This is a genomic window from Sphingopyxis italica (genome assembly GCF_011926545.1).
Taxonomy (GTDB): Bacteria; Pseudomonadota; Alphaproteobacteria; order Sphingomonadales; family Sphingomonadaceae; genus Sphingopyxis; species Sphingopyxis italica.
In genome coordinates, this window is record NZ_JAATIT010000002.1 from 226,317 (window position 1) to 281,701 (window position 55,385).

The following is a 55,385-nucleotide window of genomic DNA, read 5'->3' on the forward strand; positions in this document are numbered from 1 at the left end:
AGGTCAAGCCCGGGATGACGAGGAATATGAGGGCCGCTTCCGGCCGAAACGCGGAGGTTTCGCGGCGCGATCAGTTCCGCAGGCGGTCGATCGCCTGTGCAAGCGCGACATACAGCTTGCCGATGTCCGACGACAGCAGGGTCACGCTGATCGCCGATCCATCGCGTGCGGCGATCAGCAGGCGCAGCATCGCTTCGAAATCGTGGATGAACTGGTTCACCGAGGCGTGGAACGCGTCGTCATTCTGGTAGAGGCGCAGGATTTCCTTGGCCTCGCTATTCTCGACCAGCTTGACCGCGCGCCGCGCGAAGACGCCGCGGTCGCCCTTGAGATAGGCGTCCCATGCGGTGTCGCTGACTTCGCTCGACAGGATCTTGGTGACGTCGATCGCGGTCGATTTCAGCGCCTCGGTCAAGAGACCGACCTGTTTCGCGAGCGAATCGCGGTCGGAGGCGGCGATCGCCTGTTCGGCTTCGCTCACGCGCTGCTCGACGCTCGCGCTCGTGTCCATGATCGTGATCAGCTGGCGCATCAGCCGGTCGGCGGCGCCGTTGGCCGCGGCGACCGCGCGCGCCGATGCGTCTTCGATCGCGTTCAATTGCGTCATCACTTCATTTTTGAACGCCGCGTCGATCGCGCCGGTCGCGGTCGCCTGCATCGCGTCGCGCGCGCCCGATACCAGCTTTTCGAGCGTCAGCCGCGCCTCGTCGGCGGCCGAATCGGCGGTCGTGCGAACCTCGGCCAGCGTCGCGATCATCCGCGCGCCGCCCTGTTCGGCGAAGTCGTCGGCGCCCTCGCGCAGTTTTGCGAGCGCGGTTTCCGCGTCCGCGAGCGCCCCGTTGATCCGGTCGGCGAGCTCCTGCTGGCTGGCGGCATGCCCCGCCATCTGTTCCTCGTTCGCCCTCAATGTCGTCTGCACGGCGTTGACGTGCGACACCGTCGACTGCGCCACCAGTTCGGACGCATCGAGCAGCGGGCGCAGTTGCGCCAAGGCCGTCTGCGTCGTCTGGCCGTGCGCGGTGATGCGGCCCAGCGCGTGCGGCAGCGTCTCGTCGAGCTCGCGCGTCACCGCGTCGAGCGCGAGCAGCAGCGATTCGGCGTGGCCGATGAGCTGATGCGCCGAGGCGTTGCCGCTCTGGACTTCCTGCATGAACGCGGCGAGCTGCCCCTTGGTATCGTCAATCGCGCGCCCGATCACGCCGGTGCTCGCGGTGACGCTCACGTCGAGAATTTCGAGCTGTCCGCCGACATCGGCGACATGCGCGGTGATGCGCGCGGCGAGCGCGTCGCTGGCGTCGGCATGCGCGGAGAGCTGCGCGCCCATCGCATCGCCCGCGTCGCGCGCCGCCGCAAGCCGGGCGTCCATCCGCGTGGCGGCGGCATCGACGCCGTTGCGAAACTGCTGCCAGCTCTTTTCGATCTCGCCGGTCATCGCGGCGACGGTCGAGGTCATCTCGCCGCGCGCCGAAACGGAAATGTTCGTCATATGCGCCAGCGCCGCGTCATGCGCCTCGGTGACCTGCGTCGAGGCGGCGAGCAGGTCGGACTCGGTTTCCCTGGCCTGTCCCTGCAACGCGACGATCGCCTCGAGAATGCTCGCGGTCGAAGCTTCGCTGATTTGCGCGGTCTTGGCGGCTTCCTCGCCGAGCGCGGCGAGCCGGGCTTCGAGATTGGCGCCCTGCTGGTGCGCGACGAGCCCGGCCTCGCGGAAATTGACCGCGAGCCGCTGCGCGACATCGTCAATCCGCGGCAGGCCGGCGAGCAGCCCGTCCATCCGTTGCAGCGCGACATCGCCCGACCGGGCGAGCTGGTCGTGCGCGTTGGCGATCACCGAGGCGTTGCTCGCGAGCTTGTCGCTGCTTTCGGTGAGGCGCGAGACGGTGTCGAGGCCGAGCTGCTGGACAAGCTTCGCCTGTTCGCCGAGCTGCTTTCGCGCGTCGGCGAGGTGCAGGCCGAGCGCGTGCATCGACTGGTTGAGCGACATATTTTCTTCGCGCAGTGCCGTGGCCGCGCGGGCAAAGCGCGCCTGTTCGGATCGGCCTGAGCGCAGCAGAACCATCCAGAACACCGCGAGCAAGGTCAGCGGCATCGCGATCGTCGCGATCAGGAGCGGCCAGTCGGCGAGCGCCGGCGCGCGCGCGAAACCCTCGGTCGCCACCGCGAACGCGAAACCCGTCCAGCCGATCGCGAGAAGGACGAGAAGGGCGGGGACGGCGCGGTCGCGCCACGCCGGCGGCGCCGCGTCGTCGGCGTCTTCGGTCGCGTTCAGCGAAGACATATCGAGCCAATCGCGTTCGGCGGGTGCCGCCGCTTCGGGCGCAGCCAAGGTGTCCGGCCCGGTGGCTTCCGCCGGCGCCGCGCTGTCCGCTTCCTGGTTCGCCGCGGAATCCCGCCACAATCCGACGATTTTCTTGTGCCCTGTCATGGCGCCATCCTAGCATCAAATGACCGCCATGAAACGGAAACTTAACCACAAGATGGCAAAGCTGTGGAATGTCGTTCGACAGTGGCCCCCTCGATCGCTACCTGAGCGCCGCGTTCGGCGACGACCCGGCGATGGCGATGGACCTGCGCGGCGCCTTCACCGGGAGCGCGCGTGACCTGGCCGATTTGATGCGCCGCGCGCGGTGTGACGCGAACTGGGAAGTGGCGGCGCTCCGCCTGAAAGGGCTCGCCGCGACCTTCGGCATCATCCCGCTGATCGAGCTTGCCGAAGCGGCGATGGCGGGTGCGCCGGGCGATCCCGCGGTATTGCGGCAGATCAACCGGACGATCGACGAGATCGCCTGATCGGCCCCGCCGGGCCGACCGACGAAGCGGGTTCAATTCCCGTTCAGCCGCTTTCGACCAGTGAAATATCGATGTCCGCTGTCTTGCCATGGCAACGCGACGCGGTTAGCCGCGTTATCGACGCGCGGCCGAGCCTGTGCGCGCCACGATTTGGCGCGGAGGCGACGGCGGCCGAGTTCAAAGGAGAGATTTCGATGTTCACCCGTTTCCGCTCTATGCCCGCAACGGCGATGGCTGCCGTGCTGGGCTGCGCGCTGATGACGACCGCCCTTCCGGCCACCGCCAAGGAAAAGCCGAAGAAGGGCGAGGAAGAAAAAGGCCAGGGCCTGTCGGCGAGCAAAGCGTTCGGTCCGGCGCTCAAGAAGATGACCGAAGCCACGACGGCAAAGGACGCCGCGGCGCTCCAGGCCGCGCTGGCCGAAGGGCAGGGCACCGCGACCACGCCCGACGATAAATATCTCACCGCTTTCTATCAGCTCCAGCTCGGCATCCTGAACAAGGACCAGGCCATTCAGGCACAGGCGCTCGACGCGATGCTCGATTCGGGCCGCACCCCGGCCGAAAATATGGCGGTCTACAGCTTTTTCTCGGGCAATTTCGCCTATGGCGCCAAGGATTATCCCAAGGCGATCAAGCGCCTCGAAGCCGCGCGCGCCGCGGGTTCGACCGAGCCCAATGTGCCCATCCTCTTGATGGACAGCTATCTGAACGCCGGGCAGGTCGATCAGGGCGTCGCCACCGCCAAGGCCGCGATCGAAGCGAGCCGCGCCGCCGGGCAGCGGCCGTCGGATCAGCTGTATGTCCGTCCGGTCAAGGCGTTACAGGCCGCAAAGCGGAACAATGACGTGCTCGACCTGATGACGCTGCGGCTGCGCGATTATAACCAGCCGGCGGTCTGGCGTCAGACGCTCTTCATCGCGTTGCAGGCGAACCAGGACAAGGAAGTCGGGCTCGACATCTTTCGCCTGATGCGCGCGGCGGGCGCGATGCAGGAGCGTCCCGAATATGCGGAATATGCCGCGCTCGCGACCGAAGCCGCGCTGCCGGGCGAGGTCGTCTCGCTGATCAAGGCCGGCAAGCAGGGCGGTGTGATCCCGGCCAGCGACGCGAAGTTCAACGAGCTTTTGACCAGCCAGACCGAGCGTATGGGCGACGAGGAATCGACGCTCACGGCCTATGCGCAAAAGCCGTCGACGCTGTCGAACCCCAAGGTCGCCGGCGCGACGGGTGACGCGATGGTCGGTTACGGCCGCTATGCCGACGCCATTCCGCTCTATAAGGCGGCGCTGGCCGCCGGCGGCGACAAGGATTTGTGGACCTATCGCCTTGGTGTCGCGCAGGCGCACTCGGGCGATGCCGCGGGTGCGAAGGCGAGCTTCGCGCAGGTGACCGGGCCCCGCAAGCGGCTCGCCGATCTGTGGACGGTCAAGATCGACACGCCAGCGGCAGCCCCGGCGACCCCGGAGCCCGCGCCGGCGGCCCCGACCACGGGCGGCTGAAGCCGAGGCCACTAATAAAAAGGGCGCCGCTCCGGTCTGGATCGGCGCCCTTTTTCGATCCGGTTGATCAGGATTCGACGGGGATGCCGGCGAGCTGCTTGGCGGTGCGAATCGTCAGCGATGTCTTCACGCTCGTGACGTTCGGCGCCGACGTCAGATGCGCGGTCAGGAACGACTGAAAGCTTTGCAGGTCGCGCGCGACGACCTTGAGCAGAAAGTCGATCTCGCCGTTCAGCATATAGCATTCGCGCACTTCGGCGAGGCCGCCGACATAATCCTCGAACGTCTTCAGGTCGGATTCGGCCTGGCTGCGCAGGCTGACCATCGCAAAGACGGTGATGCCGTAGCCGAGCTTCGCGGCGTCGAGGTCGGCGTGGTAGGAACGGATCACGCCCGACTCCTCGAGCGCGCGCACGCGGCGGAGGCACGGCGGCGCCGTCAGCCCCACCATCTGTGCCAGTTCGACATTCGTCATCCGCCCGTTTTTCTGCAGCTCGCCCAATATCTGCAAATCAATCTGATCGAATTTCTGACTCGCCATCGTTGAAACTTCCGCTTTCCAAAATCGCGATGACCATAATATTATTTCAGGCGATTGCAATTGTCCCACAATGCGACGCGGAAGGTTAAGGCACTTTCATGGCTGGGGGATTCACGCTAGCCGGTAAGCATATGCTAACCAACGACCGACGCTGTGGGGCTGAATTTGCGTGACCGCTGACTCGATGATTGCGACCATCTTGCGCCAGGCGCCCGCAGACCGCCGCGCGAGCATCACCGCGTGGCGACAACTTTCCGATATTCTGGCTCAGCGCGGCAATCAACTGGGCGATGACGATATTCGCCGCAGCCTGCACGCGCTCGCCGTATTGCGGCCACGGGTCCCCGAGGCGGTGCGTCGCGACTGCGCGCGCGCGATCGCGCGCCACGGCCGTTTCGCGCCGCTCGTCGCGCTCTATGCCAATGACGTTCCGGCGGTATCGGCGATCATGCTGCGCGAGGTGCGGCTGGCCGAGGCCGACTGGCTGGCGCTGTTGCCCGCGACGAGCGCGATGGCGCGATCGGTGCTCGCGGGGCGCCGCGACCTGCCGCAAGGCGTCGCCCGCGCGCTCGCCAGCCTCGGCAGCGCCTCGGTGGCCTTGCCGCAGCCGGCGAGCGCGGCGGTCGAGGAGCCGGCCGCGACCGGGCAAGCGACACTCGAACCGGTGGCCGATAACGGCCCCAGCCAGATCAGCGAGCTCGTCCGCCGGATCGACAAATATCAATCGACTCGCGGCCAGCCCGCTGCGCCGCGCCCGCCGCGCGCCGCCTTCCTGTTCGAAACCGGGCCCGACGGCGTGATTCACTGGGTCGACGGCGTGACGCGCGGAGCGGTCATCGGGCTGTCGATCGCCGAGGCGGCCTTCGGCGGCGAACCCGGCGCCGACGGTGTCGCCGCCGGCGCGTTCCGCCAGCGGGCGGAGATCATCAACGCGCGCATGCTGCTGGAGGGAACAGCCGCCGAAGCCGGTGAATGGCGCTTTTCGGCGCTGCCCTGGTTCGATCCTGCGACCGGCCAGTTTCGCGGCTATCGCGCGAGCGCGCGGCGTCCGCAGCGCAATGAAACGCCCTATGGCCGGACCGCGACCGAAGATTCGGGCGATTCGATTCGCCAGCTGATCCACGAGCTGCGCAGCCCGCTCAACGCGATTTCGGGTTTCGCGCAAATCATCTCGGGGCAGATGTTCGGGCCGGTGAGCCACGGCTATCGCGCGATGGCCGACGCGATCGTTGCCGACGCCGCTTCGGTGCAGGCGATCATCGACGACCTTGAAACCGCGGCGCGCAGCGATGCGGCGCCCCCGGCGGACTCCGCCGAAGAGATCGTCGATATCGGGGCGATCGTGACGCAGATCGAGCGCGATCTCGCCGGGCTGCTGGCCGACCAGCGCGTCGAACTCAGCATCTCGCGCGTCGGCGGACCCTTTCTCGGGCTCGCCAGCGACGCCAATGTGCGGCGCATGGTCGGTCGCTTGCTCACCGCGCTCGTCGATGTGTCCGAACCGGAGGCGACTTTGGTCGGGCAACTCGTCACCGAGTCGCGGCACGACGACATGCTCCAGTTGCGGGTCGTCCGCCCGGCGGCGATCCGCTTCGCGACCGCGGCGGACCTGCTCGATCCGGGCTTCAGCCCCGAGGGCGAAGCGCCCGGCGCCGCCGTGCTCAGCCTCGGCTTCTCGCTCCGCTTGGTCGACAGCCTCGCCCGCGCGGTCGGCGGACGGCTCGATATCGGGCATAACGCCTTGACCTTGCATCTGCCCTCCGCCACCTCGAAGGCCGAGGCCGGGCTGGAGGCGCAGCAAGGCGAATAGGCCTTCGAGGCTGGGCGAAGGGGGGCGTGGTGCAGCCTGCGGGCAGTTTCTTTGCATATCCGGCCGCGTCGGAGATGGTCACGCTGGATTCGGGCGAAAAGCCGCGTTTCTGGGTGACGATCGATACCGAAGAGGATTTCGATTGGGATGCGCCGTTCGCGCGCACCGGCTATCGCCTCGCGTCGGTCCCCGCGCTCGCCGAATGCCAGGGCTATTTCGAACGCGCGGGGGTGAAACCGATCTATCTGGTCGACTGGCCGATCGTCGCCGACGACCGCGCAGTCGAAATCCTCGGCGCCGCGCGGAACGCGGGCCGCTGCGAGATCGGGGCACAGCTTCATCCGTGGGTGACCCCGCCGTACGAAGAAGATGTGAACGAGCGCAACAGCTATACCGGAAATCTGCCTGCCGAACTGCAGCGCGCCAAAATGACCGCGCTGCGCGATGCGATCCGCGACCGGTTCGGTGTCCAGCCGACCGCCTATCGCGCCGGGCGCTATGGCCTTGGCCCCGACACCGCGGCGATGCTCGCCGAACTCGGCTTTCGCTGCGACACATCGGTCCGCAGCGGTTTCGATTATCACGCGGGCCATGGCCCCGACTATCGCGAAGCGCCGCTTCATCCCTGGTGGGTCAAGGTCGGGCAGGGGGCCGTGCTCGAAATGCCCGTCACCACGGTTTTCGGAGGGCTGCTCGGGCGCGCAGGGCGCTGGCTTTATCATCGCACCTCGTCGAACAGCCATGCGGCGCTTGCCCGGCTGGGCCTCGCCGAACGGATCGCGCTGACGCCCGAGGGCATTCCGGCCGAGCGTGCGTGCATAGCGATCGACATCGCGATCGACCTCTGCCTGCCGGTGCTGAACTTCTCCTTCCACTCGCCGTCGCTGCAGCCGGGCAACACCCCCTATGTCCGCAGCCAGGCCGACCTCGACCTCTTCTATCGCTGGTGGGACGTCGTGCTCGGCCATCTCGCGCGGCGCGGGGTCGAGGCGACGACCGCCGCCGGGATATTGGCGATGGCCGAGCGGAAGGCGGCGCGCTGAGGTTGGCGCTTGCCAACGCGCCGCACCGTCCGCTATCGCCCGCATATCCCCAACCGGGTTTCGAGAGGGGGCCTGTAGCTCAATGGTTAGAGCTGGCCGCTCATAACGGCTAGGTTGCGGGTTCGAGTCCTGCCGGGCCCACCATTCCCTCCTTCATTTCCCTTGCAAATCGAAACTGATGACGGTCCAGTGCGCCGGCAGAAGGAGAGGGACATATGGGGAAGCGGCGGACGATCCTGATCGGGGGTCTGGCGATCATCGCGATCGTGGCGGGAACGGTGGCGGTGCGCACCGCGACCTTTGCGCCAACGGATATTGCGGACGGCAGCGGCGTCCGGCTTGCCGCGGTACCCGCCTATAACCTCGGCACCGCGGTCGAACATCTGAGCGCCGCGGCGCAGATCCGGACGATCTCGCATCAGGATGCCGCCGACAACGACGTCGCCGAGTGGGACAAGCTTCACGCGTGGCTCGCGGCGACCTATCCCGCGACGCATGAGGCGATGACGCGCACGATCCTGCCGAACCGCACGCTCATCTATCACTGGCCGGGCAGCGACGCGTCGCTCGCGCCGATCATCGTCATGGCGCATCAGGATGTGGTGCCGGTGACCGAAGGGACCGAAGGCGACTGGAAATATCCGCCCTTCGCGGGGACGATCGCCGAAAAGGCGGTCTGGGGACGCGGAACCGTCGACGACAAGGGATCGCTGATCGGCCTGTTCGAGGCGATCGAGGCGCTGGCCACGCGAGGGTTCCAGCCGAAACGCGGCATCTATCTGGTGTCGGGCCACGACGAGGAAGCCGGCGGGTCGGGCGCCGCCGCGGCGGCCGCCAAGCTGAAGGCCGAGGGCGTGCGCGCGCTCTATACGCTCGACGAGGGCAGTGTCGTGCTGCTCGATACCCCGGTGATCGACGGCCCCGCCATCCTGATCGGCGTCGCCGAAAAGGGCTATGCGACGCTGAAAGTCACCGCCAACGCGCCCGGTGGGCACAGCTCGATGCCGCCCGCCGAAACCGGGGTGACGACGCTCGCGCGCGCGGTGCTCGACATCACCGAAAAGCCCTTCCCGATCGAGATGCGCGGCCCCGGCGCGGCGATGGTCGAGGCGCTCGCGGCGCACAAGGGCGGGACGACGAAGATGGCGGTCGCGAACCGCTGGCTGCTCGGCTATCTGCTCGAAAACCAGCTTTCGGCCTCGCCCTCGTCGGCGGCCGCCTTTCACACCACGATCGCGCCGACGATGCTGGAAGGCAGCCCCAAGGAGAATGTCCTGCCGCAATCGGCCACCGCGCTGATCAACTATCGCATCGCGCCATGGAACAGCTCGGCCGACGTCATGGCGCGCGCCAAGGCCGCGGTGGGCGATGCGCCGGTCGAACTCAGCTGGGTCAAGCCGCCGAACGAGCCGTCGCGCGTGTCGTCGACGAGTTCGCAGGGCTGGAAATATGTCGTCGCGGCCGCGCGCGCCGATGCGCCAGGCGCCGTTGTCGCGCCCTATCTGGTCGTTGCCGCGACCGACAGCCGCAGCATGGAGCCGATTTCGGAGGATGTGTACCGCTTCATGCCGATGCACTTCACGCTGAAGGAAACCGCGATGATCCACGGCACCAACGAACATATGACGATCGACAGCTTCAAACGCATGATCGATTTCTATGCGCGACTGATTGCGACGTCTGCGGGATAGACTCGGGCGAGAAGCCTGTCTAAGGCGCCCTCAGCGTCGGGGAGTGGCGCAGCCCGGTAGCGCGCTTGCTTTGGGAGCAAGATGTCGCAGGTTCGAATCCTGTCTCCCCGACCATATGCTGCCGCCAAGGTTGCAAGCGACGGCCTTTACGCGCTATTTCGCCCGGATATCGAATTGGGCGGAAGGGAAATTGCAGGACTGCACCTCTTCCAACAGCCGCTTAAACTCTAAACGATATCCGTCTATGGCGTCGGCATTCAAAGCGTAATCGTATATGTGCCGCAAAACCTCGGCTTCATTGCGGGCGGCGACCAGCGCTCCCTGATCGACCCGGTCGATTTGCGTTGTCTTTCGCGTCGTCGAGATGCTGGGTGTAAGATAATATACCTTTTCCTGGCCTTTGATCTCTATCCACTGCAGATGGCCGTGCGCAATCGCATTGCGCACTTCGGTGAACGGCATGACCTCCTTCACCGTCTTTTCGAACGTCGGATATTGGGCGCGAAACTCTTCGGGTGACGACCGAAAGGCTTCCAGGATCACATTCAGACGCGCGGCGGGGCTTTCGATACGTCCAATAGCACGCAAAGCGACAATATGGTTCGTGCCGACCAGATGGCCGAAAGATAACGCGAGCGTGGTTTCAAGATATTCCCACGCAGAAAGAGCCTTGCCCACCGCCAGAAAAATCTCGTCTGACGTCCGGCTCCCCGTTTCGGAAATTACCAACTCATAGGGCTTCTTTTTTGCCATCGCGAATATCCTGGTTGCGCATGATCAAAGGGGCACAAAAAAGACGGCCTTCCCGAAGGAAGACCGTCCTTTTTCGTTTCGGTCAATGCCCCGGAGGGCTGTGACTTACTTCGTCGCTTCAGCCGGAGCGGCAGCGGCGTCAGCCGGAGCAGCGGCAGCGTCGGCCGGAGCGGCAGCGGCGTCAGCCGGAGCAGCGGCTTCGGCGCCAGCGGCAGCAGCGTCGGCACCAGCGGCAGCGGCTTCGGCGCCGGCAGCGGCGGCGTCGGCGCCTTCTTCAGCAACAGCTTCGGCAGCCGGAGCTTCGGTGGTGGCTTCTTCAGCAGCCTTTTCACCGCAAGCGGCGAGGGCGAACATGCTGGCAGCAACGGCGATAGCAGCAAACTTCTTCATGATGTGTGGGCTCCCTAAAATGCCTTTCCGCGTCCGGGAAAACTTCCCGTACCGCGAGCGGCGGGATTTAGCCTTTCCGCGTGAATCGTCAACAAAAATAATTGAGATGGTCGGCGTGCGCGGGAATCTGTCATTTATCCGTAACGGTCAGGGAAGCTCGCTATCCTCGCTGTTCGCGAGAATCGCCAGAACCGCGCTCCAGACCACGACATTTTGCCGCAACTGGACGGGATCGATCTTGTCGAGCGTGTCGTCCGGCGTGTGGTGCAGGTCGAAATAACGCGTGCCATCTTGGGCCAGATCGACCGCGGGAACCCCCGCCTGAACGAGCGCGCCGATGTCGGCGCCGCCGTTCGCCGGCTGCCGACCGCGAACGACGCCGAACGGCATCACCGCGGCGGCGAGCCGGTCCGAAAGCGCCTTGGCGCTGTCGGGCAGCTTGAAGTCGATCCGCCACACACGATCGGCGCCGAAGTCGGATTCGAGCGCGACGGCGTGTTTCTCGGTCCCGTGCGCGTCGAAATAGGCCTGGCCGCCGAAGACGCCGACCTCTTCGGCGCCCGCCCACAAGACGCGGATCGTGCGGCGCGGCTGGCCGGCGGTCATCACATGCTTGGCGGCGGCGGCGACGATCCCGCAGCCCGCCGCGTCGTCGATCGCGCCGGTGCCGAGATCCCAGCTGTCGAGGTGGCAGGCGACGATGACCGGACTCGCGGCGGGGTCGCGCCCCGGAACTTCGGCGATGACGTTGCCCGACTTCTTCGTGCCGAGGTTCCGCGGGGTCAGGACCAGCTTCATCCGCAGCGGTCCGGATGCCGTGCCCGCCGTCACGCGCTTCCACTGGCGGACGAGCTGGTCGGCATCGGGGTTGGAGATGGCGCCCGCCGGAATCGGCTTCACGCCGGGCTCGAAATTGGTGCCGCCGGCGTGCGGGTTGCGATGATCGTCGGTGCCGATCGCGCGGATGACGGTCGCGATCGCGCCCTTCTTGGCCGCGACATTGGCGCCGGTGAAGCGGCCGCGGCCGTAAGTGCCATAGCCGCTGCCGTCCTGGGCGGGTGCCATCTGGTGGTCGATGAAGACGATCTTGCCCTTCACTTGGGTGTCGGGCGCCGCGACGAGCGCGTCGAAGCTCTCGAAATAGGCGATGTCGCCCTCAAGACCCTTGGCGCCGGTCGAGGCGCTGGTGCCGAGCGCGGTGATCGCTAGTTTTTGCGGCAGGAAGGGGCTGGTCAGCCAGGCCTCTTCCTCGCCGCGCACCCACACGGACATGTCGAACGGTTCGTCGCGGACATTGGCGAAACCCATCGATTGCAGCCGCGCCACCGCCCATTTGCGCGCGGCCGCCTCGGCTTCGGTGCCCGCCATCCGCTGTCCGATTTCGGTCGTGAGGTCCTCGGTGATCGACCAGGCGAGGTCGTCGCCACGCTGCGCGAGATCGACCGCGCTCGGCGGCGGCGGAGTCTGCGCCGACAGCGGCGATACGAGAAGGGCGAGGCTCGCGCCACCAAGCGCGAGAAGGCGGGCAGGGACAGGGTTCGTCATGCCCTTGTCCTAGCGGGGCAATTCGGCCTGCCGCAAGCGCCGATTGCCAATCGCGCCCCCATTCGCTAACCGGCGCGCAACTCTCCCGGCCGCATGCGCGGCCCAGCCAGACTTCGGAGCATATCCCATGGCCGCCCAATATAGTTTCGTGATGAAGGGTCTGAACAAGACCTATCCCGGCGCGCAAAAGCCGACGCTCAAGGATTTGAGCCTGCAATTCTATCCCGATGCCAAGATCGGCATCGTCGGCCCGAACGGCACCGGCAAGTCGACGCTGATGAAGATCATGGCGGGCATCGACAAGGAATTCACCGGCGAAGCGTGGCCGGGCGAGGGGATCACCGTCGGCTATCTGGCGCAGGAGCCCGAGCTGGACCCGACCAAGACGGTCAAGGAAAACGTCATGGACGGCGTCCGCGGCGTCGCCGACATGATGGAGCGTTTCAACGAGATCAGCACGCTGATGGCCGATCCGCCCGCCGACGCCGATTTCGATGCGCTGATGGAGGAAATGGGCACGCTGCAGGAAAAGATCGACGCGGTCGACGGCTGGACGCTCGACAACCAGCTCGAAATCGCGATGGAAGCCCTGCGTTGCCCGCCCGGCGACGCGAGCGTCGAAAATCTTTCGGGCGGCGAAAAGCGCCGCATCGCGCTCACCCGCCTGCTGCTCGAAAAGCCGTCGATCCTGCTGCTCGACGAACCGACCAACCATTTGGACGCCGAAAGCGTCGCCTGGCTCGAAAAGCATCTCGTCGACTATCCGGGCAATGTGATCCTCGTCACCCACGATCGCTACTTCCTCGACAACGTCGTGAACTGGATCCTCGAACTCGATCGCGGCCGCTATTTCGTCTACGAAGGCAATTATTCGACCTACCTCGAAAAGAAGGGCAAGCGTCTCGAGCAGGAATCGCGCGAGGACGCCGGTCGCCAGAAAGCCATCAAGGACGAGCTCGAGTGGATCCGGCAGTCGCCGAAAGCCCGTCAGGCCAAATCGAAAGCGCGTATCAAAAGCTTCGATCAGCTGGTCGAGGCACAGGAAAAGCGCATCCCCGGCAAGGCGCAGATCGTCATTCAGGTGCCCCAGCGCCTCGGCGGCAAGGTGATCGAGGTCGAGAATATCTCGAAGGCCTTTGGCGACAAGCTGCTCTTCGAAGACCTGTCCTTTTCGCTTCCACCCGGCGGCATCGTCGGCGTGATCGGCCCCAATGGCGCGGGTAAATCGACCCTGTTCAAGCTGATCACGGGGCAGGAAACCCCCGACAATGGCAAGGTCGTCATCGGCGACACCGTCCATCTCGGCTTCGTCGACCAGAGCCGCGACGACCTGAAACCCGACAATAATGTCTGGCAGGAAATCTCGGGCGGCGCCGAAATGATGAACATCGGCAAGCACGAGATGCAGACGCGCGCCTATGTGGGCGCCTTCAACTTCAAGGGCGTCGACCAGCAGAAGAAGGTCGGCCAATTGTCGGGCGGTGAGCGCAATCGCGTCCATATGGCCAAGATGCTGAAGCAGGGCGGCAACGTGCTGCTGCTCGACGAACCGACCAACGACCTCGACACCGAAACGCTCGCGGCACTCGAAGAGGCGCTCGAGAATTTCGCGGGCTGCGCCGTGGTCATCAGCCACGACCGCTTCTTCCTCGATCGCCTCGCGACGCACATCCTCGCGTTCGAGGGCGACAGCCATGTCGAATGGTTCGAAGGCAACTTCGAATCCTATGAAGAGGACAAGATCCGCCGCCTCGGCGACGATGCGACGCGCCCGCACGCGACGTCGTACAAGAAGCTGACGCGCTAAGCGGAATGGCGGGGGAGGGCACGCCAATTTCTTCGAGCGCGATCCGTATGGATGCGGACGCGCTCAACGCCTTCATGGCGGAGGCCTTCCCTCAGTCGGAGCCCGGCTCGCGCGGCCATGTCATGTCGGCTGTGCCGGGACATATCCAGGCGCGGCTCGATCCCACCGACAAGGCGTTACGCCCCGGCGGGCTGATCTCCGGCCCGACGCAGATGGGCTTTGCCGACATGGCGGCCTATGCGCTCGTCCTCGCGCATATCGGCCCGGTCGCGATGGCGGTGACGAGCGCGCTCAACTACCAGTTCCTGCGCCCGTGCCGTCCGGGGCCGCTGTTCGCCGACGCGTTCATGCTGCGCCTCGGCAAGCGGCTTGCGGTGATGGACGTGCGGATATGGACCGACGATGCCGAACGGCCGGTCGGGCAGGCGAATGTGACCTACGCGATTCCTTGAGGCGGGAGGCCGGGTTCGGCCTTAAGGTGCCGCTCCATTTTCTCACTTCGTCATTCCCGCGAAAGCGGGAACCCAGTGGCGACGGTTGCTCGCTGGGTTCCCGCTTTCGCGGGAATGACGAATGTTGGGTGCGTCCGCTATCACGCCCCAGACCGACATCGGGAAAACGCTGCCCCTACCGCTTCATGCACTGACGCACATCGTCGCGCTTATATTCGCTGCAATTCCACAGCGCCTTTTCGAACCCTGCCTTGTCGTCGCGGAGGTAGGAAAAGCTCATCGCGGCGCGCTGCGTGTCGTTCATCGTATCGCTGTCGGGCTTCAGCACCGGGTTGGTCCAACCCATGAACTTGCAATAGGGCTTGTCGCCGCACAGCCGCAGCGCCGTGGTTACGAAGCTTTCGGGCGCGGCCTTGCGATCGAGCTGAATATAGATCGTGTCGCGGCCCGCGCTCTCGCCCGCGCCCGTGACGACCCGCGCTTCGCCCACCGCTGCATTCGCGTCGACCGGAGCGGTGTCAGCGGAAAGTCCCAGCGCGATGGCGTGGAGCGGCGAAATCGTCGCGAGCTTCGCGACCGGTCCGTCGCTGCCCGACACGGCGCCGCGAAAGGCACCCGGCGTCCCCCAATAGCCCGGCCAGCGGAAGAAGAGATGGGTATCGACGATCGCGATCTTCTCGAGGCTGTCGCTCCAATAGGGGCGGACCCAGTCGGTATGGTAATGGGTCGCTAGGCCGACGCGCGGATCGGTGCCGCCCGACAGCATCAGATCGGCATTGCTGCGCGCGCGTTGCCACGCCGCGTCCGAATATCGGCGGCTGAGCGCGCCGTCGCAAGTGAAGGTGAACTGGCAACCCGTCGCGCGTTCCGCCCCCTGAAACACCACGCCGCAGATCGATTTCGGGAAGGCGGGGTGGCGCGCGCGATTGATCACGACCTGTCCGACCGCCTGCTGCCCCTTGGCGTCGTCGCCCGCTTCATAGAGCATCGCGGCGGCCAGGCAGTCGCGCGCGCGCGCCTTGGCATCGCCGCCGCCGGCATAGACGAAGGGCCGCGCGGCAACGAACCCCTTGGTGACGAGCGGAATCTTCAGGTTCTGGGTGCGCGCGTCGGCCTCGGTCACCGGCGCGAGTTCCATCGGCGGCGCGTCGGGGACGACGTCGGCGGGCGGCGCAACCGGATGCGGCCGCGCCATGTAATGTGCGCCGTCCTTTTCGCCGTTGGCATAAAGCACGCCGACGATCGCCGCGACGGCGAACAGGACGAACAGCCAGCCCGTCCAGTCGCGCCGCGGCGGCACGGGTTGATCGCCGTCAAGGCGCATCGCGAGGGCTCAGATCTCCGGCAGGAAATCGGGAACCGACAGGTAACGCTCGCCCGTGTCGTAGTTGAAACCGAGCACGCGGCTACCCGGCGGAAGCTCGGCGAGCTTCTGATCGATCGCGGCGAGCGTCGCGCCCGACGAGATGCCGATGAGCATGCCTTCGTCGGTCGCGGCGCGAAGCGCCCATTGCTTGGCGTCGGCGGCCTCGACCTTGATCACGCCGTCGAGCAGGTCGGTGTGGAGGTTGCGCGGGATGAAGCCGGCGCCGAGGCCCTGAATCGGGTGCGGTCCGGGCTGGCCGCCCGAAATGACGGGAGACAGGGTCGGCTCGACCGCAAAGACCTTGAGGTTCGGCCAATGTTCCTTGAGGAACTGCGCAACGCCGGTGATATGGCCGCCGGTGCCGACGCCGGTGATCAGCACGTCGATCGGCGTGTCCTTGAAATCGGCGAGGATTTCGGGGCCCGTGGTGCGGACATGGACGTCGATGTTCGCGTCATTTTCGAACTGCTGCGGCATCCAGGCGCCCGGCGTCGTCTCGACAAGCTCGATCGCGCGTTCGATCGCGCCCTTCATGCCCTTTTCGCGCGGCGTCAGGTCGAAGGTCGCGCCATAGGCGAGCATCAGCCGCCGGCGCTCGATCGACATGCTTTCGGGCATGACGAGGATGAGCTTGTAGCCCTTGACCGCGGCGGCCATCGCGAGGCCGATGCCGGTGTTGCCCGACGTCGGCTCGACGATGGTGCCGCCGGCTTTCAGGCTGCCGTCGCGTTCGGCCGCCTCGATCATCGCGAGGCCGATGCGATCCTTGATCGACCCGCCGGGATTGCTGCGTTCGGACTTTATCCAGACTTCGGCGTCGGGGAACAGTTTGGCCATGCGAATGTGCGGCGTGTTCCCGATGGTATCGAGGATCGAATTGGCTTTCATGATCGGTGCGCTCTTTCCTTGAATTCGAACCGCGGGTCGCGGCGGACGCGATTTGACCAGTCCCCGGCGCGCAGCCAGAGTGCCTCATCCGCCAGCGCCGGCGTCGGTGCGGGTTGTAACGAGGCGAGCAGATACTGTCCATAAGGCCAGTCCCCGATCCCCGAGTCGGCGTTGATATGACCGAAGGGACCGGCGTTGACGAAGCGCGCGTCCCAGCGCCGCGAGAGGCGCCATACATGGGCGGTCTTGGCATAAGGATCGTCGTCGCTGGCGACGACGATCGTCGGTACGCGCGACGTGAAGGAAGGCGAGTCGGCAAAGCTCAGCGCGCCATGTTCGTGCCGCAACCGGCCGAGATCGGGCGGTGCGACGAGCAACGCGCCGGCGATACGCGTCCGCGTCAGCGCGCTGGCGCCGGCGAACCAATGCGCAAAGGCATGGCAGCCGAGGCTGTGGGCGGCGACGAGCACGGGTTCGCTCTCCGCCTCGATCGCCGCGGCGATTTGGCGCACCCATTCATTCTTGTCGGGATTGTCCCAGCTGCCGAGTTCGACTCGTTCGCTATGGGGGAATTTATGTTCCCACAGGCTTTGCCAGTGAGTCGGGCCGCTGTTGTTAAGGCCCGGAATCGTGAGGATCTTATGACGGATTATCGCGCTGTGCATGACGGTTTCTCCATTGAGGGGGCAAGGGGGAACCGCGGTGACGGGTTGGGAATAGATAACTCAACAAATTAAATTGACAATAGGTTTTGGACGGAACGAGCGCGTGGGACGGCAAATGGTTTGACCCTATTGCTTGCTTTGTCTGAACTGCGGTTCGAAGGTGCGCGCGCGCCGGAGTTCGGGAAATAGCCAGGCCCAAAGCGCGGTCACGCCGATCGCGCCGGCACCGCCGATGACGACCGCCCCGATGGGCCCGAGCGCCGCGGCCATCGCGCCGGCGCGCATTTCGCCCAATTCGTTCGAAGCCGAAATGGCGAGCCCCGAGGCGGCGCTGACCCGCCCGCGCATGTGGTCGGGCGTGTTGAGCTGGATCAGCGTGCCGCGCACGAACACCGAGAACATGTCGGCCGCGCCCATGACCACGAGCACGCCGAGCGACAGCAAGAGATTGGTCGAGAAGCCGAACACCACCGTCCCGGCGCCGAACACCGCAACCGCCCAGAGCATCTTCACGCCGACATTGCGTTCGATCGGGCGGATGGCGAGGCCGACGGCGACGGCGACCGACCCGAAGGCGACGGCGGTGCGCATCAATCCCGCGCCTTCGGCTCCCGCGTGCAATATGTCGCGGGCGAAGACGGGGAACATCGCGGTCGCGCCGGCGAGCAGCACCGCGAACAGGTCGAGGGTGATTGTACCGAGCAGGAAACGCTCGACCCACACGAATTGCAGCCCGTCGACCATCTCGCGGAGCGGGTGACGGCGGACTTCGGCGGGCGGGGGCAGAACCTGCCGCACGCGGCTCAGCGTGAAGGCCGAGATGGCGAGGAGGATGGCCGAGAAGACATACACCGACCCCGGATGCGCGGCATAGATAAGCCCGCCCGCCGCGGGGCCGATCACCGACGCCGATTGCCACGCGATGCTGCTCATCGCGATCGCGCGCGGCAACACCGCGGGGGGCACGATGTTGGGCGCGATCGCGCTCATGGCGGGCCCGGAAAAGACGCGCGCGACGCCGTGCAGCGCGGCGAGGCCGAAGAGCAGCGGCAAGGTCAGCCCGTCGACCCAGGTGAACCAGCCGAGCGTCGCCGCGATCAGCAGGTCGATGAGGTTCGAGAAGATCGCGACGCTGCGCCGTTCGAAGCGGTCGGCCGCCCAGCCGGCGACGGGGGTCAGGATCGCGAGCGGGACGAACTGAAAGAGGCCGAGCAGCCCGAGCTGGAACGATGCTTCCTTGATCGACATGCCATAGTCGGAGCGCGCGGTGTCATAGAGCTGGTAGCCGATCACGACGACCATCGCGATCGTCGCCATCACCGCGGTGAAACGCGCGAGCCAGAAATAGCGGAAGTCGGGGAAGCTGAGCGGGGAGGGGGCTTTGGGCGTCGCCGCCGGCATCACCGGTTCTTCGCCTTCGGGGGGAGGGATCGTCGCCATCGCCCTTCGCCCTAGCTCGCTTTTCGATGCTGTCCAGATGGCATGGCCGTGTCGTTCGTCGATTATAGGGTGTCATCGGCCGGAGCGGCTGGCAGAAACGCGCCATCACTATCGGGGAGATACCGGAAATGACTCGCAAATTCACTCGTTTCGGCGGCGCCGCCATGGCCGCGACGCTGCTCGCGCTCACCGCCTGCAACGCATCGGACAACAAGTCTGCAACGGCACCAAGCGCCACGTCATGGACCGAGTTTCGCGACAATTTCCTCGCGGGCTATTTCCCGCTCAACCCGAATTTCGCCGTCTATCAGGGCAAGCATGAGTTCGATGGGCAACTGCCCGACTGGTCGCCGGAAGGCCTCGAAAAGCAGGCCGCTTATCTTGAAAAGACGATCGCCGATGCCAAGGCGTTCGACGGCGAGATGACCGATGCCGAAACGTTCGAGCGCGACTATCTGATCCATGTCGCGCAGGGCCAGCTCTTCTTCCTGCGCGACACCGATTTCGCGCAGAAGAACCCGGCTTTCTACACCGGCGCGCTCGATCCCAATGTCTATATCGCGCGTCCTTACGCTGACGCGACAACGCGGATGAAGGCGTTCATCGCCTATGCCGAAAAGGTCCCGGCGGCGGCGGCGCAGATCAAGGCGAATTTGAAGCTGCCGCTGCCCGCAACCTTCGTGAAATATGGCACCGCCGGATTCGGCGGCTTCGCTGATTATTACAAGGGCGACGCCAAGGCAGCGTTCGCATCGGTCAAGGACGAGGCGCTGCAGAAGCAATTCGACGAGGCGGCCGCGAAGGCGGGCGCGGCGATGACCGACCTTGCCGAATATGTCGGATCGCAGCCGGGGACGGCGGATGGCTATGCGCTGGGCGCCGATAAATTCGCGAAGATGATTCTGACCAACGAGGGCGTCGACACCCCGCTCGCCGAACTCGAGCGTATCGGCCGGGCCGACCTCAAGCGCAACCAGGACGCGCTGAAAGCCGCCTGCGCGACCTATGCCGCGGGCATGACGATCGCCGACTGCATGAAGAAGATGAATTCGGACAAGCCCGAGGGCGGCCCGGTGGCCGAGGCGCGGCGCCAGCTGCCCGTGCTTCGCGCCTTTCTGGTCGAGAAGGATATCGTGACGATCCCCGGCACCGAACAGGCGCAGGTCGAGGAGTCGCCGCCCTATAACCGGCAGAACAGCGCCTATATCGATATTCCGGGTCCGTATGAGAAAGGCCTGCCGTCGGTCTATTATATCTCGCCGCCCGATCCGGCGTGGGACCAGGCGACGCAGGATGCGTTCATTCCGGGCAAGAAGGATTTGCTCTTCACCTCGGTCCACGAGGTCTGGCCGGGGCATTTCCTGAACTTCCTCCATTCGAACCGCGCCGAGAGCATCTTCGGCAAGCTGTTCGTCGGCTACGCCTTTGCCGAGGGCTGGGCGCATTATACCGAGGAGATGATGTGGGAAGCGGGACTGGGCGAAGGCGACCTCGAAACGCACATCGGCCAGCTGTCGAACGCGCTGCTGCGCGATTGCCGCTATATTTCGGCGATCGGTCTGCACACGCAGGGCATGACGGTCGCGGAATCGGAAAAGCTGTTCAAGGAACAATGCTATCAGGACGAAGGCAACGCCCGGCAACAGGCGGCGCGCGGCACTTATGATCCCGCCTATCTCAACTATACGATGGGCAAGCTGATGATCCGCAAGCTGCGCGAGGATTGGACGAAGGGCGACCGGACGAAGTGGAAAGCCTTCCACGACGAGTTCCTGTCATACGGCGGCCCGCCGATCCCGATGGTCCGCGCCGCGATGATGAAGGAGGACGCGCCGAAGGCGGTGTTCTAGAGCAAAGCAGGCTAAATATGAGCCGTTCGCCCTGAGCTGGTCGAAGGGCCGTTCTTTCTTTGCGACGTTGAAGAAAAGGACGGTGCTTCGACAAGCTCAGCACAAACGGATTGGGCGGTGTGGCGGATAGGCGCCGTGCCGCTCAGTTCGTGGGCGCGCGCAGGCGTGCAACGAAGAAGCCGTCGAGACCGCCCGCGTCGGCGAGCAGGCCGGGGAGGGTGCGGACGAATCCGCCATCGTCGGGCCCGATCGCGTCGGGAAGTTCGTCGGCCCGGACGGGGTCGACGGTCCAATCCTTGTTCCTGTCGAGGAACGCCGCGATCTGATTCTCTCCCTCGGCGCGTTCGAGCGAACAGGTGGCATAGACCAGCGTCCCGCCGGGTTTGACCCAGCGCGCCGCGCGCGCCAGCAGATCGGCCTGAAGGGCGGCCATGTCGGCAATCTGCCGCGCTTCGATGCGATGGAGCACATCGGGGTGGCGGCGGAAGATGCCCGTCGCCGAGCAGGGCGCGTCGAGGAGGATCGCATCGACCGGCGCGCCGGGCTCCCACGAGCGGATATCGCCCTGCACGATCTCGGCCGAGAGCCCCGTGCGCTCCATGTTGGCGCGCAGCCGTTCGAGCCGCTTGGCGCTGGCATCGACGGCAATGACATCCCAGCCCCCAGCGGCGAGCTGCATCGTCTTGCCGCCGGGCGCGGCGCAGAGATCGAGCACCGTCCGGCCTTCGCCGGCGCCCAGCAATCGCGCGGGGAGGCTGGCGGCCAGATCCTGCACCCACCAGCCGCCTTCGTTGAATCCCGGCATCGCCTCGACCGCCTGACCCCGCGGCAGGCGGCGATGACGCGGCGCGAGCGACAGCGCGTCGGGCCATTCCTCGGCGCCGGGCTCGGCGGCGAAGCTGAGGTCGATCGGCGGCGGCGAACTCCAGCTCGATTCGGCGGCTTCGACCGTATTCATGCTCCATTGTTCGGACCAGCGTTCGGCGGTGGGCAGCGGAAGCGTCGCGCGGTCGGGAAGCTGCCATTCCTCCTGCTGCGCGCGCGACAGGATCGCGTGGACGAGCCGCCGCGGACCGCCGTCGACGAGCGGCAGGGCGGTCGATACGACCGCATGGCCCGGACTTTTCAGCGCCAGCAATTGCGCCAGCGCGATCCGAAGCACGGCGCGCGACTTGACGTCGCCCGGAAGGATCTGCGCCGTCGCCCCGTCGATCAGCGCGTCGATGTCGACCATCCAGCGCATCGTTTCGGAGGCGATCGCGACGGCGAACGCGCGGTCGGCGCCGGTCAGGCCCTGCGCGGCGGCGTGCATCGCGACGTCGAGCGGATCGCCGCGCCTCAGGATCGCGTCCACCAGGCGTAACGCCGCGCGGCGCGGCGCCATGCCCGGCGGATCGGCCTCGCCGGGCGAACGGCGGCGGCGCGGGGGGCGGCGATCAGCCATGACCGGGAAGGGCGTGGTTGGCGTGACGCATGAAAAATCCTATAATGCGGGCATGACGAACGACAGCATCCCGAACCCGACCATCGGCGGAACGCCGCGCGCTGTAAAGCGTCCCGCCCATGTGACAGCGCCTGCGGGCTGGACGAACAGCGCGGTTCCGGCCCCGAGACCGGTCACGGAGGACAAGGCCGAGGACCAGCCCGGCGGGCGCAACCCGGTGCGCTATGGCGATTGGGAATTGAAAGGGGTCGCGGTCGATTTCTGACCGCCGCGCCCCGATAGCCGCCCCTGCAACGGTGCAGGGGCGGCCGTAAAACTCGCCTTTAGGCGGCGGGCAGTTCGGTGTTCAGCGGCATCTTGCCGCTCTTGACCTGTTCGGCGAACACTTCGCGCATCAGTTGCAGCGAGAAGAGGTGCGCGAAGATCAGGCCGAGGATGCCGTTCTGCATCAGCTTGCGCAGCACGTCGCCGCGCAGTTCGCGCAGCTTGTTCTCGTCGACCATCTGGAAGCCGCGATAGACATAGGGCTTGTCATTGCCTTCCTGCTGGATCGAGACTTCGCCGTCCATCAGCAGGTCGGCCTTTTTCAGCTCTTCCATGAACATGCCGGTGCGCTGGCCGGCTTCCTCGAAATTCTTGCAGAATTCGAGCACGGCCTTGGTCTGGTCCGACGGCTGGCCGTCGACGAACAGCACATCGCCTTCGTCGAACTTGCCGAGCGCGCCCGAGGTCGGGTCGAAGCACAGCGACAATTCTTCCGAATTGGGCTGGAGCTTGGCGAGCAGGAAGGGATAGCGGCGGATATAGGCCGGGACATAGACCGGGTTGACCAGCTTGCCGTCGTCGTCGACGAAGGTGTTGATGCCTTCATTCAAGCCCATCAGCGCGAGCGGGACAGGATTGTCGCCCGCCGAAAAGACGATCGGGAAAAAGCGGCATGCCGACACGAATTCGTCCGACGTCAGCGGGATCGCATGCTGGCCAACCAGAAATTCGGCGCTGTCGAGCGGGCGGGCGCGGAAATCGGCATGATCGACGCTCGAAAGCGGAACGAGGTCCTTGTAGAACAGCGGCAGGTTGGCAGGTGCGGGCGCAGTGGCCATGTTTCAACTCCGGTAATGTCCCGCGGGCGGGGGGCGAAAAGGATAAAGCGCCTTATTGGCCCGCGCCGCGCGGCGCAAGGGGGCGATCGCGCCGGGCCGGCGGGCAGGACGACGCGTCAGGCGATCAGCTTGCCGGGATTGAGGATGCCCGCGGGATCGAGGCCGGCCTTGACGCCGCGCAGCGCCGACAGCCGCGCCGGGCTGTCGAGTTCGGCCAATATGTCGCGCTTCATCTGTCCGATGCCATGTTCGGCCGAAATCGATCCGCCGAGTTCGACAACGTGCGCATAGACGAGCCCGCTGACCGCCGCGCCATGTTCGGCGAGCCACGTGGCGCCGTCGACACCGGCGGGCGGCTGGACATGGTGATGAACGTTGCCGTCGCCCAGATGTCCGAAGGACAGCGTGCGTATCCCCGGAAAGGCGCGTTTCAGCCGGCGCGGGTTTTGCGCGATAAAGGCGGGCATCAGGTCGATCGGCACGCTGATGTCATGTTGCAGCGCGGGGCCTTCGGCGCGTTCGGCCTCGGAAATGGAATCGCGCAGCCGCCAGAAATCGTCGCTTTCGCGCTCGCTTTTGGCGATCACGACGTCGCGGATCAGCCCGGCGTCGATCGCCGCAGCGAGCTGCGGATCGAGCGCCTCGCCCAAGGCCTGATCGCTATCGCCCGCGAGTTCGAGCAGAACATGCCAGGGATGGGCCGCGGAAAGCGGCGCGCGCGTCTGCGGGATATGGCGCAGCACCGCGTCGAGGCAGCTTTGCGGGATCAGCTCGAAACCCTCGAGCGGATTTCCGATCGCGGCGTCGAGACGGCGCAGCAGCAGGAGCGCGCTTTCGGGCGAATCGACGCCGATCCACGCGGTGCGCCGCGCCGCCGCCGCGGGGACGAGGTGCAGGCAGGCGGCGGTGACGATGCCCAACGTCCCCTCGGCGCCGCACAGCAGATGCCGCAGATCGTAACCGCGATTGTCCTTTTTGAGCGGCGCGAGCCCGTCGAAGATGCTGCCGTCGGGCAGCACCGCCTCGATCCCCGCGACCAGCGCGCGCATCGTCCCGTGGCGCAGCACCTGCGTCCCCCCGGCGTTGGTCGACACGAGGCCCCCGATCGTCGCCGACCCCTTGCCCCCGAGCGTAAGCGGAAAGCGCAGACCGTGCGCGAGGGCGTCGTGGTGGAAGGTCTCGAGGATCACCCCCGCCTCGGCGACGGCAAGCCGCGCCGCCTCGTCGACTTGGCGTATCCGGTTCATGCGCCGCAGGCTCAGGAGCAGTTGGTCGCCGCTGTCGTCGGGGGTGGCGCCGCCGACCATGCCGCTGTTGCCGCCTTGAGGGACCAGCGCGACCCTCGCGTCGGCGCACAGCCGGACGATGGCGGCCACTTCGTCGGTCGACGCGGGCGACAGCATCGCGGCGGCGCGGCCGTGATATTTGCCGCGCCAGTCGGTCAGCCAGGGCGCGATCGTGTCGGCGTCGGCGCTATAGCCTTTAGGCCCGAGCAAAGCCGCAAGGTCGCCCAATAACGATGTCGACGGCGCGTAGGTCATGCCCTTTCCCTTCGGAAACTTGCCGCGCCACGGCGGCCCTTGCGGCGACAACAGTTCATTTGATGTTCAATCATCCTTGTTAAAGCGAGCGATGGACGAATCATATGTGTTCGTCCAGCGGGGCATGGACGCGGGAGCCAAGGGTGATCAGCATCTTCTGTCAGAGCGCCGAGGGAGCGGCAGCGCGGCTGTGCTGACGGCGGCTTTCCTGTGGTTCGCCGCGGCCGCGCCGGCCGCCGACGCGACGCCGCCTCCGGCAGCGCCGGATCCGCTGGTCGCGATTTCCGCGCCGGGCGTCGATCAGGCATCATCCTTCTGGCAGATGGTGATCGAGCAGCAGCTGATCATCCGCGTTCCCGCCCGGCGTTCGCCGCTCAACAATTTCGCCGCGGAACGCTCGACACCGAAGCGGGAAATCGAATTGCCGATCGTCTGGAAAGAGAAAAAGGCGCCCAAATGCGTGGCGATGCGCAACATTGTGGGGATGCAGGTCCAGCGCGATAGTATCGATCTGATCACCCGGCAACGACAGCGGTTGCGCGCGCAGCTCAACCGCGGTTGCCGCGCGCTCGACTTCTACGCCGGTTTTTACATGCAGGGCAGCAAGGACGGCAAACTCTGCGAGGACCGCGATCAGATCCACGCGCGCACCGGCGCGAAGTGCGAGATCGACAAGTTCCGGCTGATGGTTCCGGTGCACGAGGACGATTAATCGCGTTTTCGTCGCCTTTTCTTGACTTTTTATCGCTATTTCCCCAATGGCCCCGGCAGCGCCCGCCTGCGTGGGAGGCCGGGCGCACCCTCTTTTCCGGACATGACATCACATGAAATTTGCCGATATCGGCCTTTCCGACGAACTTTTGCGCGCTATCGACGAGTCGGGCTATGCCGAAGCGACGCCGATCCAGGCGGGAGTCATCCCGTCGGTATTGATGATGCGCGACATCATCGGGATCGCCCAGACGGGCACCGGCAAGACCGCGTCGTTCGTGCTGCCAATGATCGACATCCTCGCTCACGGCCGTGCCCGCGCCCGCATGCCGCGCTCGTTGATCCTCGCACCCACGCGTGAGTTGGCGGCGCAAGTCGCGGAAAATTTTGAAAAATACGGCAAATATCACAAGCTGTCGATGGCGCTGCTGATCGGCGGCGTGCAGATGGGGGACCAGGTCAAGGCGCTCGAAAAGGGCGTCGACGTGCTGATCGCGACGCCGGGCCGCCTGATGGATCTTTTCGAGCGCGGCAAGATCCTGCTGACCGGCTGCAACCTGCTCGTGATCGACGAAGCCGACCGCATGCTCGACATGGGCTTCATTCCCGACATCGAGAATATCTGCACCAAGCTGCCGGCGAATCGGCAGACCCTGCTGTTCTCGGCGACGATGCCGCCGCCGATCAAGAAACTGGCCGACAAATTCCTGTCGAACCCGAAGACGATCGAAGTGGCGCGTCCCGCGAGCCGCAACGAGAATATCGAACAGTTTCTGGTCAAGACCGCCGAACGCGGCAAGCGCGACACGCTGCGCGGCCTGATCGAATCCGAAAAGGTTCACACCGCGATCGTGTTCTGCAACCGCAAGACGACGGTGCGCGAACTGGCAAAGGCGCTCCAGCGGGCGGGTTACAAGGCCGGCGAGATCCAGGGCGACATGGACCAGTCGAGCCGCACCGCCGAGCTCGATCGCTTCAAGGCGGGGACAATCAACATCCTCGTCGCGTCGGACGTCGCGGCGCGCGGTCTCGACGTCAAGGGCGTCAGCCACGTCTTCAATTTCGACGCGCCCTGGCATCCCGATGATTATGTCCACCGCATCGGCCGCACCGGCCGCGCGGGCGCCAAGGGACGCGCGTTCACGCTGGTGACGCCGTCGGACGACGAGGCGATCGACAATATCCAGAAGCTGACGGGCTACAAGATTCCGGTCCATGGCGGCGGCGGTGCACCACAGCCGGTCGCGGAAGGCGAGCCCGACGAACGCGAACCGCGTCGCGGTCGACGGTCGAGCGCGAAAGCGACGAAGGAGCCGAAGCGGGCGGCGGAAACGCCGGCCAAGGCACCGCAAAAGGACGCCGACCGGAAACCGGCTCCACGGGCACGGCGCGACGAGGACGATGGTCCGGACGACGGCTGGAACGGCCCGATGCCCGATTTCCTGTCGGTGGGGTTCGGTAGCTGACCTGACTTCCCCTCCCGCAGGCGGGAGGGGAGATCGGACGTCCGCTTTCGGTCGCCCATAGCTTCGTCCGCTTGCCCTATATCCGAACCAGCATCTTCCCCATGTTCGCCCCCGCGAACAGCCCGAGAAACGCGTCGGTCGTCGCCTCCAGCCCCTCGTGCACGGTCTCGCGCATCGTCACCGCACCGCTGGCGATCAGACCGCCCATATCGGCATAGAATTCCTCCATGCACTCGATGAACTGGTCGGTGTAGATGAAGCCTTCCATGCGGATGCGGGCCGGGATGGTGCGGATGAGATATTTCATTTCCTGCGCTTTTCCGTCGTTATAGACGTCGATCATGCCGCAGATCGCGAAACGCGCGAAGTCGTTCGCGGTCGCAAAGGCGGCGTCGAGATGCTCGCCGCCGACATTGTCGAAATAGACGTCGATCCCGGGCTTGCCGAGGCGTTCGAGCGCGGCGGCGAGTTGCGGCAGCACCGGCCCCGCCTTGTAATCGACCACCGCATCGGCGCCGAGGTCGAGGGCCCACTCGCATTTTTCGGCGCCGCCGGCCGAGCCGATGACCGTCATTTCGCGCGCCTTCGCGATCTGGACGACCGCCGAGCCTACCGCGCCCGCCGCGGCCGATACGAACACCGTATCGCCGGGCTTCGCGCTCGCGATGCGCAGCAGGCCGATCCAGGCGGTGCCGCCGGTCAGACCCATATTGTGCAGGAACGTCTGCGGCGTCATGCCCGCCGCCAGCGCCTCGGCGGGCAGCTTGTTCGGCATCATGTCGAGCCCGATTACGCCGCCATCGCGCCAGCCGGCCATATGGAGGATCAGGTCGCCGGGCGCGAAACCTTCCATCCGGCTTTCGACGACTTCGCCGATCGCGCCGCCGGTCATCGGCTGGTCGATCTGAAAGCTCGCGGCATAGCTTTTCGCGTCGTTCATGCGCCCGCGCATATAGGGATCGACCGACAGCCAGAGGTTGCGGACCCGAAGCTGATCCTTTTCGAGCGGCGCGTCGGGCAGGTCGCGGAGCGCGAAATTGTCGTGCGTCGGCAGCCCCTGCGGACGACTGGTCAAATGCCATGCCTTGGCCATCGGAATCCCCCCATTCCTCAAATTTCTTCCGCGACGGCGGCGATCGTCAGAAAAGCCGTTGCCACTGCCAGCCAGTGCCGTTAAGACCCCGCCCGTCGCGGGGCCGTAGCTCAGATGGGAGAGCGCTGCAATCGCACTGCAGAGGTCAGGGGTTCGATTCCCCTCGGCTCCACCAGCGACCCACCCGGCAGATCATCCCGCGAAATCCCGAATCATGTTCTTCGCGATCACTAGCTGCTGGATCTGCGTCGTCCCTTCATAAATGCGGTAAATGCGGCAGTCGCGATAGAAGCGTTCGGCCAGATATTCCTTGAGATAGCCGGCGCCGCCGTGAATCTGGACGACGCGGTCGGCGACGCGCCCGCACATTTCGCTCGCGAACATCTTGGTCGCCGCGGCTTCGACCAATATCTTCTCGCCGCGATCGGCGCGCGCGCAGGCGTCGTTCAGCATGCAGTCGGCGGCATAGATTTCGGCCTTGCTGTCGGCGAGCATGGCCTGGATCAGCTGAAAATTGGCGATCGGTTCGCCGAACGCCTTACGCTCCATCGCATATTGAAGGCCCACGTCGAGCATGCGCTTGGCATAGCCGACGCTCGCCGCGGCGACCGACAGGCGGCCGTTGTCGAGGCTCTGCATCGCGGCGCGGAAACCGATCCCTTCCTCGCCGCCGAGCAGCGCGTCGCCGTCGACATGCACATCCTCGAGGATCACGTCGGCGATCTGCGATCCCGCCTGGCCCATCTTGCCGTCGGGCTTGCCGATCGACACGCCGGGCGCATCGCGGGGGACGAGGAAGGCGCTGACATGTGCATTCTTGGGTAACGCTTCGACATTGGTGCGCGCCATGACGAGGATCATGTCGGCGAAGGGCGCATTGGTGATGTACCGCTTGGTGCCGTTCAGCACATAGCCGTTGCCGTCCTGCACCGCGCGCGTCTTCATCGCCGCGCTGTCGGAGCCGCTGTCGGGCTCGGTGAGGCCGAAGGCGGCGATCGATCCGGCGGCGAGCTTGGGCAGCCAATGCGCTTTCTGCTGATCGGTGCCGAAGCCGACGATCGATTTGCAAACCATGCCGATATTGATCGACACGATCGAGCGATAGGCGGGCGAGGCGTAGGCCAGCTCGCGAATGAAGCCGACATATTGGCTGACGTTCATGCCCGCGCCGCCATATTCCTCGGGCATCGTCACCCCGAACAGTCCCATGTCGCGCATTTCGGCCAGAATATCGTCGGGAACGCGGCCGAGTTCCTCGAGCTGATCTTCGGCGGGGATCAGCCGCTCGCGGACATAGCGTTGCAGCTGCTCGATAAAGGCATCGTAGATGTCGGCATCCATTCCCGGATTGGTCATCGTCTTCCTGTCCCTGATCTATTGTTCGCCATAAGTGTCGATCGCCGCGAAGATACGCGTCAATTGCTCGCGTTCGTCGGCATCGATGTCGGGGCGCCAGATTTCGAACAGCAGGATGGTGCGGTCGCTGGTTCCGCGATTCCACGCCTCATGCTCGAAACTGTCGTCGAAAATCAGAAGCTCGCCCTCGCGCCAGCCGCGCGTTTCGGCCCCGACGCGCAGGGCGCAACCGTCGGGGACGATCAGCGGCAGATGGCAGATGAGGCGCGTGTTGAGCATGCCGTGGTGCGGCTGGATATGCGTGCCGGGGGTGAGGCGCGAAAAGAGGGCGATCGGCGCGCGTCCGGGGATGACGGGCTGCGGCGCCAGCTCCAGCGCGGCGAGGGCGGCGGAACATAGCGCCGCCATGCCATCGGCGACCGCGCCATCCTTCCAGAGCCACGCCGCGCCCCAGTCGGGCTTGTCGAGCAGCGGGTTGTTCGGCGGCGGACGGCCGGGGCTGGCGGTGACATAGGGGCCGAAAGTATCCGCGGCGCCGCCGATCATCGCGAGCAGCTCGGCGCGGATCGCGTCGGTCGCGGCCTCGACCGCGCCTGACCAGTCGAAATCGGATCGTTCGAAAAAGGGGCGCTGGGCGAGGCCGGGGAAATAGAACATGTTCGGCTGTTGCAGATAGAGCGGCTGCTCGCCCGCGAGCATCCTGAGCGCTTCGGCGACACGCGGCGTGGCGTTTCCGGCGTCGATCCCGGCGCCGCGCAGCTGGCCGAGCAGGTGATCGGCAAAGGCGCGCTCGGTCTCGGCGAGAAATTGCTCGGCGCGCTGGAGGCCGGGATGTAGCGCCGGCGGCACGCTGCGGGCCTGCGCGGCGGTGCCGAGCGCGAGGCGGTAATAGCTGCACGCCGCGCGGTCGTCGGCGAGGCGGCGCTTGAGCTCCGCCATCGCCAGCAAGGCGGGGAGATTGCCGCGGTCGGCGCGGATCGCGGCGTCGAGCGCCGCCGTTTCGGCGGCCACATCGCCACGCCGATGGGCGTCGCGCGCCTGGTCCAGCCATGTCGTCTGCCCCGTCATGCCTTTGCCATAACGGGGCGCCGGGCCTTTGCAAGCGCGCGCCGGGGAGCTCAGTCCGCTGGCGGCGTCGGGACCGCGGACGATTTGGCGGCGCCGTGCAGCCATTTGCGGATCGCGCGCATCGGCGCTGTCCGCCAAACCGTGAGCAGCAGCAGGAACAGGGTGGCCCATGGAATGACGGCGGCGCCGACGACCAGAATGAAAGACAGCATCACGCTGCCGCTACGGATCAGCATGTTCAGCGCGTCGCTGAACGGGTTGCCGTAACCGATACCGGGCAGGCCGCCGGTGCCGACATAGTCGAATTGCATCGGCGTCGTCGCGAGCATCGCTTCGCCCGCGCGGCGCGTATCACGCTCGCCATCGAGCTGTCTGCGCATCGCCGCAATTTGTTGCTGGAGTTCGGTGCGCTCGCGGTCGCCGAGCCCGCCTTGCTTCAGCCGCGCCTCCAGCCGCGCGATTTCGGAACCGATATCGGCGCTGCGACGCTGCGAGTCGCTGATCCGCGTGCCGGCATCCTCGCCGCTGATCCGCGCTTCAGCGAGCACGCCCTCGGCCTTTTCGACGCTCGAAAGCGCGTCGCGGCCGAACTTGCGCGCGATGGCGGGGTCGAGCTTGAACAGCAATTGCGCCTCGACCTCATTCTCGCGGACGAGGCGGTAGGTCATGCCGGCGATCCGGCAGCGCGTCGTGCCAAGGGCCTCGCACGCCGCGGCATGTTCCTCCTGCACCTTGGCGATGCGGCTGTCGTCGAGCCGGAAGGCATAGGCGTAGTTGAACGCGACCCCGGGCGCCGACGTGACCCCGACGTTGGGCGGACGCATCGCGGATGGGGCGGGAATCGCCTGCGTCGAAGCCGTTTCGGCGGCTTCGCCGGGGGCCATGTCATAGGCGGGAGCGTTGAGCGGTTCGGAGCTTTTTTCCGAGCAGCCGATCAGGGCGAGCGCCATCGCGCCCGCTAAGAGCCTGGTTTTCATGAAGCCTCTCCCAACATGCGACTCACCGTCGCATGTTATGGCATATCATAATTGATTGAGTAGACAATATGGATCAGGCGAGCGTCACGAAACTGTCGAGCACCCGCTTGCTGCCCGCCTGCTCGAATTCGACTTCGAGCTTGTTGCCGTCGATGTCGATGACTTCGCCGTAGCCGAATTTTTCGTGGAAAACGCGCATCCCGATCGCAAGGTCCAATCGTGCCTTGGCGCCGACCGAGGCAGCGGGGCCGCGTTCGGAGGGGGCGGGGGCGCGGGTCGTCGTCGTGGAGGTCGCCATCGCGCGCTGCCACGCCGGGCCGCGCGTCATCGTGCGCGCCGGCTGGCGTTCCGCGACATGCGCGAACGGGTCGCCCTGCGCCGACCAGTTGGCGCGCCACAGGCTTTGCCCGCCGCCGAAACTGTTTTCGCTGTCGACATGCTCGGGCGGGATTTCGCCGATGAAGCGGCTCGGGATGCTGCTCATCCACTGGCCGTAGATGCGGCGGTTCGCGGCGTGATAGATGCTCGCGCGCTGGCGCGCGCGGGTGATCGCGACATAGGCGAGGCGGCGTTCCTCCTCGAGGCTGGCGGTGCCGCCTTCGTCCATCGACCGCTGCGACGGAAAGACGCCGTCCTCCCAGCCCGCGAGGAAGACATGATCGAACTCGAGGCCCTTGGCGGCGTGGATCGTCATGATCGTCACCGTCTCGGTCTGGTCGTCATTGTCGCGGTCCATGACGAGGCTGACATGTTCGAGGAATTCCTCGAGCGTTTCATATTCCTCCATCGCGCGGACGAGTTCGGAGAGGTTTTCGAGCCGCCCCGCCGCCTCGACGCTGCGGTCGGCCTGGAGCATCGCGGTGTAGCCCGATTCGTCGAGGATGAGCTGGGTGAGTTCCGGGTGCGACAGGGTGTTCGCTTTCGCCTGCCAGTTCCGCATCTGCGCGACGAAATTGGCGAGCTGACGCCGCGCCTGCGGGGTCAATTCGTCGGTCTCGGTGATCCGCGATGCCGCATGAAAGAGCGGCGCGCGCTCGGCCCGCGCGAACTGGTGGATCCGCGCGAGCGCCTTGTCGCCGAGCCCGCGTTTCGGGACATTGACGATGCGTTCGAAGGCGAGGTCGTCGGCGCTTGACTGGACGAGACGGAGATAGGCGAGGGCGTCGCGAATTTCGGCACGCTCGTAAAAGCGGTAGCCGCCGACGATGCGATAGGGCATGCCGATCGCGATGAAGCGGTCTTCGAATTCGCGCGTCTGAAACTGCGCGCGGACGAGGATCGCGGCGCGGTCGAGCGAGACGCGCTGGCGCTGGAGACTTTCGAGCTCCTCGCCGATCCGCCGCGCTTCCTCGGGCCCGTCCCACACGCCGACGACGCGCAGCTTGTCGCCGGGATCGAGCTCGGTCCATAGCGTCTTGCCGAGACGGCCGCTGTTCTGCGCGATCAGCGCCGAGGCGGCGGCGAGGATCTGCGGGGTCGAGCGATAATTCTGTTCGAGGCGGATCACCGTCGCGCCGGGGAAGTCCTTTTCGAAGCGCAATATGTTCGCGACCTCGGCACCACGCCAGCTATACACCGACTGATCGTCGTCGCCGACGACGCAGATATTCTTGCGTTGCTGCGAGAGCAGCCGCAGCCAGAGATACTGGCTGGCATTGGTGTCCTGATATTCGTCGACGAGGATATATTTGAAGCGGTCCTGATATTGTTCGAGCACGTCGCGGTGCGTCTTCAATATCACCAGCATATGGAGCAGCAGGTCGCCGAAGTCGCAGGCGTTGAGCGTCTTCAGCCGCGCTTGATAGAGCGCGTAGAAATGCTGGCCCTTGCCGTCGGCATAGGCCTCCTTGTCGGCGGCATCGAGATCGCCGGGAACGAGGCCGCGGTTCTTCCACTTGTCTATGAGACCGGCGAGCTGGCGCGCGGGCCAGCGCTTTTCATCGAGCCCCTCGGTCTGGATGAGCTGCTTGAGGACGCGGAGCTGGTCGTCGGTGTCGAGGATGGTGAAATTGCTTTGCAGCCCGACGAGTTCGGCGTGACGGCGGAGCATCTTCGCCGCGATGCTGTGAAAGGTGCCGAGCCACGGCATGCCCTCGACCGCGTCGCCGATCATCCGCCCGATGCGCTCGCGCATCTCGCGCGCCGCCTTGTTGGTGAAGGTCACCGCGAGGATTTCGGAGGGCCAGGCGCGCCGCGTCGCGATGATATGCGCGAGGCGTGCGGTGAGCGCGGCGGTTTTGCCCGTGCCCGCGCCCGCGAGCATCAGCACGGGGCCTTCGGTGGTCAGCACCGCCTGCCGCTGCGGACCGTTGAGACCGCGCAGATAGGGCGGGTCCGACGGGTCGGGGGTCAGGTCAGGCGTCGAGATGGGGGTCATATTCACGCGCGAACGATTAGGGAACAGCGAGCAGACTGTCCAGTGCGGTGAGCCGGGACGAGGGTGCGATTTCACGGCGTTTGAGCTCGTCGAGCGTCGCGCGCGCCATCGCGCTATAGGCCGGAAGCAGGGCGGGGCTGTCGTTCGCCAGCACCGTAAGATGATTGCCGATCGTCCGCGCGTCGCCGCGTAACAGCGGGCCCGACAATCCCGCAAAACCATGTGCGAGGCTGTTTTCCAGCGCCGCGCGGACAAGGGGGGCAAGGAGCGCGGCTGGATCGTCGACGCCCGCATCCTTCAGCCCCCGCGCCGCGCCGCTGACCAGCGTGACGAGATGGTTCGACGCGTGACAGAGCGCGGCATGATAGAGCGCGCGCCGTTCCTCCGCGATTTCGACCGCGATTCCGCCGAGCGACGCGACGATGTTCCGCGCCCGTTCGATGGCTTCGCCCGTCGGCGCGGTGATCGCGAACCGCGCGCCCGCCATGCGGCCGACTTCGCTTTCGGGATCGCCGGTAAAGGTCATCGCCGGATGGATCGCGGCGGTCATGGCGCCGGCCTTGCCGAGCGGTTCGAGCGCCGCCGCGCCGCTGCGTCCGCTGACGTGAAAGATGAAGGGGGAATGCCCTGCCGGCAGCGCGACCGCGAGGCGGGACACGACATCGGTCAGGGCATCGTCGGCGACCGCGACCGCGATGACGTCGCATTCGGCGACGAGGCGGTCGAGGTCGGGTTCCGCGACGGCGCCGACCCCTGCGGCCGCGTTATGCGCTTTCTCGGGGGAGCGACCCCATAGCAGGGGCGGCGCGCTCGCGCGCTGTCGCAGCGCAAGGGCAAGCGCCTGCGCGACCCGGCCCGCGCCGATAATGCCGGGCTGTTGGAAACGAAAATCGGTCATGGGTTTCGGATGTAATGCGCGCGAGGGTGTTTCGCCAATGGAACGTCGGCTTGCGGCCGAAAGCTGTCGCCCGCCTTTTTCCTTCGTCATCCCCGCGAAAGCGGGGACCCAGAGCGTGCGTAGGCTGATCCCAGACTGGGTTCCCGCTTTCGCGGGAATGACGAATATTGGGTGTGTCCGCTCCCCACCCCAAACCCGTCATAGATACTTTATCTCCCCAATCCCGACATCTACGGTCGCGCTATGCAGCGACACACCATCATCCGCGCAGCGGCGGCCGCACTCGCCGTCCTGACCCTCTCCGCCTGTGCCGGCGGCAATTACCGCCCCGTTGCCGACACCCCCGTGCGGATCGGCCCCGCCTATACGATCCGCGGCGCGACCTATGTGCCCGCCGCCGCGCCCGCCTATGACGCGCTCGGCTATGCGAGCTGGTACGGCAGCGAGTCGGGGAACCGCACCGCGAACGGTGAGAAATTCCGCCCCGGCTGGATCACCGCCGCGCACACGACGCTGCCGCTGCCGACCTATGTCGAGGTCACCGCGCTCGATAGCGGGCGGCGGATCATCGTCCGCGTCAACGATCGCGGCCCGTTCGCGCGCGGGCGGGTCATCGACCTGTCGCGCGGCGCCGCCGAACAGCTGGGCATGAAGGCGCAAGGCCACGCCCCGGTGCGCGTGCGGCGCGTCGAGCCGTCGGAGAAGGATCGCGCGCGGCTGCGCAAGGGCAAGCCCGCCGCATCGCTGGCGCCCATCCCCGAGCGCGAGTTGTTGCGGCTACGCGCGCAGCTCGCCGCCGGAGGGCGCTGAGCCGCATCGCATTCATGCTTGCGTCGGTGAAGGCGCGCGCCCAAAGCGTCGCGATCAACATCGGGGAGGGGCATCGCCCGTGGATCTGGCACCCTATCGGCAGCATCGGCGCATCCTGACCGCGAGCCTCGTCGGCACCGCGGTCGAATTTTATGATTTTTATATTTATGGCACCGCGGCGGCGCTGGTGTTCGGGCCGCTCTTCTTTCCCGAAAGCTCGGATTCGGCGCAGCTGATGTACAGCTTCATGACCTTCGGGCTCGCCTTCTTCGCGCGGCCCGTCGGCGCGATCGTTTTCGGCCATTATGGCGACCGCATCGGGCGCAAATCGACGCTGGTGGCGTCGCTGATGCTGATGGGCGCCTCGACCTTGCTGATCGCCTTCCTGCCGACATATGCGATGGTCGGCTGGGTCGCGCCCCTGCTGCTCTGCATTCTGCGCTTCGGCCAAGGCTTCGGCCTCGGCGGCGAATGGGGCGGCGCGGCGCTGCTCGCGGTCGAGAATGCCCCGCCGGGATGGAAATCGCGCTTCGGCATGTTCCCGCAATTGGGCGCGCCGGTAGGATTCATTGCCGCGAACGGCCTGTTCCTGCTTTTGGGTCTGGGGCTGAGCGACGCCGATTTCGCCGCCTGGGGCTGGCGCATCCCGTTCCTGCTGTCGGCGGTGCTCGTCGGGCTGGGGCTATGGGTGCGATTGAAGATCGGCGAGACGCCCGATTTCGCCAAAGCCATCGCAACGGAGGCGCCGGTCGCGGTGCCGCTCGGCGAATTGTTCCGGCACCATCTGGTCGCGACGCTCGCGGGGACCTTCGCCGTCGTCGCCTGTTTCGCGATCTTCTACCTCGCGACGAGCTTCGCGCTCGCGCACGGGACGACAGCGCTCGGCTATCCGAAGGAGCAGTTCCTGCTGATTCAGCTCGGCGCGATCCTGTTCATGGCCGTCGGGATCGTCATCGCCGGATATTGGAGCGACGCATCGAGCGCGCAGCGCGTGCTGAGCTGGGGGTGCGGCGCGACGATCGTGACCGGTTTCCTGTTCGGGCCGTCGCTGGCGTCGGAAAGCTGGTCCTTGATCTTCCTCGGCCTCGCCGCCGCGCTGTTCGTGATGGGGCTGGTCTATGGCCCGCTCGGTAGCTGGCTGACCGGGCTGTTCCCGGTGCGCGTGCGCTACACCGGCGCGTCGGTGGCGTTCAACGCCGGAGGCATCCTCGGCGGCGCGATGGCCCCGATCGTCGCGCAGGCATTGGCCGCACGCGGCGGGACCGAAACCGTGGGCTATTATCTCGCGCTCGCCGGGATCATCAGCTGGCTCGGCCTGCTGATGGTGCGGCGGATCACACCGCCCGCCTGAGCAGCGTCAGCTTCGCCTTGCCGACCTTGCGTGTCGCGTCGATTTCGAAGCCCGCGACCTCGACCGTTTCCTTCTCGGCGGTCTCGATCGAAATCCAGCTGTCGGGGCCGATCCAGCCGAGGCGACCGAGCTTGTCCAGCGCGACGCTGCCCGCGCCGGTGTCATAAGGCGCGTCGAGCATCAGCAGGTCGTAGGTCCGGCGCGCCGGGCCCAATGCGAGAACCGAACCCGCGCGAATATCGGCGCGCGATGTCCCACCCAGCGTCCCCAGATTCTTACGCAGCGCGTCGAGCGCGTCGCGATCCTGTTCGGCGAAGAGGCATTGCTCGGCGCCGCGCGACAGCGCCTCGATACCGAGCGCGCCCGAACCTGCGAACAGGTCGGCGACGACCAGCCCCTCGAAACTGCCGAGACGGCTCGCGAGCATCGAGAAGAGCGTTTCGCGCGTGCGGTCGGCGGTCGGCCGCGTCGCGTCATTCTTCGGCGCGAGCAGCTTGCGCCCGCGCCATTCGCCCGAGATTACCCGCACAGGGTCAGAGCCTGCCGCTGGCGCGGTCGAGGCGCCGAAATGGCGAAGATATCGCCGTCGCGCGGTCGCCGTGGCTAGTGGTTCTAGCAGCAAGGCCGCGTGGGGGCGAGATCGAAGCCATTTCGGCGTCCCTTTGGGATTTGACCGATTTTGTCCATGGCTGCGTCAGCGTGCCTTGGAATATATTCATATGCCTGCGTCCCGCTTCCTTGCCCTGAACAAAATCGCTTCAAACCTCGACCGCGCCAGCGGCAGGCTCTGACCCTTAGCCAAGACGCCGGCGAAATTTGAACAGCTCGTCGCGCGGCACGACGTCGACCGCGCCCATGTCGAGGTCGGCGAGGGTGAATTCGCCATAGCGCGTCCGGATCAGGCGGCTGACCTGCAGCCCGAAATGTTCGAGCACCTTGCGGACTTCGCGATTCTTGCCCTCGGTCAGCGTCATTTCGACCCACTGGTTGCGCCCCGTGCGCCGTTCGAGGTTGGCGTCGATCCTGCCATAGCGGACGCCGTCGATCTCGATCCCCATTGCAAGCTCTTCGAGCTGCGCCTGGCTGATGTCGCCGAAGGCGCGCGCGCGATAGGTGCGCTCGACCCCGCTCGCCGGCAGTTCGAGCTGACGCTTGAATTCGCCGTCGTTGGTGAGCAGCAGCAACCCCTCGGTATTATAGTCGAGGCGGCCGACGGGCATCAGGCGCGGCAGCCCCTTCGGCAGCAGATCATAGATCGTCTTGCGGCCCTTGGGATCGCGCGCGGCGGTGATGCAGCCCGCGGGTTTGTGAAAGCGATAGAGGCGCGTCGACACCGGCTTGGCGACCGGATTGCCGTCAACTGTCAACCCATCGAGCGACGACAGCAGCGGCGCGGGCTGGGCGATCACTTCGCCATTGAGTGCGATACGCCCTTCCTCGATCATCCGCTCGACATCGCGGCGCGAGCCGACGCCGGCGCGCGCGAGCAGCTTGGCGATGCGCTGGGGCCCGTCCTCGCGCTCTTCGGAGGGCTTGGCTTTGAGCGCCGATGCGGCGCCGCGCGCGGCGCGGCGGCCTTTCGGGGCGTCGCGATCTGCGGCGGGGCGAGGCGTCGAGCGGGGCGGACGGCGGGTCGTCATCGGAACGGATGCGGCTTTCTTGTCGTTTTCAGAAGAATAGTGTTGCGTCGTGATCACGCCCATAGCCGGAAAAGACCCGCTTCGTCGATGGCAAGCAGAAGCGATCTTGCGGGAGGGCGCGGAGCGAGTCATGGCGACGTCAAAGGGAGAAACCATGCGCTTCGCGTCCCGCCCTACCTGCATCAAGCGGCTGCTGATCATCGAGGATGATCCGCTGACGGCTTTCGACAATGAGCACACGTTGAAGGTGGGCGGGTACGAGATCGTTGCGACGGTCGATTCGGGCGAGGCGGCGGTGGCGATCATGGCGGCCGAGCCGGTCGATGCGCTGGTGCTCGACCTGGGCCTTGCGGGCCATATGACCGGGCGCGAAGTCGCGAGGCTGGCGCGCGACCGCGGCATCGCGGTGCTGCTGGTGACCGGACAATGCCCCGCCGACGCGAGCGAGATCGCGCTGGCATGCCTCGGCAAACCGCACAGCGCCTCCTCGCTCGTCTCGGCGCTGAAAGCGCTCGAAACGATGATCTGCAAGAATGAGGCGCCGCGCAAGGTGAGCGGCCTTACGACCTTCTGGCGCCCGCAGGCCGCCTAGGGGCGAGCGGGGTGTCGGGGCAGGCGCTCCCCGCCGACATATACCGCCGCGCGGCCTATCGCCGCCGGACTCCATAGTCGATCCTGATCCTGACCCAGCTGCCGACGAGCAGCCGCCCCCCGCGTCGCGGAGGCCGCACCTGAAACTGCCACGCCGCGGCGAGCACCGCACGATTGATCTGCGATCCGTTCGGATATTCGTCGAGCCCGATGCAATCCTCGACGCGATAATCCGGCGCCGTGCGACAGGCGATCAGCCCCCATCCGGGCCCGCTGGCGGTTGACAGGTAACCGCGCAGCTCGCCGTCGCTGGGCTCGCGATACCAGGTCGCCCTATAGAGGGGCTCGCCATTGGGAGCCTTTCCCACCACTTCCGAATCGCCCGACGAGGAGGATGAGCGGCGGGTGTCGGGTGGCCCGTAAACCGGTCCGCCAGGGGGACGGACGACCTTCGGCGGGTCTGCAGGTGGTCGCGGTCGCTCGCTCGGCGTCACTATGGGCGGCGTGGCTTTGGGTTCGGGCAGCGGCCTGGCCGGCTCTGGCGGCGGGGCTTGCTCGGGCTCGGGCTGCGGCGACGTGGCCTTCTCTTCGGCGGGCTCGGGCTCAGCCGAATTCGCTTCCTCCGCAGCCCCGGCGGGCTCGAGGCTCACGACGATGACGCGCTCTTCCTTGCTTTCGGGCCGTCCCCCCAGACCGAAGGAGAGCAGCATGGTGAGCAGCAGCGCCGTGATCAGCAGCGCCAGGCTTATGGCAAGCGTGCGGCGCCCCGCCCCGATGCTGAGCTGTTCGACGTAAGGGGTGGCGGGGACAGGGCTCAGCTGAAGCAATCTTTGGTGGCGGCGTCCGCTGGTCAAGGTGCCCGGTGGCCGGATTGGCGCGGGATAGAAGCGGGGGCGACCTTTGACAAGTCCGCAAACCACCCCGAAGCGGCCCTTCTCCCCGGACATCGACCCGTCTGCCGCAGCCGCTCAATTAGCCGCTTCCAATTTGGAGCCAAGGCTTTAGGCCTTTGGCGATGGACATGCGACGCTCCTGGGCGCGCATCGGGGAGGTGCAGGTTTTGCAGCAAGATATTTCGACGCCGCCGCCGCAGAGTTGGTGGCACAGCATCCGGCCCTATCTCGAGCGGGCCCCGCTGGCGGCGCTGTTGCTTGGTATTTCGTCGGGCTTCCCCTTTGCCATGATCGGCGCGACGCTGACCACGCGCCTTGCGCAGGACGGGTTCGAGAAGGCGTCCATCACCGCCTTTTCGCTGGCGTTTCTCGTCTACAACCTCAAACCCTTGTGGGCGTGGGTCGTCGATGCGGTGCGCCTGCCGGTCATCGGCCGTCTCGGCCAGCGCGTGTCGTGGCTGTTGCTGGCTGCGGCGCTCGTCATACTGGCGGTGACGAATCTGGCGATGGTCGATCCGCAGCATGTCGGGCGATCGCCGGTCGGGCAGTTGATGCAATGGTTCGGGCTGGGCCAGGACGGCGAATTTGCGGCGCTTTTCGAAATGGCGGTCGGTGCCATACTCGTCGGGTTGGCCGGTGCGACCTTCGACATCGTCATCGATGCTTACCGGATCGAAATACTGAAGCCCGAGCAACTCGGGGTGGGATCGGGCATGTCGCAATATGGCTGGCGCCTGGGGTCCACCGCGGCGGGCGGGTTGGCGCTCGTCCTCGCGGCGCGCTACGGGTGGGAAGCCGCCTATTTCGCCTGCGCCATGTTCGCACTGCCCGCGGTGATCGCCGCCTTTTGGGTCGGCGAGCCCGAACGGCACCGCGAGGCGGTAACGCGCGAAGGGCGACCCGGCATCGTCGCCGGGATCGTCGGGCCCTTCACCGAATTCTTCAGCCGCCATGGCGCATGGCTGGCCCTGTTGTTCATCCTTCTACACAAGATCGGCGACACGCTCGCCAATCTGACCTTGCGCCTGCTGCTCGACGATCTTGGATTCAGCAACGACGAGATCGCCATCTATGACGTCGGCATCGGCTTCTGGGCCTATTTCATCGGGATATTCATCGGCGGCATCCTCTACGCGCGGATGGGGATGAAAAAGGCGGTTCTGCTGAGCCTCGTCCTGATGGCCGTCAGCAACTTCAGCTTCGCCTTGCTGGCGGCGGCGGGGCACAGCAATTGGGGGCTGGCGGCGACGATCGGCTTCGAAAATATCGCCAGCGGGATCGGCGGTGTCGTCGTTGTCGCCTATTTCTCCGCGCTGTGCGACCTGCGCTTCACCGCGGCGCATTATGCGCTGATCAGCTCGGCGGCGAGCATCGTCGGCCGTTTTCTGACCGGCACCACCGCGGGCGCGATGATGGAGGAGTTCGGCAATGTGAACTTCTACCTTTTCACCGTCGTCGCCGCGCTGCCGGGCATATTGCTGTTCTGGATCATGATGCGCAAAGGGCTGGTCGACCTGTCGATCGGCACCGCGGGAACCGTGCGGGCATAGACTGCGGGTCCCAAAAGGCCCGTCGCCCCTGCGAAGGCGGGGGCCGCTATCGGCCTCGCGCTACCCTTCCAGCGGCCGTCTTCGCAGGGGCGACGAGCGAGGCTGTGTTCAGATCGGCCATTCGCCGTTGAGATCGAGCACCACCCCCGCCAGATAAAGCGAGCCGCAGATCAGCACGTCCGCCGCCGGGCGATGCTCGGCGATGAAGCGCAGCGCGGTAGTCACATCCTCGCACGGCTGGGCATCGACGATGCCGAGGTCGGACTGCACCCAATGGCACAGCTCCCTCGGGCCGTGGTGTTCGTGACCGGGGATCGGAACCGCCTGAAACGACGCGATCCGGTTCGCGAAAGGCCGCAAGAAGCCGAGCGCATCCTTGTTGCTCAGCAGGCCGCAGATGATGTGGAGCGGGGCGTGCCTCTCCAAAGCCTTCGCCAACGCGACCCCCGCGTCGGGATTATGGCCGCCGTCGAGCCAGAGCTGCCGGTCCGGCGGCAGAAGCGCGGTCAGCGGACCCGCGCCGAGCCGCTGCATCCGCCCGGGCCAGAACGCGTCGGCAACGCCTTGTGCGATCTCCGCATCGTTCGGCCGCGGATCGGGAGCGAGGCGCAGCATCGCGATCGCGAGTCCGGCGTTGCGCATCTGGTGCGCTCCCGCCATGCGCGGGCGCAGCGGCGGCGCGACCGAGCCCAGTTTCGAGGTCCAGCGGAAGGCGTCGCCTGCTTGCTCTATTTCCCAGCCATCGCCCTCCGGAAAGAGGGTGGCGCCGACGTCGGCCGCCTTGGCGGCGATCGTATCGCGCACATGCGGCGGATAGGCCAATGTCGCGACGGGCGTTTCGGGCTTGATGATCCCGGCCTTCTCCCATGCGATGCGCATCGCCGGATCGTCGGGCGTTCCCGCCTCGGGCGCGAGCAGGAAGGCCTCATGGTCCATCCCGAGCGAAGCGATGCCGGCGACCGCAGGCGGCGGGATGATGTTCGTCGCGTCGAGACGCCCGCCGAGACCGACTTCGACGATGCAATCATTGGCGGGTATGCGCGCGAACGCAAGGAAGGCGGCGGCGGTGGTGACTTCGAAGAAGCTCGCCTGCAAATCCGCGGCTGCGTCGAGCACCTCTTCGAGGAGGGCGGCGAGCAGCGCGTCGTCGATCAGCGTTCCGGCAAGGCGGATGCGTTCGTTGAAGCGGACAAGGTGGGGGCTGGTATAGGCGTGGACGCGGCGCCCCTGCGCTTCGAGGATCGCGCGAAGATAGGCGCAGGTCGACCCTTTGCCGTTGGTGCCTGCAACGTGGAAGGTGCGAGGAAGCTGGAGCTGAGGATTGCCGAGCCGCGCGCAAAGTTCGGCGATGCGCTCGAGCCCGAGAATGTCGCGCCCCGGCGACAGCGCGGCGAGGCGGTCGAGCTGGGTCTGGACGGCGGGGTCGGAGCTGTGGGCGTGGTCGGGCATGGTGCGGGCTTTTGCAAGCCCCTCCCCTTCAGGGGAGGGGTTGGGGTGGGGTCCATCGGCCTTGCGCAAGGCCGACGGACCCCACCCACTGCGACTAGCCAGCAAGCTGGCAAGTCTCATTGCCCTCCCCCGAAGGGGAGGGCGGATTAAGTCAGGCCGCCTTTTCGGGCGCCAGATAACCGATCAACCGCCCCAACGTCGCGGGCAATTCCTTGCGGTGCACGACCATATCGATCATCCCATGATCGAGCAGATATTCGGCGCGCTGGAAGCCCTCGGGCAGCTTTTCGCGGATCGTATTCTCGATCACGCGCTGGCCCGCGAAGCCGATCAATGCCTTGGGTTCGCTGATCTGGATGTCGCCGAGCATCGCGTAGCTGGCCGTTACGCCGCCCGTGGTCGGATCGGTGAGCAGCACCACATAGGGAAGGCCCGCGCGGCGCAGGCGCGCGAGCGCCACCGTGGCACGCGGCATCTGCATCAGCGACAGCGTGCCTTCCTGCATCCGCGCACCGCCCGCGGCGGTGATCGCGATATAGGGGACGCCGCGACGGATCGCATCCTCGACCCCCGCGACGAAGGCTTCGCCCACCGCGACGCCCATCGATCCGCCCATGAAGGCGAAATCCTGCACGCCGATGACAGCACCCTGGCCCGAAATGCGGCCGAACGCATTCTGATAGGCGTCACGGTCGCCGGTCTGGGCGCGCGCCGCCTTGATGCGGTCGACATATTTCTTGGTGTCGCGGAACTTCAGCGGATCTTCGGGTGCGCCGGGGGCGGCGATCAGCTCATGCAGGCCGCCGTCGAACAGCTGCGCGAAGCGTTCGGTCGCGCCGATGCGGTCGTGATGGTCGCAGCGCGGGCAGACGTTGAGATTGTCTTCCCACTCCTTGACGAACACCATCTGCTGGCACTGGCGGCATTTGTGCCACAGATTGTCCGCTGTATCGCGCTTTGCGGTGAAGGGCAGGGCGTTGCGGACGCGGTCGAGCCAGCTCATGCGGCGATCTCCTTGGCGCTATGGATAGCATCGGCGAGGGTGCGGGTGAAGGCCTCGACATGCGGCGCCGCGGCGTCGCCATGCTCGGCGATGATGTCGATGAAGGCCGATCCGACGACGACGCCGTCGGCGACCCGCGCGATCTGGGCGGCCTGTTCGGGCGTGCGGACGCCGAAGCCGACCGCAACGGGCAGATCGGTCGCGGCCTTGAGGCGCGCGACGGCTTCGTCGATGCTCGCCTGCGCCGCCTGTTGCTGGCCGGTGATGCCGGCGACCGAGACATAATAAAGGAAACCGCCCGCGCCGTTCAGCACATCGGGCAGGCGCGCGGCGTCGGTGGTGGGAGTGGCTAGGCGGATCAGGTCGACCCCCGCAGCGCGGAGCGCGGGGCCGAGTTCGGCGTCCTCTTCCGAAGGGATGTCGACGCAGATGACGCCATCGACCCCGGCCTTGGCGCATTCGGCGGCGAACCATTCGGGTCCGCGGATCGTCATCGGGTTGGCATAGCCCATCAGGACGAGCGGAGTGTCGGGATGACGCTGGCGGAAGGCTGACGCGATGTCAAAGATGTCGGCGGTCGTCGTGCCTTTCGCGAGGCTGCGCAAATTCGCGGCCTGAATCGCTGGGCCATCGGCCATCGGATCGGTGAAGGGCATGCCAAGCTCGATCACATCGGCGCCGCCGGCGACGAGCGCGTCGAGATTCGCGGCGGTGTCGCCGTCTCCCGCGGTGATGAATGCAACGAGCGCGGGGCGCGGCTTGGCGAAGGTTGCGGCGAAGCGGGTCATTGGTCTTCGCCGTAAAGCGCCTGATGTCGTATGATCGAGCGGGCAATTATCGCCGCAATCACGACAGACAGCACAATGTTGCTCGAGGTGAGCGTGTCTTGCCACCGGGAGAAATCTCCGGACCATTGCAGCAGCACGCGCAAGACGACTGTTATAATGACGGTCAGTGGAAGTGTGATCGCAAACAACTGCGCGAACAGTTTCCAATTCATAGCGCGACCCCCAGCGCATCGGCCACAGTGAAGATGTCCTTGTCGCCGCGGCCCGAGCAGTTGACGATGATGATCTTGTCCTTCCCCATCGTCGGCGCGATGCGTTCGGCGGCGGCGATCGCGTGCGCGCTTTCGAGCGCCGGAATGATGCCTTCGAGCTTGGTGAGCTTCTGGAAGCTCGCGAGCGCTTCATCGTCGGTGACGGGTTCATAGCGGACGCGGCCGATTTCGTGGAGCCAGCTGTGTTCGGGGCCGATGCCCGGATAGTCGAGGCCCGCCGAGATGCTGTGCGCCTCGGTGATCTGGCCGTCCTCGTCCTGCAAGAGATAAGTCTTGTTGCCGTGGAGAATGCCCGGACGGCCGCCCGCGAGGCTCGCGGCGTGCTTGCCGTCGAGCCCTTCGCCTGCGGCTTCGACGCCGACGATCTCGACCCCCTCGTCGTCGAGGAACGGGTGGAACAGCCCGATCGCGTTCGATCCGCCGCCGACGGGGGCGATCAGCATGTCGGGGAGGCGGCCCTCGGCTTCCAGTATCTGCGCGCGTGCTTCGTCGCCGATCACCGACTGGAAATCGCGCACCAGCTCGGGATAGGGGTGCGGGCCCGCGACCGTCCCGATGATGTAGAAGGTATCGTGGACGTTCGCGACCCAGTGGCGCAGCGCCTCGTTCATCGCGTCCTTCAGCGTCTTCGCGCCGCTTTCGACCGCGACGACTTCGGCGCCGAGCAGCTTCATGCGGAACACATTGGGTTGCTGCCGCGCGACGTCGACCGCGCCCATGAAGATCGTGCAGGGCAGGCCGAAGAGCGCGGCGACGGTCGCGGTCGCGACGCCATGCTGGCCGGCGCCGGTTTCGGCGATGATCTTCGTCTTGCCCATGCGTTTGGCGAGCAGGATCTGGCCGATGCAATTGTTGATCTTGTGCGCGCCGGTGTGGTTGAGGTCCTCGCGCTTGAGGTAAATCTTAGCGCCGAAGCCTTCGCTGGCACTCGCGCGCAGATGCTCGGTCAGCCGCTCGGCGAACCACAGCGGGCTGGGGCGGCCGACATAGTTTTTGAGCAGATCGTCGAACTCGGCCTTGAAAGCGTTGTCCTGCTGCGCCGCGCGATAATGGCGTTCGAGGTCGAGGATCAGCGGCATCAGCGTTTCGGCGACATAGCGGCCGCCGAACTGGCCGAAATGGCCGCGCGCGTCGGGGCCGGAGCGGAGGCTGTTGGGTAGCTGGGTCATCGACCCGCCGCTTTAAGGAAAGCCGCGATCTTGTCCACATCCTTGACGCCCGGCGCGCTTTCGACGCCCGACGACACATCGACGAGCGGCGCCCCGGTCGCCGCGAGGGCTTCGCCGACATTTTCGGGGGTCAGGCCGCCGGCGATGCCCCAGTCCATGCTGTGGCGATGGTTTTTGAGCAGCGACCAGTCGAACCGCGTGCCCGTCCCGCCGGGGAGGGCGGCCGCGGGGGCGTCGAACAGGATGCGATCGGCGATCCCGTTATATTTCTGCATCCGCACCAGCGTCTCGGCATCCTTTAGCCCAACGGCTTTCCATATCTCCGCCGGCGCGAGCCGTTTCACGACCGCAAGCCATTCGGGCGTCTCGCTGCCGTGAAACTGGATGATGTCGGGCCGCACCATGCCGAGCGCATCGCCGGTCAGCTGCTGCGAGGCGTTGACGAGCAGCAGCGCGACCTTGATGTGCGGACCAGCGCGCTTGCGCAGCTCGGCGGCGGTCTTGAGGTCGACGTGGCGCGGGCTCGGCTCATAATGGACGAGGCCGATATGCGTCGCACCGCCGCGAATGGCGGCATCGAGCGTTTCGGGCGTCTTGAGCCCGCAGATTTTGACGAGAGGGGGCATGTTCATCCTGTCCTGCCGTCACCCCGGCGAAGGCCGGGGTCTCGCCGTTGCGGCTGAGCGCACCGTGGAGATCCCGGCCTTCGCCGGGATGACGGATATGGTGATTAAAGCGTCGCTTCGATCTCGCGCGCGGCGAGGTCGGGGTCGGACGACTGACTGATCGGGCGGCCGACGACGAGGATCGAGGCGCCGTCCGACATCGCCTGCGCCGGCGTCACGATGCGTTTCTGGTCACTGGCCTTGCCGTTCGCGGGGCGGACGCCGGGGACGACGAAATAGCCGCCGGGCCACGCCTTGCGCGCCGCTTTCACTTCCTGGCCCGAGCAGACGATGCCGTCGAGCCCGGCTTGGCGCGCGAGCGCGGCGAGGCGGACGACCTGGTCGTGCGGGGTGCCGCCGACGCCGATGTCGTCGAGGTCCGGCGCGTCGAGACTGGTGAGCACGGTCACGGCAATGACCTTCGTGCTGGCGCCCGCCACCGCCTTCGCCTCTTCGAGCATCGCACGGCCGCCCGCGGCGTGAACGGTCAGCACCGCCGGCTCGAGCGGGCGCAGCGCCTGGATCGCCTTTGCCACCGTATTCGGAATATCGTGCAGCTTGAGGTCGAGAAAGATCGGCAGGCCGAGCTTCGCCATCTCATGCACGCCATGATGGCCGTTCGCGCAAAAAAATTCGAGGCCCAGCTTCAGCCCGCCGACATGCCGCCGCACCTTCTGCGCAAGCGTCAGCGCGGCATCGAGGTGCGGGGTGTCGATCGCGAGATAAAGCGGCGATGTCATGGTTTGTCCGTGGGGAAGAGGTCGGCGGGGGTGGGCGGAATGTCGTTCACCGGCGGCGTCGCAGGAGTGGGGGCGGGAGCGGGTGTCACCGGGCGGTTGGCGAGCGCGCGAAGGTCGGCCGCCTGCCGTTCGCTCGCGTCGAGGCGGCGCTTCAGCGACCAGCGCGTCGTGCGCAGCGCGATCCACATCGGCACGCTGCCGATCAGGAACGACGCGAAGATGACGACGGGAAGCTTGGTCTCCGCTTCCCAGCCCGGCCAGATCGTGACGGTTACGACCTGCCAGTTCGCCATCGCGAAGATGACGAGAACGGCGGTCAGCGACACCCAGATGATCGTACGCAGGATTCCCACTTCGTCTTGCTCCTCTGTCGATCCGTCGACGACCCTATGACAGAATGCCGCGCGATTCCAGCCCGCCGCTATGCAGGCCCGAACACCCGGTCGAAGATCGTATCGACATGCTTCATATGATAGCCGAGGTCGAAAAGTTCCGTAAGCTGGTCCGCCGACAGCCGCGCCGTGACGTCGGCATCGGCCTGGAGCAGTTCGAGCAGCGAGAGCTGGCCGTCCGATTCCCACACCTTCATCGCGTTGCGCTGGACCAGCGCATAGCTGTCCTCGCGGCTCGCGCCCGCCTGCGTCAGCGCGAGCAGCACGCGCTGCGAGTGGACGAGGCCGCCCATCCGGTCGAGATTCTTCTGCATCCGTTCGGGATAGACGAGCAGCTTGTCGATGACGCCGGTCAGCCGTCCGAGCGCGAAGTCGAGCGTGATCGTCGCGTCGGGGCCGATGAAGCGTTCGACCGACGAATGGCTGATGTCGCGCTCGTGCCACAGCGCGACATTCTCCATCGCCGGGATCGCCGCGCTGCGCACCATGCGCGCCAGGCCGGTGAGATTCTCGGTCAGGATCGGGTTGCGCTTGTGCGGCATCGCCGACGAGCCCTTCTGCCCCGGCGAGAAATATTCCTCGGCTTCCAAGACTTCGGTGCGCTGGAGGTGGCGGACTTCGACCGACAGGCGCTCGATCGACGAGGCGATGACGCCGAGCACCGCGAAGAACATCGCGTGGCGATCGCGCGGGATCACCTGCGTCGAGACGGGCTCGATCGCAAGGCCGAGCTTCGCGGCGACATGCGCTTCAACGCGCGGGTCGATATTGGCGAAGGTGCCGACCGCGCCCGAAATGGCGCAGGTCGCGATTTCGGCGCGCGCGGCCTGGAGGCGGAGCTTGCAGCGCGAAAATTCGGCATAGGCTTCGGCGAGCTTCAGGCCGAAGGTGACGGGCTCGGCGTGGATGCCGTGGCTGCGCCCGATCGTCGGGGTCAGCTTATGCTCATGGGCGCGGCGCTTGATCGCTTCGAGCAGCGCGTCGAGGTCGGCGAGCAATATATCGGCAGCCTGGCTGAGCTGAACCGCGAGGCAGGTGTCGAGCACGTCGCTCGACGTCATGCCCTGGTGCATGAAGCGCGCTTCGTCGCCGACATTCTCGGCCACCCAGGTCAGGAAGGCGATGACATCGTGCTTGGTCACCGCCTCGATCGCGTCGATCGCGGCGACGTCGATCGCGGGGTTCGTCGCCCACCAGTCCCACAGCGCCTTGGCGGCGGATTTCGGGATGGTGCCGAGTTCGGCGAGCGCGTCGGTCGCGTGCGCTTCGATCTCGAACCAGATGCGAAAGCGATTCTCGGCCGACCAGATCGCGGTCATTTCCGGCCGTGCGTAACGCGGAACCATTGAATTTCCTTCCTTTTCGGGCGCCTTGTCGCGGAATCCCCGCGCAACCGGGACGGGGCGCCCCGTAGCAGGGACGGGGCGTTTCGCCAAATGTCGCGGCACCGCAACTTTGCCGAAACGCGGCGGGTTGATCTTTCGCCCCATCAGGAAAAGGCGGCCAATAATCAAGGTCGCCGATACAGGAGAATGAATGTGTTTAAGCAAGTGCTTTTGATTGGCGCAGCGGCAATCAGCTTCCCCGCCCTGGCCCAGACCACGGCTCCGACGGATGAACAAACCGCGCCGACGACCCAGACGCCGCCGGCGCCCACCGATACGACCGCCCCCGCGCCGGACAGCACCCCCGTCGATGAGACGGCACCCACCGATGAGGCGCCGACCGAGGACGCGATCCCCAGCGACACTCCCCCCGCGGCCGAGCCGACCCCTCCGGCCGACCAGCCCGCTCCGGACGATGAGGAAGCGCCCGAATCGGAACCGGAATAAACCGATACACTGGAGATAGATCATGTTGAAACAGATGCTTTTGATCGGTGCCGCCGCCGTGAGTTTTCCGGCGCTGGCCCAGACGACCCCGCCGGCTTCGGATCCGATGAATCCGCCGACGACGACCGAGCCGGCCCCGATGCCGGACACGACCAGCCCGGCGCCGGCACCTGATACGACGACGCCGGACACGACCAGTCCGGCCCCGACGCCCGATTCGTCAGCACCGCCGGCTGCAACCGAGCCCGCTCCTGCGGACGCAGCGGCGACGCCGACCCAGATAGCGCAGATCGTCGAGCAGGAGTTCCCGACCTATGACGGGGACAAGAATGGCGATCTCAACGAAGCCGAATTCGGCGCGTGGATGAAAAAGCTGCGTGCCGCGACCGACCCTGCCGCCGATGTCGAATCGGCCGAGGTGACGAGCTGGATCGGTCAGGCTTTCGCATCGGCCGACGGCGACAAGTCGGGCGGTGTGAACAAGACCGAACTTACCGGTTTCCTGTCGCGCGGCGCCTAAAAGCGCCTCGCGGGGTGGTGCGGCCGTCGGAGCGATCCGGCGGCCGCATCGCCGTTCATGCCGCGCGCACCGGCTGCTCGACCGCAACGATCGTCAGCCGGTGCTCGATGCCGCCGCGATCGGGCCAGTTGATCGACTGGCCGACGCTCAGCCCGATCAGTCCCGCGCCGACCGGCGTCAGGATCGACATGCGCCCGTTGGCTATGTCGGCTTCGGCGGGATAGACGAGGCGCACCGTCCGCTCGGCGCCGCTTTTTTCGTCGATGAAGGTAACGCTCGATCCCATCGTAACGACGTCGGGGGGTATATCGGGGCGCTCGCAGATCGCGGCGCGGTCGATCTCGTCGAGCAGCAGTTCATAAAAGGAGATCGAATCGCGCTGTTGCTGCAGCGTGAGTTCGGTCAGCGCATCGGCTTCGCTGTCGATCATGCGGATCAGGGGCATCGCGGCCCCTTTCTTATTCTTCTTGGTCATGGCGCGGACTTTCCGGAGGGCGCGCGGCGATTCGCCACGCGCGGCAATTTGGGACGGAAGGTGCCCCGGGCTCGGGGCGATCGCGCCGGAACCCGGGGCTAAATGCCCGCGAGAAGCTGTCCCCCGTGAAAACGGAAGCGGAGAAGGCCGCGTCGAATCTGCATCAGATGATGATGTAGTCGGGGGCCGGGATAAGTCAAATGGGCTAGAGCAGCCCCATCGCCCGGAAGCTGCGATAATCGGACCCGCCGATGACGATATGGTCGTGGAGCGTAATCCCGAGCTTCGCCGCCGCTTCCGCAATATCTTTGGTGATCGCGATATCCTGCCGGCTCGGCTCGGGGCTGCCGCTTGGATGGTTATGGACGAGGATGAGCGCCGAGGCGCCGAGTTCGAGCGCGCGTTTGATCACCTCGCGCACATAGATGGCCGACTGGTCGATCGACCCCTCGCTCGCAAGTTCGTCGCGGATCAGCATGTTGCGCGAATTGAGATAGAGGATGCGGACGCGCTCGACGTCGATCGGCCCCATGTCGGCGCGCAGCCAGTCGAGCAGCGCGTCCCAGCTCGACAAGAGCGGCTTGTCGCGAAACTCGCCTTTCAAAAGGCGCAGGCTGGCGGCCTGGACGATCTTGAGCGCCGCAATGCCGGTGTCACCGAGCCCATCGACGCGCCGCAGCGATTCGGGGTCGGCGCTGACGAGTTGCGCCAGCGACCCGAATTCGCGCAGCAACGCCTTGGCGAGCGGCTTGGTGTCGCGGCGCGGAACCGCCAGCGCGAGCAGATATTCGACCAGCTCATAATCGGCGAGCCCCTCGGCGTCGTCGAGCAGGCGCGACCGCAGCCGCGCACGATGCCCAAGATGATCCGGTGTGTCCCCCATGCCGCGTCAATAACCGCCTTGTGAGGCGCACTCAACGGTCATAGAAAAAGGAAGATGGCGAACCGGATCAATTTCTTGCAGCGAAATATGATGTCCGGCGTTTCTGTCCTGCACGGGGTTCGGGTCGAGGGACGAGATTTTGCCGCCATGACGTCATCGGCCAACTCCTATGACTGAAGCGGCGGACGGTGCGAAGCTGCGGTTCAAATATCGGACGCTGCTGTTCAAGAAGCGATGGCTGACCGCCGGCGCGGTGATCATCCTCGTCGCCGGGGTGTGGATCGCGCGCGAGCCGATCGCCGACGAGTTCATCAACGACCAGCTCGACAGCCGCGGCGTCCCCGCGCGCTATACGATCGAGCGGATCGGCTTTCGCAGCGAGATATTGTCGAACATCGTCATCGGCGACCCGAAGCGGCCCGACCTGACGGCAAGGCGCGTCGAAATCCTGCTCGGCTATGGCTGGTCGGGGCCCTATGTGTCCGGGATCAACGCCGAGGGCGTCCGTCTCTATGGCCGCTTCGCGGACGGGCGCCTGTCGTTCGGCTCGCTCGACAGGTTTCGCGATCCGGAGAGCAAGGATCCCTTCGCCTTGCCCGATCTGTCGGTCGCGCTTCGCGATGCGCGGGCGCGGATCGAGACGCCGTGGGGCGACATCGGCGCGGCGCTCAATGGCGGCGGTAATCTGCGCCGCGATTTCACCGGCAAGCTCGCGCTCGTCGCGCCGCGCGTCAAGGCGGCGGGATGCGATGGCGACGATGTCAGCTTCTATGGGACGGTCCTCGTCCGCGATGTCAGGCCGCAGTTGGTCGGTCCGCTGCGTGGGCGCTCGCTCCGCTGCGCTGATGGCAGTGTCAGCGCGGCGTCGCCGCAAGTCGCGCTCGACCTTTCGCTGTCGGAGGATCTGCGGAGTTGGAAAGGCAAGGCCGACGCCAGCATCGTGCGGCTGATCGCTGGCCCCGTCGCGGCGGACCGGATGGGGCTGCGCGCGAGCTTCGACGGCACCGCCTTGCTGACAAAGCTTGATGTCGATGCCGACATGGCGCGCCTGCGCGGCCCCGATTTCGCGGCCGAGACGGTGAATCTCGAGGCGAAGGGCAGCGTCGGCAGTGCGGCGCCGAAGTTCGACGGGCGCCTCGCTTTCGCCCGCGCGACCGGCAGCGCGGATTTGCGCCGCTCGCTCGCCGAAAGCGCCCGCGGGCTGGCGGGGATGCCGGTGGGGCCGCTGGCCGCGAAGGCGATGGCCGCGCTCGGCCGCGTGCTGGCCGATGCGAGCGGCAGCGCGGGTTTCGCGCTCGCGGGCGAGGGACCGACCGCACGCGTCGATCTGATCGCGCCCGAACTGACCAGCGCGAGCGGCGCCCACTTCACCGGCGGCGCGGAAAGCCGCATCGGCTATCTCTATGGCGCGGACGAGCCCGCGGTGATTGCGACGGGACGCTGGAGCATCGGTGGGGGCGACCTGCCCTCGGGCACGCTGAGCATCGCTCGCAACGAGGATGGCCGGGTAACCGGGCTTGCCAGCTTCGAACCCTATAGCGCCGAAGGCGCGCGGCTGGCGCTCACCCCGGTGCGTTTTTCGGGCGGCGCCGGCGGCTTGCTCCGCTTCGCGACGACCGCGGCCTTGTCGGGGCCGCTCGCGGGCGGGCGGGTCGAGCGGCTGACGGTGCCGCTGAACGGCTTTCTCGCGCCCACAGGCGCACTCGCACTCGACGGCGGGTGCAGCCGTGTTGCCGCCGACCGGATCGAGGTCGGCGGATTCCGGCTCGGCCGCAGCGCGCTTGATCTGTGCAGCCGCCCGGGCGCGCCGTTGCTCAGCGCCGGACCCGATGGTCTGCGCGGCGATATTCGCATTCCGCGCATCGCCCTGCACGGTGCGAGCGGCGGTTCGCCGTTCAGCCTGACCAGCGGCCCGGCGAACATCGACCTGTCGGCGATGCGCTGGTCGCTCGCGCGCGCCGATGTGCGGCTGGGCGAGGGCGAAAGCGTGACGCGCTTCGCCGCCGAGCGCCTGAGCGGACAGGCGACGCCGCAGGGCATGGCGGGCGACCTTCGCGGCGCGAGCGGGAAGATCGGCGCGGTGCCGCTCGATATGAGCGAGATCGCCAGCAAATGGCGCTTCGCCGATGGCGCGCTGACGCTCGACGGCGGGCTCTTGCTCACCGACGCGGCGCCCGATCCGCGTTTCTTCCCGCTCGTCAGCAATGACGCGAACCTGCGTTTCGCCGACGGGATCATCGAGGCGAAAGCCGGCTTCAACGAACGGAAGACGGGTACGAAAATCCTCGACACGCTGATCCGTCACCGGCTCGCCGACGGCAGCGGCTCGGCGGATATTACCGTCAAGGAACTGCGCTTCGGCGAGGCGTTCCAGCCCGACCAGCTCACCAGCCTCGCGCTCGGCGTCGTCGCCAACGTCCAGGGCTCGGTGGTCGGCGACGGGCGGATCGAGTGGACCGCCGACGGCGTCACCAGCCGCGGCACCTTCGCGACCGCCGACACCAGCCTCGCCGCCGCCTTCGGCCCGGTGACCGGGCTGACGACGACGCTGACCTTCGACGATCTGATCGGGCTCAAGTCGGCGCCGGGACAGATCGCCAAGATCGAGGAGATCAATCCCGGCATTCCCGTGATCGACGGCGAGATCGAATATCGGCTGCTCGGCGACAACCGCGTCCGCATCGAAGGCGGAAGCTGGCCCTTCGGCGGCGGCAAGCTGCTGCTCCATCCGACGACGCTCGATTTCAATGCAGACAAGGCGCGGCGGCTGTCGTTCGACATCGTCGGGGTCGACGCGGCGGTGTTCCTGCAGAATTTCGGTTTCGACAATATCAATGCGACCGGGGTGTTCGACGGGACGCTGCCGGTCGAATTCGACGGCCTCGGCGGGCGCATCGTCGGCGGGCGCATCGATTCGCGCGCCGGCGGGGGCACGCTGGCCTATGTCGGCGAATTGTCGAACCGCAATCTCGGCGTCATAGCCAATTTTGCCTTTGGCGCGCTGCGCAGCCTCAAATATGACGATCTGACGATCATCTTGAACGGGGACCTCGACGGCGAAATGGTGACCGACATCCGCTTTGGCGGCGTGGGGCAGGGCGAGGGCGCGACGCGCAATTTCCTGACCAACCAGGTCGCAAAACTGCCCTTGGTCTTCAATGTGAAGATCAAGGCACCGTTCCGCCAGCTCCTGACGTCGGCGAAGGGATTCTATGATCCGTCGCTGCTGGTCGAACAGAATCTGCCGGCCCTGATGCGGGCCCAGGAAGAAGCCGAAGCCGCCGCGAGGGGAGAAACCGTCCCCGTTCAGCCACCAGAAAGCGAGCCTGTGCGATGAAGAGAAACAAGAGTGGAGCAAGGAGGCTGGCCATTGACGTCAGGCATGTTGCGGTGATGATAGGCGCGCCGACCCTGATGGGGGCCCTTGCGGGCTGCGTGCAGATCGAAACGCCCGACAAGCCGATCGAGATCAACCTGAACATCAACATCCGGCAGGAAGTGGTGTACAGGCTGGATGGCGACGCCAAAAAGCTCATTGAGCAGAATAGCGAGATATTCTGATGGGGAAGAATGTGATGCGTATGACGAAGTGGAAACCGACCGGATGGGCGCTCGCGGCAGTTGCGGCGACCGCTGCCGTGGCTCTCGCCGTGCCGTCGGCGATGGCGCAGCGCGACCCGGCCTATGCCGCCGCGCGCGCCGCCGGACAGATCGGCGAGCAGCCCGACGGTTATCTGGGCTTCGCGACGACGCCGACCCCGGCGATCCGCGCGCTGGTGCAGGACCTCAATATCAAGC

Annotated in this window: 52 protein-coding genes and 3 tRNA genes (1 of these 55 only partly in view); 23 read left to right on the forward strand and 32 right to left on the reverse strand. The window is 66.2% G+C overall.

Annotation, left to right across the window (positions count from 1 at the left end):
• Positions 1–70: 70 nt before the first annotated feature.
• Positions 71–2,425, reverse strand: coding sequence for a coiled-coil domain-containing protein (locus tag GGR90_RS08765; RefSeq protein WP_167921064.1), 2,355 nt, complete (start codon positions 2,423–2,425; stop codon positions 71–73).
• Between the two features lie 68 nt (positions 2,426–2,493).
• Here GGR90_RS08765 and GGR90_RS08770 point away from each other — a divergent pair, with 68 nt between their 5' ends.
• Complete coding sequence (locus tag GGR90_RS08770; protein ID WP_167921065.1) at positions 2,494–2,790, forward strand: Hpt domain-containing protein; 297 nt, start codon at positions 2,494–2,496, stop codon at positions 2,788–2,790.
• A gap of 194 nt (positions 2,791–2,984) precedes the next feature.
• Entirely contained in the window at positions 2,985–4,289 is a 1,305-nt protein-coding gene (locus GGR90_RS08775) for a tetratricopeptide repeat protein (RefSeq protein WP_167921066.1), read from the forward strand.
• A gap of 67 nt (positions 4,290–4,356) precedes the next feature.
• Here the strand turns inward: GGR90_RS08775 and GGR90_RS08780 are convergent, their stop codons facing one another.
• The gene (locus GGR90_RS08780; protein ID WP_167921067.1) at positions 4,357–4,830 is read right to left on the reverse strand and encodes an Lrp/AsnC family transcriptional regulator; all 474 of its coding nucleotides are present in this window, start codon (positions 4,828–4,830) and stop codon (positions 4,357–4,359) included.
• A gap of 169 nt (positions 4,831–4,999) precedes the next feature.
• On the opposite strand from GGR90_RS08780, the gene GGR90_RS08785 reads away from it, so the two are divergent.
• The 5 genes from GGR90_RS08785 to GGR90_RS08805 all read left to right on the forward strand — a co-directional run bounded on the left by GGR90_RS08785 (position 5,000) and on the right by GGR90_RS08805 (position 9,488).
• Positions 5,000–6,640, forward strand: coding sequence for a histidine kinase dimerization/phospho-acceptor domain-containing protein (locus GGR90_RS08785; protein ID WP_342449922.1), 1,641 nt, complete (start codon positions 5,000–5,002; stop codon positions 6,638–6,640).
• A gap of 74 nt (positions 6,641–6,714) precedes the next feature.
• Positions 6,715–7,683, forward strand: coding sequence for a polysaccharide deacetylase family protein (locus GGR90_RS08790; protein ID WP_209023657.1), 969 nt, complete (start codon positions 6,715–6,717; stop codon positions 7,681–7,683).
• Between the two features lie 68 nt (positions 7,684–7,751).
• A tRNA-Ile gene (locus GGR90_RS08795) sits at positions 7,752–7,827 on the forward strand.
• A gap of 71 nt (positions 7,828–7,898) precedes the next feature.
• Complete coding sequence (locus tag GGR90_RS08800) at positions 7,899–9,374, forward strand: M20 family peptidase (RefSeq protein ID WP_167921069.1); 1,476 nt, start codon at positions 7,899–7,901, stop codon at positions 9,372–9,374.
• A gap of 37 nt (positions 9,375–9,411) precedes the next feature.
• Positions 9,412–9,488 (forward strand) — tRNA-Pro (locus GGR90_RS08805).
• Positions 9,489–9,527: 39 nt separating this feature from the next.
• Here GGR90_RS08805 and GGR90_RS08810 read toward each other — a convergent pair.
• From GGR90_RS08810 to GGR90_RS08820, 3 genes are all read right to left on the reverse strand, one after another.
• Entirely contained in the window at positions 9,528–10,127 is a 600-nt protein-coding gene (locus GGR90_RS08810) for a hypothetical protein (RefSeq protein WP_167921070.1), read from the reverse strand.
• Between the two features lie 105 nt (positions 10,128–10,232).
• Positions 10,233–10,517, reverse strand: coding sequence for a hypothetical protein (locus GGR90_RS19275; protein WP_209023658.1), 285 nt, complete (start codon positions 10,515–10,517; stop codon positions 10,233–10,235).
• Between the two features lie 147 nt (positions 10,518–10,664).
• Entirely contained in the window at positions 10,665–12,062 is a 1,398-nt protein-coding gene (locus GGR90_RS08820; RefSeq protein ID WP_167921071.1) for a M28 family peptidase, read from the reverse strand.
• A 127-nt stretch (positions 12,063–12,189) separates the two neighbouring features.
• Between GGR90_RS08820 and ettA the strand changes: the two genes are divergently transcribed.
• Together ettA and GGR90_RS08830 are read left to right on the forward strand one after the other, a co-directional pair.
• Positions 12,190–13,869: an energy-dependent translational throttle protein EttA gene (gene ettA, locus GGR90_RS08825; protein ID WP_167921072.1), complete on the forward strand. Its 1,680-nt coding sequence runs from the start codon at positions 12,190–12,192 to the stop codon at positions 13,867–13,869.
• Between the two features lie 47 nt (positions 13,870–13,916).
• Entirely contained in the window at positions 13,917–14,321 is a 405-nt protein-coding gene (locus GGR90_RS08830; RefSeq protein ID WP_245198548.1) for a PaaI family thioesterase, read from the forward strand.
• Between the two features lie 175 nt (positions 14,322–14,496).
• Here GGR90_RS08830 and GGR90_RS08835 read toward each other — a convergent pair whose 3' ends face one another.
• From GGR90_RS08835 to GGR90_RS08850, 4 genes are all read right to left on the reverse strand, one after another.
• Complete coding sequence (locus GGR90_RS08835; protein WP_167921074.1) at positions 14,497–15,645, reverse strand: cell wall hydrolase; 1,149 nt, start codon at positions 15,643–15,645, stop codon at positions 14,497–14,499.
• 9 nt (positions 15,646–15,654) lie between these two features.
• On the reverse strand, positions 15,655–16,575 hold the full coding sequence (cysK, locus tag GGR90_RS08840; RefSeq protein WP_167921075.1) for a cysteine synthase A: 921 nt from the start codon (positions 16,573–16,575) through the stop codon (positions 15,655–15,657).
• Entirely contained in the window at positions 16,572–17,240 is a 669-nt protein-coding gene (locus GGR90_RS08845) for an RBBP9/YdeN family alpha/beta hydrolase (RefSeq protein ID WP_167921076.1), read from the reverse strand. Before GGR90_RS08845 ends, cysK begins: the two co-directional genes overlap by 4 nt.
• A 126-nt stretch (positions 17,241–17,366) precedes the next feature.
• The gene (locus GGR90_RS08850) at positions 17,367–18,680 is read right to left on the reverse strand and encodes an MFS transporter (protein WP_245198549.1); all 1,314 of its coding nucleotides are present in this window, start codon (positions 18,678–18,680) and stop codon (positions 17,367–17,369) included.
• 128 nt (positions 18,681–18,808) lie between these two features.
• Between GGR90_RS08850 and GGR90_RS08855 the strand changes: the two genes are divergently transcribed.
• Complete coding sequence (locus tag GGR90_RS08855; protein WP_167921077.1) at positions 18,809–20,530, forward strand: DUF885 domain-containing protein; 1,722 nt, start codon at positions 18,809–18,811, stop codon at positions 20,528–20,530.
• Positions 20,531–20,672: 142 nt separating this feature from the next.
• Here the strand turns inward: GGR90_RS08855 and GGR90_RS08860 are convergent, their stop codons facing one another.
• On the reverse strand, positions 20,673–21,974 hold the full coding sequence (locus GGR90_RS08860; RefSeq protein ID WP_167921078.1) for an RsmB/NOP family class I SAM-dependent RNA methyltransferase: 1,302 nt from the start codon (positions 21,972–21,974) through the stop codon (positions 20,673–20,675).
• On the opposite strand from GGR90_RS08860, the gene GGR90_RS08865 reads away from it, so the two are divergent.
• Positions 21,973–22,239 carry a DUF1674 domain-containing protein gene (locus GGR90_RS08865; RefSeq protein ID WP_245198550.1) on the forward strand — a complete coding sequence of 89 codons (267 nt, stop codon included), beginning with the start codon at positions 21,973–21,975 and terminating at the stop codon, positions 22,237–22,239. The genes GGR90_RS08860 and GGR90_RS08865 overlap by 2 nt on opposite strands.
• Positions 22,240–22,297: 58 nt before the next feature.
• On the opposite strand, the gene GGR90_RS08870 is transcribed toward GGR90_RS08865, so the two are convergent.
• Together GGR90_RS08870 and GGR90_RS08875 are read right to left on the reverse strand one after the other, a co-directional pair.
• On the reverse strand, positions 22,298–23,077 hold the full coding sequence (locus GGR90_RS08870; RefSeq protein ID WP_167921079.1) for a SapC family protein: 780 nt from the start codon (positions 23,075–23,077) through the stop codon (positions 22,298–22,300).
• Between the two features lie 116 nt (positions 23,078–23,193).
• Positions 23,194–24,618: an FAD-binding oxidoreductase gene (locus GGR90_RS08875; protein ID WP_167921080.1), complete on the reverse strand. Its 1,425-nt coding sequence runs from the start codon at positions 24,616–24,618 to the stop codon at positions 23,194–23,196.
• Here GGR90_RS08875 and GGR90_RS08880 point away from each other — a divergent pair.
• Both GGR90_RS08880 and GGR90_RS08885 read left to right on the forward strand, forming a co-directional pair.
• On the forward strand, positions 24,617–25,330 hold the full coding sequence (locus GGR90_RS08880; protein ID WP_245198551.1) for a hypothetical protein: 714 nt from the start codon (positions 24,617–24,619) through the stop codon (positions 25,328–25,330). The two genes, GGR90_RS08875 and GGR90_RS08880, sit on opposite strands and share 2 nt — an antisense overlap.
• 112 nt (positions 25,331–25,442) lie before the next feature.
• A complete protein-coding gene (locus GGR90_RS08885; protein ID WP_167921081.1) occupies positions 25,443–26,795 on the forward strand; it encodes a DEAD/DEAH box helicase in 1,353 nt (450 codons plus the stop codon).
• Between the two features lie 76 nt (positions 26,796–26,871).
• On the opposite strand, the gene GGR90_RS08890 is transcribed toward GGR90_RS08885, so the two are convergent.
• Positions 26,872–27,888, reverse strand: a complete 1,017-nt coding sequence (locus tag GGR90_RS08890; RefSeq protein WP_167921082.1) for an NADP-dependent oxidoreductase — start codon at positions 27,886–27,888, stop codon at positions 26,872–26,874.
• A 99-nt stretch (positions 27,889–27,987) separates the two neighbouring features.
• On the opposite strand from GGR90_RS08890, the gene GGR90_RS08895 reads away from it, so the two are divergent.
• Positions 27,988–28,063, forward strand: a tRNA-Ala gene (locus tag GGR90_RS08895).
• Positions 28,064–28,080: 17 nt separating this feature from the next.
• Here the strand turns inward: GGR90_RS08895 and GGR90_RS08900 are convergent.
• The 5 genes from GGR90_RS08900 to GGR90_RS08920 all read right to left on the reverse strand — a co-directional run bounded on the left by GGR90_RS08900 (position 28,081) and on the right by GGR90_RS08920 (position 34,564).
• Positions 28,081–29,244 (reverse strand): acyl-CoA dehydrogenase family protein, encoded by a 1,164-nt coding sequence (locus tag GGR90_RS08900; RefSeq protein ID WP_167921083.1) that lies wholly within the window; start codon positions 29,242–29,244, stop codon positions 28,081–28,083.
• An 18-nt stretch (positions 29,245–29,262) separates the two neighbouring features.
• Entirely contained in the window at positions 29,263–30,312 is a 1,050-nt protein-coding gene (locus GGR90_RS08905) for an aspartyl/asparaginyl beta-hydroxylase domain-containing protein (RefSeq protein WP_167921084.1), read from the reverse strand.
• A gap of 50 nt (positions 30,313–30,362) precedes the next feature.
• Positions 30,363–31,289 (reverse strand): DUF4349 domain-containing protein, encoded by a 927-nt coding sequence (locus tag GGR90_RS08910; RefSeq protein WP_167921085.1) that lies wholly within the window; start codon positions 31,287–31,289, stop codon positions 30,363–30,365.
• Positions 31,290–31,362: 73 nt separating this feature from the next.
• On the reverse strand, positions 31,363–33,666 hold the full coding sequence (locus tag GGR90_RS08915; protein WP_167921529.1) for an ATP-dependent helicase: 2,304 nt from the start codon (positions 33,664–33,666) through the stop codon (positions 31,363–31,365).
• 16 nt (positions 33,667–33,682) lie between these two features.
• Entirely contained in the window at positions 33,683–34,564 is an 882-nt protein-coding gene (locus GGR90_RS08920) for a Rossmann-like and DUF2520 domain-containing protein (RefSeq protein WP_167921086.1), read from the reverse strand.
• 243 nt (positions 34,565–34,807) lie between these two features.
• Here GGR90_RS08920 and GGR90_RS08925 point away from each other — a divergent pair, with 243 nt between their 5' ends.
• The gene (locus GGR90_RS08925; protein ID WP_167921087.1) at positions 34,808–35,374 is read left to right on the forward strand and encodes a septal ring lytic transglycosylase RlpA family protein; all 567 of its coding nucleotides are present in this window, start codon (positions 34,808–34,810) and stop codon (positions 35,372–35,374) included.
• 85 nt (positions 35,375–35,459) lie between these two features.
• Complete coding sequence (locus GGR90_RS08930) at positions 35,460–36,725, forward strand: MFS transporter (protein ID WP_167921530.1); 1,266 nt, start codon at positions 35,460–35,462, stop codon at positions 36,723–36,725.
• On the opposite strand, the gene rsmD is transcribed toward GGR90_RS08930, so the two are convergent.
• Entirely contained in the window at positions 36,709–37,254 is a 546-nt protein-coding gene (rsmD, locus tag GGR90_RS08935; protein ID WP_167921088.1) for a 16S rRNA (guanine(966)-N(2))-methyltransferase RsmD, read from the reverse strand. The two genes, GGR90_RS08930 and rsmD, sit on opposite strands and share 17 nt — an antisense overlap.
• A gap of 265 nt (positions 37,255–37,519) precedes the next feature.
• A complete protein-coding gene (locus GGR90_RS08940; RefSeq protein ID WP_209023659.1) occupies positions 37,520–38,365 on the reverse strand; it encodes a pseudouridine synthase in 846 nt (281 codons plus the stop codon).
• Positions 38,366–38,519: 154 nt separating this feature from the next.
• Between GGR90_RS08940 and GGR90_RS08945 the strand changes: the two genes are divergently transcribed.
• The gene (locus GGR90_RS08945; RefSeq protein ID WP_167921090.1) at positions 38,520–38,957 is read left to right on the forward strand and encodes a response regulator; all 438 of its coding nucleotides are present in this window, start codon (positions 38,520–38,522) and stop codon (positions 38,955–38,957) included.
• Between the two features lie 55 nt (positions 38,958–39,012).
• Here GGR90_RS08945 and GGR90_RS08950 read toward each other — a convergent pair whose 3' ends face one another.
• A complete protein-coding gene (locus GGR90_RS08950) occupies positions 39,013–39,783 on the reverse strand; it encodes a hypothetical protein (protein WP_167921091.1) in 771 nt (256 codons plus the stop codon).
• Positions 39,784–39,977: 194 nt separating this feature from the next.
• Here GGR90_RS08950 and GGR90_RS08955 point away from each other — a divergent pair, with 194 nt between their 5' ends.
• A complete protein-coding gene (locus GGR90_RS08955) occupies positions 39,978–41,399 on the forward strand; it encodes an MFS transporter (RefSeq protein ID WP_167921092.1) in 1,422 nt (473 codons plus the stop codon).
• Between the two features lie 108 nt (positions 41,400–41,507).
• Here GGR90_RS08955 and GGR90_RS08960 read toward each other — a convergent pair whose 3' ends face one another.
• The 9 genes from GGR90_RS08960 to purB all read right to left on the reverse strand — a co-directional run bounded on the left by GGR90_RS08960 (position 41,508) and on the right by purB (position 49,223).
• The gene (locus GGR90_RS08960) at positions 41,508–42,848 is read right to left on the reverse strand and encodes a bifunctional folylpolyglutamate synthase/dihydrofolate synthase (protein ID WP_167921093.1); all 1,341 of its coding nucleotides are present in this window, start codon (positions 42,846–42,848) and stop codon (positions 41,508–41,510) included.
• Between the two features lie 151 nt (positions 42,849–42,999).
• On the reverse strand, positions 43,000–43,851 hold the full coding sequence (gene accD, locus GGR90_RS08965; RefSeq protein WP_167921094.1) for an acetyl-CoA carboxylase, carboxyltransferase subunit beta: 852 nt from the start codon (positions 43,849–43,851) through the stop codon (positions 43,000–43,002).
• A complete protein-coding gene (gene trpA, locus GGR90_RS08970; protein ID WP_167921095.1) occupies positions 43,848–44,639 on the reverse strand; it encodes a tryptophan synthase subunit alpha in 792 nt (263 codons plus the stop codon). The genes accD and trpA overlap by 4 nt, the downstream gene beginning before the upstream one ends.
• Positions 44,636–44,851: a hypothetical protein gene (locus GGR90_RS08975; RefSeq protein WP_167921096.1), complete on the reverse strand. Its 216-nt coding sequence runs from the start codon at positions 44,849–44,851 to the stop codon at positions 44,636–44,638. Before GGR90_RS08975 ends, trpA begins: the two co-directional genes overlap by 4 nt.
• The gene (gene trpB / locus GGR90_RS08980; protein ID WP_167921097.1) at positions 44,848–46,080 is read right to left on the reverse strand and encodes a tryptophan synthase subunit beta; all 1,233 of its coding nucleotides are present in this window, start codon (positions 46,078–46,080) and stop codon (positions 44,848–44,850) included. The genes GGR90_RS08975 and trpB overlap by 4 nt, the downstream gene beginning before the upstream one ends.
• Entirely contained in the window at positions 46,077–46,706 is a 630-nt protein-coding gene (locus GGR90_RS08985) for a phosphoribosylanthranilate isomerase (RefSeq protein WP_167921531.1), read from the reverse strand. The genes trpB and GGR90_RS08985 overlap by 4 nt, the downstream gene beginning before the upstream one ends.
• 104 nt (positions 46,707–46,810) lie before the next feature.
• Positions 46,811–47,485 (reverse strand): orotidine-5'-phosphate decarboxylase, encoded by a 675-nt coding sequence (gene pyrF, locus GGR90_RS08990; protein ID WP_167921098.1) that lies wholly within the window; start codon positions 47,483–47,485, stop codon positions 46,811–46,813.
• Positions 47,482–47,838 (reverse strand): lipopolysaccharide assembly protein LapA domain-containing protein, encoded by a 357-nt coding sequence (locus tag GGR90_RS08995; RefSeq protein WP_167921099.1) that lies wholly within the window; start codon positions 47,836–47,838, stop codon positions 47,482–47,484. The genes pyrF and GGR90_RS08995 overlap by 4 nt, the downstream gene beginning before the upstream one ends.
• A gap of 68 nt (positions 47,839–47,906) precedes the next feature.
• Positions 47,907–49,223: an adenylosuccinate lyase gene (purB, locus tag GGR90_RS09000; protein WP_167921100.1), complete on the reverse strand. Its 1,317-nt coding sequence runs from the start codon at positions 49,221–49,223 to the stop codon at positions 47,907–47,909.
• A gap of 90 nt (positions 49,224–49,313) precedes the next feature.
• On the opposite strand from purB, the gene GGR90_RS19280 reads away from it, so the two are divergent.
• Positions 49,314–49,709 carry a hypothetical protein gene (locus GGR90_RS19280; RefSeq protein ID WP_209023660.1) on the forward strand — a complete coding sequence of 132 codons (396 nt, stop codon included), beginning with the start codon at positions 49,314–49,316 and terminating at the stop codon, positions 49,707–49,709.
• 22 nt (positions 49,710–49,731) lie between these two features.
• Positions 49,732–50,229: an EF-hand domain-containing protein gene (locus GGR90_RS09010; protein ID WP_167921101.1), complete on the forward strand. Its 498-nt coding sequence runs from the start codon at positions 49,732–49,734 to the stop codon at positions 50,227–50,229.
• A 55-nt stretch (positions 50,230–50,284) separates the two neighbouring features.
• Here GGR90_RS09010 and rnk read toward each other — a convergent pair whose 3' ends face one another.
• Together rnk and radC are read right to left on the reverse strand one after the other, a co-directional pair.
• Positions 50,285–50,704 (reverse strand): nucleoside diphosphate kinase regulator, encoded by a 420-nt coding sequence (gene rnk / locus GGR90_RS09015; RefSeq protein ID WP_245198552.1) that lies wholly within the window; start codon positions 50,702–50,704, stop codon positions 50,285–50,287.
• A 205-nt stretch (positions 50,705–50,909) separates the two neighbouring features.
• The gene (radC, locus tag GGR90_RS09020; protein WP_167921102.1) at positions 50,910–51,587 is read right to left on the reverse strand and encodes a RadC family protein; all 678 of its coding nucleotides are present in this window, start codon (positions 51,585–51,587) and stop codon (positions 50,910–50,912) included.
• Between the two features lie 169 nt (positions 51,588–51,756).
• On the opposite strand from radC, the gene GGR90_RS09025 reads away from it, so the two are divergent.
• The 3 genes in view from GGR90_RS09025 to GGR90_RS09035 are tightly spaced (at most 14 nt apart) and all read left to right on the forward strand, a layout consistent with a single transcriptional unit that may run on beyond the window.
• Positions 51,757–54,924, forward strand: coding sequence for an intermembrane phospholipid transport YdbH family protein (locus tag GGR90_RS09025; RefSeq protein ID WP_167921103.1), 3,168 nt, complete (start codon positions 51,757–51,759; stop codon positions 54,922–54,924).
• Positions 54,921–55,148, forward strand: coding sequence for a YnbE family lipoprotein (locus tag GGR90_RS09030; RefSeq protein ID WP_245198553.1), 228 nt, complete (start codon positions 54,921–54,923; stop codon positions 55,146–55,148). The genes GGR90_RS09025 and GGR90_RS09030 overlap by 4 nt, the downstream gene beginning before the upstream one ends.
• A gap of 14 nt (positions 55,149–55,162) precedes the next feature.
• A protein-coding gene (locus GGR90_RS09035) for a YdbL family probable chaperone protein (protein WP_381449003.1) crosses the window boundary here: on the forward strand, positions 55,163–55,385 show its 5' portion. 179 nt of this gene lie beyond the right edge of the window; 223 of the gene's 402 nt are visible here — the first part of the coding sequence; it begins with the start codon at positions 55,163–55,165; its stop codon lies beyond the right edge, outside the window.

Excerpts from the sequence above, each read along its gene's own strand:
- GGR90_RS08765 (WP_167921064.1), bottom strand. The coding sequence starts at position 2,425 with ATGACAGGGCACAAGAAAATCGTCGGATTGTGGCGGGATTCCGCGGCG.
- GGR90_RS08770 (WP_167921065.1), top strand. The coding sequence starts at position 2,494 with ATGTCGTTCGACAGTGGCCCCCTCGATCGCTACCTGAGCGCCGCGTTC.
- GGR90_RS08775 (WP_167921066.1), top strand. The coding sequence starts at position 2,985 with ATGTTCACCCGTTTCCGCTCTATGCCCGCAACGGCGATGGCTGCCGTG.
- GGR90_RS08780 (WP_167921067.1), bottom strand. The coding sequence starts at position 4,830 with ATGGCGAGTCAGAAATTCGATCAGATTGATTTGCAGATATTGGGCGAG.
- GGR90_RS08790 (WP_209023657.1), top strand. The coding sequence starts at position 6,715 with ATGGTCACGCTGGATTCGGGCGAAAAGCCGCGTTTCTGGGTGACGATC.
- GGR90_RS08800 (WP_167921069.1), top strand. The coding sequence starts at position 7,899 with ATGGGGAAGCGGCGGACGATCCTGATCGGGGGTCTGGCGATCATCGCG.
- GGR90_RS08810 (WP_167921070.1), bottom strand. The coding sequence starts at position 10,127 with ATGGCAAAAAAGAAGCCCTATGAGTTGGTAATTTCCGAAACGGGGAGC.
- GGR90_RS19275 (WP_209023658.1), bottom strand. The coding sequence starts at position 10,517 with ATGAAGAAGTTTGCTGCTATCGCCGTTGCTGCCAGCATGTTCGCCCTC.
- GGR90_RS08820 (WP_167921071.1), bottom strand. The coding sequence starts at position 12,062 with ATGACGAACCCTGTCCCTGCCCGCCTTCTCGCGCTTGGTGGCGCGAGC.
- ettA (WP_167921072.1), top strand. The coding sequence starts at position 12,190 with ATGGCCGCCCAATATAGTTTCGTGATGAAGGGTCTGAACAAGACCTAT.
- GGR90_RS08830 (WP_245198548.1), top strand. The coding sequence starts at position 13,917 with ATGGATGCGGACGCGCTCAACGCCTTCATGGCGGAGGCCTTCCCTCAG.
- GGR90_RS08835 (WP_167921074.1), bottom strand. The coding sequence starts at position 15,645 with ATGCGCCTTGACGGCGATCAACCCGTGCCGCCGCGGCGCGACTGGACG.
- cysK (WP_167921075.1), bottom strand. The coding sequence starts at position 16,575 with ATGAAAGCCAATTCGATCCTCGATACCATCGGGAACACGCCGCACATT.
- GGR90_RS08845 (WP_167921076.1), bottom strand. The coding sequence starts at position 17,240 with ATGCACAGCGCGATAATCCGTCATAAGATCCTCACGATTCCGGGCCTT.
- GGR90_RS08850 (WP_245198549.1), bottom strand. The coding sequence starts at position 18,680 with ATGGCGACGATCCCTCCCCCCGAAGGCGAAGAACCGGTGATGCCGGCG.
- GGR90_RS08855 (WP_167921077.1), top strand. The coding sequence starts at position 18,809 with ATGACTCGCAAATTCACTCGTTTCGGCGGCGCCGCCATGGCCGCGACG.
- GGR90_RS08865 (WP_245198550.1), top strand. The coding sequence starts at position 21,973 with ATGACCGGGAAGGGCGTGGTTGGCGTGACGCATGAAAAATCCTATAAT.
- GGR90_RS08860 (WP_167921078.1), bottom strand. The coding sequence starts at position 21,974 with ATGGCTGATCGCCGCCCCCCGCGCCGCCGCCGTTCGCCCGGCGAGGCC.
- GGR90_RS08870 (WP_167921079.1), bottom strand. The coding sequence starts at position 23,077 with ATGGCCACTGCGCCCGCACCTGCCAACCTGCCGCTGTTCTACAAGGAC.
- GGR90_RS08880 (WP_245198551.1), top strand. The coding sequence starts at position 24,617 with ATGCCCTTTCCCTTCGGAAACTTGCCGCGCCACGGCGGCCCTTGCGGC.
- GGR90_RS08875 (WP_167921080.1), bottom strand. The coding sequence starts at position 24,618 with ATGACCTACGCGCCGTCGACATCGTTATTGGGCGACCTTGCGGCTTTG.
- GGR90_RS08885 (WP_167921081.1), top strand. The coding sequence starts at position 25,443 with ATGAAATTTGCCGATATCGGCCTTTCCGACGAACTTTTGCGCGCTATC.
- GGR90_RS08890 (WP_167921082.1), bottom strand. The coding sequence starts at position 27,888 with ATGGCCAAGGCATGGCATTTGACCAGTCGTCCGCAGGGGCTGCCGACG.
- GGR90_RS08900 (WP_167921083.1), bottom strand. The coding sequence starts at position 29,244 with ATGACCAATCCGGGAATGGATGCCGACATCTACGATGCCTTTATCGAG.
- GGR90_RS08905 (WP_167921084.1), bottom strand. The coding sequence starts at position 30,312 with ATGACGGGGCAGACGACATGGCTGGACCAGGCGCGCGACGCCCATCGG.
- GGR90_RS08910 (WP_167921085.1), bottom strand. The coding sequence starts at position 31,289 with ATGAAAACCAGGCTCTTAGCGGGCGCGATGGCGCTCGCCCTGATCGGC.
- GGR90_RS08915 (WP_167921529.1), bottom strand. The coding sequence starts at position 33,666 with ATGACCCCCATCTCGACGCCTGACCTGACCCCCGACCCGTCGGACCCG.
- GGR90_RS08920 (WP_167921086.1), bottom strand. The coding sequence starts at position 34,564 with ATGACCGATTTTCGTTTCCAACAGCCCGGCATTATCGGCGCGGGCCGG.
- GGR90_RS08925 (WP_167921087.1), top strand. The coding sequence starts at position 34,808 with ATGCAGCGACACACCATCATCCGCGCAGCGGCGGCCGCACTCGCCGTC.
- GGR90_RS08940 (WP_209023659.1), bottom strand. The coding sequence starts at position 38,365 with ATGACGACCCGCCGTCCGCCCCGCTCGACGCCTCGCCCCGCCGCAGAT.
- GGR90_RS08945 (WP_167921090.1), top strand. The coding sequence starts at position 38,520 with ATGCGCTTCGCGTCCCGCCCTACCTGCATCAAGCGGCTGCTGATCATC.
- GGR90_RS08955 (WP_167921092.1), top strand. The coding sequence starts at position 39,978 with ATGCGACGCTCCTGGGCGCGCATCGGGGAGGTGCAGGTTTTGCAGCAA.
- GGR90_RS08960 (WP_167921093.1), bottom strand. The coding sequence starts at position 42,848 with ATGCCCGACCACGCCCACAGCTCCGACCCCGCCGTCCAGACCCAGCTC.
- accD (WP_167921094.1), bottom strand. The coding sequence starts at position 43,851 with ATGAGCTGGCTCGACCGCGTCCGCAACGCCCTGCCCTTCACCGCAAAG.
- trpA (WP_167921095.1), bottom strand. The coding sequence starts at position 44,639 with ATGACCCGCTTCGCCGCAACCTTCGCCAAGCCGCGCCCCGCGCTCGTT.
- GGR90_RS08975 (WP_167921096.1), bottom strand. The coding sequence starts at position 44,851 with ATGAATTGGAAACTGTTCGCGCAGTTGTTTGCGATCACACTTCCACTG.
- trpB (WP_167921097.1), bottom strand. The coding sequence starts at position 46,080 with ATGACCCAGCTACCCAACAGCCTCCGCTCCGGCCCCGACGCGCGCGGC.
- GGR90_RS08985 (WP_167921531.1), bottom strand. The coding sequence starts at position 46,706 with ATGCCCCCTCTCGTCAAAATCTGCGGGCTCAAGACGCCCGAAACGCTC.
- pyrF (WP_167921098.1), bottom strand. The coding sequence starts at position 47,485 with ATGACATCGCCGCTTTATCTCGCGATCGACACCCCGCACCTCGATGCC.
- purB (WP_167921100.1), bottom strand. The coding sequence starts at position 49,223 with ATGGTTCCGCGTTACGCACGGCCGGAAATGACCGCGATCTGGTCGGCC.
- GGR90_RS19280 (WP_209023660.1), top strand. The coding sequence starts at position 49,314 with ATGTCGCGGCACCGCAACTTTGCCGAAACGCGGCGGGTTGATCTTTCG.
- GGR90_RS09010 (WP_167921101.1), top strand. The coding sequence starts at position 49,732 with ATGTTGAAACAGATGCTTTTGATCGGTGCCGCCGCCGTGAGTTTTCCG.
- rnk (WP_245198552.1), bottom strand. The coding sequence starts at position 50,704 with ATGACCAAGAAGAATAAGAAAGGGGCCGCGATGCCCCTGATCCGCATG.
- radC (WP_167921102.1), bottom strand. The coding sequence starts at position 51,587 with ATGGGGGACACACCGGATCATCTTGGGCATCGTGCGCGGCTGCGGTCG.
- GGR90_RS09025 (WP_167921103.1), top strand. The coding sequence starts at position 51,757 with ATGACTGAAGCGGCGGACGGTGCGAAGCTGCGGTTCAAATATCGGACG.
- GGR90_RS09030 (WP_245198553.1), top strand. The coding sequence starts at position 54,921 with ATGAAGAGAAACAAGAGTGGAGCAAGGAGGCTGGCCATTGACGTCAGG.